Origin of the sequence: Burkholderia sp. B10 (assembly GCF_004368385.1) — a bacterium.
In the GTDB taxonomy this organism is placed as follows: Bacteria; Pseudomonadota; Gammaproteobacteria; order Burkholderiales; family Burkholderiaceae; genus Burkholderia; species Burkholderia vietnamiensis.
The window spans coordinates 112,906-167,981 of record NZ_PQMX01000005.1 but is presented as its reverse complement, the minus strand read 5'-3'; the positions used below and the strand labels follow the sequence as shown (position 1 = coordinate 167,981).

Sequence of the window (55,076 nt, the reverse complement as noted above, 5' to 3'; positions counted from 1 at the left end):
CGGGCTGACGCGCTTCGGGTACTTCGGCTCAACGGCATCCGTTTGCCGAAGCCAGCTGCGCACCGTGTTCCGGGACAGGCCCGTGCGCCTCGCAATCTCGCGCAGCGGGACCTTCTCGCGGAAATACATCCGCCTGATCTTGGCCAATATGCCCACCGTGATCACCTCTGTATCCCCTGCTCAAAGATTGAGCAGGGCATTCAATCACGTGGGTCAAAATTCGATGAAAACTACAGCCTCAGGTGGGTCAGTTCTGCGTGGACATCAACACACCAACGGGCTATTGCGTCAGTTTCTGCCCAAGGGCATGGACCTATCGGGCATCACCCAGATGCAGTTGAACGACATCGCCAAATTAATGAATGGGCGCCCACGTCAGACGCTCGGCTGGAAAACGCCGGAAGAAGCCATGGCCATGGAGTTGGCTGCCGCCGGATTGGCTAAACGTTGCACTTGACTCTTGAGACCGCCGTGTATGAGGCGATCGAAATTCAGAATTCGAAGTGTTGAGCCGTTCGTGGCAACGGAGCGCGAACTGAGTCAGAGGCTCTGCTAATCACGGGGGCGCCTCTTGACGACGACGTTACGCAGTTGCGGCCAGATTAGTTTGAGCACGGCCTTGTCGGACGGAAAATGGCCCGCGCCTTTACGAACTTCCGAGGCAGCATCTCCCCGTGACTCAATCGCACGAGTGCGAGATGCAGTTTTCCGTTATGGTTGACCGGAGTAGAACTTGGCGGCCGCTTCGATCTCGTCGCGAGTCATATTTCTCGCAACGTTGCGCATTTGCTCGCTGGTATCGTTATGTCGTTCCCCTCCTGCAAACGCCAATAGTTGCTGGCGTATGTAGACGAGCGGCTCACCCTCCAACCACGGCGCACCTAGCTTGTTTTCAGCGGCTCCGTGACAAGAGGCACAGGGAGCAATATTCCGCATTGGGGAACCCGTCGCAACGATAGCGGGTGCAGGCACTGCAGACGCGCCGACCCGAACGCGAGGCAGCGAGGCGTAATATGCCGCCAAGTCCTTCATGTCCTGATCGCTCAAATTCGTAGCCATGGGGGTCATCACGGCGTTCGTGCGGGCTCCGCTCTGGAAATCTTTCAACTGCTTATACACAACACTTTCGTACTGCCCTGCGAGATTCGGTGAGTTTGCGAAGCTAAGTCCCTGCGGCCCATGACACATCGTGCATCGCAGTGAGAGCGTCGCACCGCGTCCAATCGAAAGTCCATCCGTTCCCGCGAAGGTCTGCGGAGTAAGCACTGCCGTGCTTGTCTTCGTGGACGAAACCACGGGCTGCGAGACGAGCCATTGCTGCGGCACCCCGGCCGCGCTACAGATCGCGTTCCACAGTCCTTTGAACTGCGGGTCGGTCTGGGCCGACGGTAACCACACGAACCCTATCAGGGCCGAGACGCCGGCAACTGCGACTGTCAGCCCTACGCTCACGGTGAACCAACGGTTGCGCAGCGAGAACAGGCGCGCTTCGGGTGACGGTGGTGTCCTCATCGCTGCCCTCCGATCCAGACGGCCGGCACGGAAGTCTGAGGGAGCGCCAACAACTGCGCAATCGGGTAGCCATAGTTCACTACGGTAAGTCCGATCATCAGCGCGATCCAGAGTCCGAAGCTATTGAGCGCAACCGGGAGGGTACGAGGAGGATGCACTGCCACGCTAAATTCGAAGCGACGCGCGGGTTCAATTGCGCCCCGGTGCCCCCTTGCAAGCACGATAAAGAACAACACCGCCGAAGCGACCAGAATCAGAGCACCGACGAACGAGAGCACAACGGTGATAGCCTCGGGCGCAATCGCGGGGTCGCTGTAGTCGAAAAATGCCATGCGACGCGGCATACCGAGGATGCCGGCATAGTGCCACGGGAACGTCGTAACGATCATCCCGACAAACCACGTCCAGAGCTGCCATCGAATGAGCCGCACGCTCCTAAGCGAGCGCCCTGTGAGTTGCGGCCATAGTTCGTAGGCAATCGCGAAGTACATGATGACGATGGCGCCGCCGAAAATCAGGTGGAAGTGCCCCGTGATCCATTGCGTGTTATGGATCGTCGAGTCGAGCTGGTAGCTCATGTTGATAAGGCCGCCGGCGCCACCGAAGCCCAGCATCACGAACGAGAACGCCACAGCCAGCATCATCGGCTCGTGCCACGGCAGCGCGCGTATCCAGCCAAACGCGCCCTTGCCGCCGCGCAGTCGGCCTGCAATTTCCACGGACGCGCAGATCGTGAAGACGGTGAGCAGCGTGGGCACCGCGACGAGCGCCGTGAACACGGACTGCAGGAACTTGAAGCCCGATCCCACTTGAGGGTCCGCGAACAAATGGTGAATGCCGATCGGCATCGCGACCACGAGAAAGAGGATGAACGAGATGCGCGCCATCTCATCGCTGTAGAGCCGGCCCCCCACGGCGCGCGGCACGAGCGTGTAGTACGCGATATAGGCCGGCATCAGCCAAAAATAGACGATGGCGTGCAGCGTCCATGAAAAGAATACGCGCGCGAGGCCCGAATCGATGGTGGATCTGAGACCCAGCGCGACCGGCAGAATCTGAAACAGGATTTCGATGGCGGCGCCCACCGCCGTCCATGCCCACAGGTACGAGCCCGCGACGTTCGCGAACATGGGCAGCGGCACAGGCGTACCTGGATTCGCCTTCTTCCAGACATGCAGGTTCACGGACATGAGTGCCACCCAAATCCATGATCCGACCACCACGAGTACCACGCCAATGTAATAGAAGGGGTTGCCGATCATGGGCGGATAAAACGTGTAAAGCACCGAGGCACGCCCCATAGATACCGGCACCATCGCCACAATCGAGCCTACCGCTACGAGCCACCAGCCGGCCCATGCCCACCGCTTACCGACCAGCCGCTGCGCAAGCGAGAGCTCGGTGATCGCATAGCCGAACCCCATAGCGATCAGTGTCGGAAATACGTATGCCATCACGGAGCCGTGCGCCGTCACCGAACGGTAATACAGCTCAGGCGCGGACAACCAAGCATGCAGCGGACTGCGCACGTACATTTGCCAGGCGCCCAACAGCAATGCCACCCCGAAGGTCGCGAAAGCGAACCAGAAATGTGCGAGCACGAGTCGTCGGTTATTTAACACAGCTGAGCCTCCGTGCACCGGCCGCAAGTTTGTCGAATTCGGCGGCCTCGATCACCTTCACATTTGCCCACATGCCCTCATGCCCTGTCCCGCAATACTCATGACATGGCATCAAGTGGTCTCCCGGCTCGTTGAACGTACTGCGGAACGTGGAGATGTAGCCCGGCTCGACCATCGAGTTAATGTTTGTATTCGCGATCAGGAAACCGTGAACGACATCCGCGCTCGTGATCCTGAATGTGACAGGAGTACGGGCCGGCACGAGAATACATTGCGGCGTGAATGAATACTGCTGCGCGACCACGCGTACCGTCACCGAACCGTCCGCCTCGCGTGCGGTTCCGAGATTGCCTTCTATAAATTCTCCGGACACGTGCAGCGTGGTCGGATCGATGGTTTCTACTCGCGACGGGGGCATCATTGCCCAGTGCAAACCGGTGAAGACCACTATTGCGACAAGCAGCAGTACAAACGCCACCGAGAACATGGCCCAGCGCCGCTCAGTACGGACTGCTATTGCATGGCTGTCGGCATGATTCGCCGGCGCCGTCGGAGGCGTGTTTTGGGTGTTCGACATGGGCTCGGATTTACTGGATAACGCCGCGAGGCAAAAACACCAGAAAGTAGAACGCAAACCACATTGCGATCACGATAAACGTCGCGATCCCGGCCAGCGCAAGTGCCCCCTTCGGTCCCATGCGCACGATGTCATCGACGTGCTGCTCGTCGTCCGATAGACGCCGGGCGATCGGCGCTTGGGGTATTCCGTCCTCAGTTGAGTCGCTCATGAGTTCCCCTCAGTACAGCGGTGCCGAACGCAATGCGTTGGCATCTTTGGCTGACACAGGCATGCCGCGGTTACCCCATGCAGTGCGGATGAACGTAACGACCGCAGCCACCTCGTCGTCGGACATCGATTGAGCGAAGGGCGGCATGCCGTAAGGCATGGGGTTCTTCGCAGTGCCCGGCGCATACCCGCCATTGAGCACCATCCGTATCGGATTCACGGCGGACACCATCTGGATAGACTGATTGTTCGCGAGCGGCGGGAAATCGGGTAGCTTGCCCTCCCCGTTCTTGCCGTGGCAAGTGGCGCACTGTGAATCGTAAATCTTGCTGCCCACCCTGAAGAGTCGATTTCGCTCATCGCGTGACATTGATGAAGTGGGTTCGGCGGCTCCCTCGCCACCGTGCTGCGGCAGTGATTTCAGATAGACCGCCATCGCCCGGACGTCGTCGTCTGAAAGGTACTGAAGGCTGTCGTACACAACTTCGGCCATCGGACCGTAGACAGCGCCCCGCCGCGACACGCCCTTTTGCAGCAGGTCCGTAATGTCTGCAATGCTCCACGCGCCGAGGCCCGCTTCTCGACTAGACGTGAGCGATGGTGCGTACCAGTCCTGCATTGGGATGAGGCCACCTTCAAACGCCTTCGACTCCGAACTGCCCCCCAACGCGTTTATCGCGGTATGGCACATCGAGCAGTGGCCGAGGCCTTGTACGAGATATGCGCCACGATTCCATTCAACGGACTTCTCGTGATCGGGCTTGTATACACCCTCACGAAAATACAGCGTTCGCCAGCCAAGCAGTAACTCGCGATTGTTGTACGGAAACCTCATATCGTGCGGACGATTCGGCCGCCTGACGGGCGGCACGGACATCAGGTAAGCGTAGATGGCATCGCTATCTTCGCGTGTGACCTTCGTGTATGCAGCGTAGGGCATGGCGGGATACAGGATGGAGCCATCGCGGGAACGTCCCGTGTGCATCATCGCGTAGAACTCGTCGGAACTCCATCGGCCGATCCCGGTTTCGGCGTCTGGTGTGATATTCGGTGAGTACAACGTCCCGAACGGAGTGGGCATCGCGCGACCGCCCGCGAAGAGTTTGTCGCTGGGTTGCGTATGGCATGCTATACAGTCGCCGGCACGCGCAAGATATTCACCTCGCTTGATGACGTCCACCTTGGCGGAACCGTCTTGCGCCACCGCGAGCCTCGGGGGGGCGATTATCAAGGCCGCAGAGGCGGCGATGGTGGTCAAGCAAACGCGTAGCGCCTTGCTCATCCGGCTAACCGGAAGTGAACCGAACGAACGACTGAACCGGAAAGACCTGGTACGCACCGTGAGCTCCGTCATTGAGGTACGCTCCCGCAAGCAATCGGCAACTTCACGCTTCCCGCAGTCGCAGGCGCCGAGTTCGCCGCACCGGGCAATGACGAGAGCCAGGCAGCGACGGCAGTGATGTCGTCGTTACCAAGACGCGAGGCGATGTCGTGCATACAGTCTGGTGCTGTCGAAACTCGCGTTCCGTAGCGCCAGGCGCCGAGTTGGGCACTGATATATTGCGCATGGAGGCCGAGCAACCCAGGAATGGCCGGCTCCATACCCGTAAGCGATGCGCCGTGACAAGCAGCACAAGCCGGGATGTTGCGCGTACGGTCGCCGTCATTCACGAGTTGCTTGCCGCGCCGCAGTAGTTCCGCGCTGACGGCAGGGGCTGTGGCAGGCGGGTACGGCGGATGCTGGGCCGCGAAGAAATCGGCTATCTTTCTTAGATAGGCGTCCGGTAGATACGCCAAGAGATAGTTCATTGGCGGGTACTGGCGCTGGCCATCGCGGAATGCCTTGAGCTGATTGAACAAATAGCCGGAAGGCTTACCCGCCAGACGGGGAAAGTAATCGTTATTGGTCCCCTCCCCGGCTTTGCCATGGCACGCCGCACATGCAAGCACCCGTGCTTGCATGGTGTCCGGCGCGCGTTCCGTGGGTCTATCCTGCCCGAAGACAAAGCAGGAGGGAACGGCGCACAACAGTATGGCTCCTGCGAGTCTTCTCAGCATTGTTCGCAACGCCTGTGTCATGGCTGTGTGGTGATTCTACTCATCTGTATCCATAAACCGCAAGTTCCAAAACAACGGCGACGGACACAAATTACTCAACGTCCATTCCTGCTCCGCGGCGGCTCACACTCGACGCCGTGATCGCCATCTGCAGCAGACCCGACCAGCGCGTCAACGTTCTGGGTTGCCCTTGAAATAGCCCCGGGGTGCAGAAGCCAGCGGGGCATCACGCTATTTCGAAGAACGAGATGAGTGGACAGCGCTGCAACATCTTCGGTGACAGCCGTCGGAGACCGGGCAGCACGTCTGTCCGGTGAGCGTTGGGCTCACGCCACCACGCTGCCACAATAGCACTAGGATAATCGCGACAGCACGTCGCCATGATGACAACGGATCGCCGAAGGGTCCGTTTGATCGGCCAGTCTCATTGCGGAACCTCGTTCTCCACCGGGCCATTGCCGATACGACGGCCGGCACATTTCTGCTGCATCACCCGAGCCGAGCGGAGCGCCTCCCACGTATGCGCCGACTATGTCTCCAACGTCTAATCCGGCGCGGCAGGCTACTAATCCCACCATCGGCTCGGCCAGCCGGCTCGCACACACTCGCGATCCCGAGCGTGATCGTTAAGCGCGTCTCGCCGCAGTCGAAAAACAGAGCGTCTGAGCTAGAACTTAACCGACGTGCCAGCCGAATTATGTTGACATTTGTCAAACGCAGCATCTAAAGTTCAATCGCGGCACGCTTTATGCGGTGGCATGTTACATATGCGAGTTCTCTTTATCAAGCTGAGGCCATAAGACGCTGTATGCCGCCATTGCACGGTGAATATGGCTGACGTGTTGGGTTGCAGCTCGCGTCCGATAAAAGGCAACGAGGATTGAGCATGAAGAAGGTACTTCTCGCGGAACGTCATGCGATCACGCGTGACGGAATTCGGTACATCCTTCAAGAAACTGGGGAGTACCAAGTCGCTCGCGAGTTGCCTGATGGAAATGCACTGATTGCGACAGTCAGAGATGAAACATTCGACATTGCGATCGTCGACCTCATTAGTATAGGTGCTCGCTCGACCGAATTGATCAGCCAAGTCGTATCCTGCACCCCAATGATGCGAGTTCTTGCACTATGCAGCACGGCCGAGCCGACTTATGCAAAGTCGGTGTTTAGTGCCGGCGCATCCGGCTTCGTCACGAAAGGCAGCCCGGCGGCCGAATTGGTCCGAGCGGTGCACTCGGTGCTCGCTGGGCATAGGTACATGAGCGCACAAGTCGCGGAGCGCATGGTCCAGACGATTGATATTTCTCCCGACGCGCAGTTGCACGCGCGCCTGACTGCCCGAGAGAAGGCCGTACTCGAAGGACTGGCATGCGGCAACGGTATATCGGAAATTGCTAGCCGTCTGGGCATCAACGCAAAGACCGTCAGTACATATAAAGCACGTCTACTTAAAAAACTTGAAGTCCGCACCGAAGCCGCATTGATTCGGTACGCACTCGAGCATCAAATTGTCGATCCAGACTGAGCGCGTCGGCTTTCAGCCAGCCTTTCGGCCCGTAGCTCCAGATGACCTCGCGGAGTCGATCTTTCGGCCAATCATTCGCCTCGTGAGCGTCGTGCGCCATCCTCACTGCATTAGCCATAAAATGGGATGAACTCGTAGCACACGAGTGAGAAACAATTGAACCACGTGCGCTAGGTGGATCAAATCCTTGACGAATCTCGAGGGCGGTTTCGGTCAGGATTGGTCGTCTTCGAACCAAAGTATTATCCCATAGGGCCTCACGCTATTCCCGGTTTCGCCAGACGCAATCACTACGGCGATCTCTGGGTGGAAGCGAACGAAATGCTTCGATTGATGAAAGAGTTGCGCCGTCAGGGTCCGCATCTACTGCACGAGAAGCGTCCGGGTGTCCGGTACGCCGTCGTCTCGCCACACCACAGACGGCGTCCATTCTTTCCCGTATTCCCATTTCCAGCGGCACGCTCAGCCGACAGCATAAAGGCTGGAGGTACGGCGCCGCTCCGACCCACTCCCTGCAGCCACCCGAGCGACGATGGTCAATCGACGCAGAAGTGGCGGCGCAATATCGTCGGGACGTAGTGAGGGTAGTCGCGTGGGGGGAGTATCCGAATTAATGAGATAGTCCGCTCCACCTTATGAGCGGTACGATCTGTAGGATCATTGTTGAATCAGAAAGCGATTGCGATTCTTAGCGTCTCTGATCCATGCCGGCGCACGTCCACGGCCTGACCAGGTCGCGCCGGTCTTCGGATCGCGATACTTTGCTTCAGGTTGCACGGTCGCCTGCTTTGCAGGACGACCGCGGCGCGTGCCGAAGATATCCTTCTCGGTAATACCGTACTCTGCGATCTTGCAGCGGATGTCGTCAACGACGGCTTGGAACTCAGCTACGCGGGCAGCTTCCGCTTTTTCGGCCAGCGCATCCATTTGGGCTTTCAACTCCTTGTATGTGGGCATGCTTCCCTCCTCTAGTTGCATCACAAATATGATAGCCGTTTTGAATTGCGAAAGGGGGGCTATCAATCGTCAAGTATCTCGTCATCGCGCATGGAGGCACGGTGACGGCCAGCAGTGGTGGCGAAGAGCGTGGCGCTCGATTTACAGTGCGCTTGCCGCTGATGCACGAAACATCTGTGGATCAAGAATTTACTGCTCCTGCCTCAAGCGGCTCGGCACTGCTGGATGGCCTGTCGTTTCTGCTGGTCGACGATGACGTGGCGGCACAAGAGGTGTTGGCTCACTTGCTGCGCAACCTAGGTGCGCAAGTCCACACTGCGACCGGCGCAGCAGATGCACTCAACTGTCTTGAGGCCGGCTCGTTCGACATTCTTATAACCGACCTTGCCATGCCGGGCGCGGACGGTCACACGCTGCTGCGCCGCATCCGGCAGCAAGAAGGGAACCGGCGACGCATCTACGCTCTAGCGCTCACAGGCCTCGCTTCGATTCAAGATCGAGACGCAGCGAACGCGGCCGGGTTTGACGATCACCTGCCGAAACCAATGAATCTTCAGCTGCTACTGGCGAAATTGTCGCTCGGGCGTGGTCGATAATGGGCAACAACGCAGCGATTGCGCGTAGCACCCATGCCGTCAATTGTGTCAGCATCGACCTGCCGCCTAACGAGATCCGTCAACACCTTTGGCCAACGCCCCGCGTCTCGCTATCTCGGGTACAGAACCGCGTTTAGAGATCTGCCGAAGAGTACGTAGCCGTCGCCCAAACGCCCAGTCGCAGGGCGATGCCAACATCGCTGACGACTGAAAGCCGTCGGACACAGGTGCCCGTGACGTTCTCACAACGCCGCATTTTTTCCGGCGTACGTGGTTTAAATCAAAAAACGTACTGTCGGAATTCTGCGTCCCATCGGACCGCATTGTGCGTCGGAATTGGACTAGCCTCACATAGGCTCGCGGAGCATACAGCCGACTGACGGGAAAATAGTTCGCAGACTTCAAGCCCCGCGAGTCGAGCCCGGTTTGGACGCTTTGGCGTGAGCCTACGCTTTGCTAGCATGGAAAAATATCGGTGCCACTTCTTCTATTATCATCGCCCCAGCATTAAGTGGCCGGGGGCGGCAAAACGGCACGAATACGCTCGAGCCGATCTGGATTTCTCGCCCACTGAGAACACAGCGCCCACGTTTATTCGCCACCCGCAATTTCCAGGTTTGCTCGAGGTAGACACATTTTTGTGCGTCGCTCCACGAGACCAACAGTGTTCCTTGAGACGGCCTGTCAACGATCTTTACTACGCGCATTACGTCGTACGTAACTGATCCTTTTGTATTGAACTGCTCGGTCGCACCAAGATTCTTGCCTACTATTTGACCTATTGGCGTAAAACGGTCCACGTCGTTAGGTCTGTCAAGCGTCGCGACGATCTTCGCCCAAGCGTCACTCTTTTGGCAGACATATCCCATGTTCCGTGCTCCTCTCGGCTCTAGAATAAAAATACCACAACTTTTCTATAATAGAAACGAAGAACGCCCCGCTTTTTTTGAGCTGTCGGGTGTCACGACATGGACACACCGAGCAGCGCGCCGACACCATACGTGAAGCCGGCAGCGACGCAACCAATCACGATCTGGCGGGTTACAGAAAACCACGAAGAGCGGCCGTTGAACAACGATGTCACTACGCCGATCACGGCCAAGCAAAGCACGCTGAGTGAAACACTGATTCCGATACCCACCACTCCGCGAGCCCAGAAAAACGGGACAGCAGGAAATATCGCTCCGAGAGCAAACAAACCGAACGACGTGCCAGCGGCACGCCAGGGATTTCCGCCCAGCTCCTCCGGGTCGAGGCCCAGCTCTTCTCGTGTGAGCGTATCGAGCGCCTTGTCACGATTGCGCATCATTTCCTCGGCCACCCGACGCGCATCATCTCTATCGAGCCCCTTTGCCTGATAGATAAGCGCGAGTTCCCGCAATTCCGCCTTTGGCGTTCTCTGGAGTTCTTCGTTTTCCCGCGCAATCTGGGTTTGCGCGAGCTCGTACGCGTTCGTGACCGACAACCATTCTCCAAGTGCCATTGAAGATGCACCTGCAATGAGTCCAGCCAGTCCCGTCAGAAGGATTGTCTTGTTGGAGGCACCCGCTCCGGCAATGCCCATGATGAGGCAAAAATTCGACACGAGGCCGTCGTTGGCACCTAGCAGGCTGTTGAAAAGCGCCTCGTTCCGACGATCGGGGCACTGTTTAAAAGGGTTTCGTATGCGATTGGCCGCTGAGTTGCTGACGAATCGTGCCGGATGCCCCGCTTGCGAGCGGGCCGGCCGGCGCGTTGCCGCGCAACAGCTACGGTTGGGCGGCTCATCGCGCTGCTCCCTGCGGCACCGCTGCCAGTATTCGAGCCATTCGAGTCAGGTTGCTCGCCAGCATCGTCAGCTTGAAGTGCTGGTCGACTCGCTTGATGCCGCGATACGCGGTCTGTCGGATCCTGCCGACGGTCTTGCCCCAGCCGAAGTGCTCTTCGATGCGCTTGCGAATCACCTGGCTGATGCCATAACCGGCGTGCCGCGAGGTGCGGCCATCGATCGCGCTGCCGCCTTGATGCGCGTCGTTGCGCGCGACATGCGGCGTCACCTTGCGCGCACGACAGTCCCGCACAAAGTCGCGCATGTCGTAACCCTTGTCGGCGCCGAGCGTCTTGGCGTGACGGCCCGGCACGCAATCGAGCAAGCGCAACGCACTTGCGCGTTCGCCGAAACCGTCAGCGTGGCTGACCACCGCGCCGACCACCAAGCCCGAGCGGTTCTCCATCAGGATGTGCCCCTGATAACAAAGGATGGCTCCGCTTTGCCGCCCCTTGCGGAACAGGCGCGCGTCCGGATCGGTGCTCGATTCATGCGTATCGTTGCTGCGCCGCTTGCCCTTCCAGTCGGTGTCGACATTGCGACCACCGCCGGCTGGTGGATCGTCCGAGCCGTCCTTGGGCCGGAAGCTTTTGTGGCTGGCCCAAGCCTGGATCAGCGTGCCATCGACCGAGAAGTGTTCTCTGGACAGCAGCCCTTGCTTGTCGGCCAAGCTCATGACTTCGGTAAAGAACGCTTCGACCACTTCGTGCTCGAGCAGACGATCACGGTTCTTGGAGAACACCGAGTGGTCCCAGACGGCGTCTTCGATCGCCAGTCCGACGAACCAACGGAACAGCAGGTTGTAGCGCATCTGTTCCATCAACATGCGCTCGCTGCGCACCGAGTACAGCACCTGCAGCAGCAATGCACGCAGCAGTTTCTCCGGCGCAATCGACGCACGGCCGCTATCCGCGTAGATCGTGCCAAACAGCCCATTGAGCCGCTTCAGCGCTTGATTGACCAGCAGCCGAAGCGGCCGCAACGGGTGATCGGCCGGCACGAAGTCTTCCAGCTTCACCGTCGTGAACAGCGGTTCTTGCATCTCGTCCATTCCGCGCATCGCTCTCGTCTGCCCAAGATCATGAACACGATATCTCTAACGCACCGCTCGCAACGCCCGTTTACACCGTATCCAATTTCAACAGCCTGCTAGGCGCTTGGCCCGAATTTGAGTTCGATGATGGGATCGGCAGAGGCCAATAGTGTGGCGACCTGTTCGGCCGCACTCGGGGCGAGCCCAAGATGCTCGTAGCCGAGGTATGCAACCGTATCCTCGGGCGACCAAGGGCCCAGCGAGGTCACGTAATCAGCGATCTCATCTTGGATCTGTCGCCACGATTCATATCGGCGGCGCGACAGAAGAATTCGATCACTTCGTGTATAGATCACATGGAGATCCACGTGCGTTCTCGTCGATGAAAATGAGCCTTCATTCTCTCACGTGATCTCCTAAACTTCGGTCAGCACTTCAAGGTCGGAGGAACAATTGAAGCGATTCGTTGAAGGTGACGACCGGAAGCAGGTGACGTTGTTGCCCGAATGCCTGGACGATTTCGTTGCCGAGGACAACCCGGTCAGGATCGTCGAGGCCTTTGTCGAAGAACTGGCGCTAGAAGCGCTCGGTTTCGTTGGCGTTACGCCATCATCAACGGGCCGCCCCTCCTACCATCCCGCAGTGCTGCTGAAGATATACATCTACGGCTACCTGAACCGGATTCAATCGAGCCGCCGCCTGGAACGCGAATGCCAACGCAATATTGAGCTCATGTGGCTTACGGGCCGCTTGGCGCCAGACTTCAAGACCATAGCGGACTTTCGGCGAAACAACGGCACAGGCATTCGCAAAGTTTGTAGCAGGTTTGTCGTTTTGTGCCGCGATCTCAAGTTGTTCTCTCAAGCGTTGGTCGCCATCGATGGAAGCAAGTTCAAGGCATCCAATACGCGTGACCGCAACTTTACGACTGGCAAGATCGACAAGCGGCAGCAGCAAATTGAGGAAAGTATCCAACGCTATCTCAGTGCACTGGAAACGGCTGATCGGACCCAACCTCCCGAGGTGGAAGCGAAGACAACTCGGCTGCGAGAGAAAATTGCTCAATTACAAGGGCAAATGCGCCACCTCGAGCAGGTCAAAGAAGAGTTGAAGACGCTGCCTGATGGGCAGATCTCGCTGACTGATCCCGATGCTCGCTCCATGGCGACAAGCGGTCGTGGCTCGGGGATTGTGGGCTACAACGTGCAGGTAGCCGTAGATTCCAAACACCATCTCATCGTTGCTCACGAGGTCACAAATGCCGGCAGTGATCGGGCACAGCTCAGCCCGATGGCACAAGCTGCTCGTGACGCCATGGGCAAAACCAGATTGAAGGCTATCGCTGATCGAGGGTATTACAGTGGTCCACAGATAAAGGCCTGCGAGGATGCTGGTATCGCAGCCATTCTGCCTAGGACCACGACGTCAAGCGCAAAGGCTCACGGTCGCTTTGATCGTGCAGACTTTATCTACATCGCCCGAGATGACGAATACCAGTGCCCGGCCGGGCAACGTGCGATCTACCGATTTACCGGTCTGGAACATGGCATGTATCTGCGCCGCTATTGGAGTAGTGCATGCATTGGTTGCGCACTGAAGCCGCAATGTACGCCAAGCGACTACCGGCGGATTACGCGCTGGGAACACGAGTCAGTACTGGAAGCTGCGCAGCGAAGGCTGGACAGAATGCCGGATGCGATGACGGTGCGAAGGCGGACTGTCGAGCACGTGTTCGGGACGTTCAAACACTGGATGGGCTACACGCACTTCCTGACTCGTCGGCTTGCCAATGTGAGCACCGAAATGAGTCTGCATGTGCTGGCGTACAACCTCAAGCGCGTAATAGCGATACTTGGGTTCGCGAAAACCATGAAGGCCATGAGGCTGGTGGGTGCGTGAAGCACCCAAAATTCGCCGTATAAGCTGTACGCGGTCCGCAACGAGGATTGAAATTACACCAGCATTCGTGGCCTATCGAATTGCTGCGACGATGCAGCACGGAATCTATGCCCCGGCAACTCTGCGTTTCGCGTTTCCACACAGCCTCGACCCAAAGCAGTCGCTCCAGGTGTCAAACTGGCGGCGCCATACCCGCCGTTCGGAGCAGCCGGAGCCGATCGTCTGCTGCCGCCGCAGAGCCGTTTACCGACCTGTCGCTGGCGAGAATCCGGCCAGACTTGGGTGCGCCTTTGACGCGATGGACCGCACACTTCATCCTGGGGCCACTTGGTGTCATTGAATCGGCACGCCTTAAAGCTGCTTCAGGCGACCGCAACCCCATCTTCGGCGGCAAGCCTGCCCTAGATGAATGGATATGACCGCTTTACACGTGGCCTATTCATCAATCTGTGCGGTGTCCGTGCGGAGAAAGTGCGCCAACTCGTCGAGCGAACTCGACCAACGCAGGGAACCGGTAGTAGTAGACAGCGCCTCCGCCGACTTCGTGTAGACCGCGAAGGGCGTGCACACCACGCCGATGATTCGATCGAAGCCGGACAAGTTGTAGTTATCGCCGACACGATTGGCATCCAGCGTCTCGACGATGCCCTTCCAGTGAGCAACCGCATTTACGACAGTGGTCTCTGCGTTTCGGATCGCGTTGTAGACGCCGCGGTCGTAGTCCATTGTGTACGGGATGCTCTTGCATGACACGATCAGCAGGTCTCCGCCTCGTGTACCGATGGCATCAATGTCTGTCAGCGTCTTCCCACCCAAGGTGAGAGGCTTTTGTCTCAGTGAGCGAATTTCCGGCGCGGTCCACGGCGTGGTATCAATCAGCTCCTGCACGACATCCTCGAACCAAGCCGCGCGCTCATTGGCAACCTGCCCTTGCACCTTGGGGAATTGAAGCGCCGTGATGAATCCCATCGACGCAGCCCACATGTCGATGCACACATAGTTGGGCGTTGTTCGCACAGGGTTGCCGTGAACGATCGGCCAGGCAGATCCACGGTAGGCTTGGCAGGCGGCCGAAAAGAGCTCGAAGGTGGCCGGCGCGTTCAGCTGAGGCAATGCCGAGCGGATCCGGTCGCAGACGGAGGCGTATTCTTCGTTCGCTAAGCCATCCCATTCGTCAGGGTCAACGACGAAGTACCCCGTCTCCATGACCCGCAGAGCTGCGAAGCGACGGAACTCGAGCAGGCGTCCACCGAGCAAGAGCGTTATCAGGTTGAGTACCGCACCATCGTCGATGTTGATCGCCGCCATCGCAGGCAGTCTATACAGATCGAACAGAGCGTCGAGTTCAATCCCAATTGGGCCGAAGCGGACGAGGGCCTTCATACCCTCTTCGAAGATATCCGCCTGCGGATGCCCCTTCAGCAGTTCCTGCGGCGAGAAATGCGTTTCCTCGGTGAGGCTCCATATGGCCTCACGAAGCGTTATGTACTCGGGCGGCTTATTCTTGGCGTCAGTCGTGTCGGCCAGTCCGGCGCGCCTCAAGGCATGGCTCAGGAAGGTGCTTCGCACGTTGTGGCGTTGGTCGTAGATGCGGGTGGCCACCACAATCTCGTCGCTGTCGACACGCCGAGGCAGCGAGATTGCGTCGGCGGGCGACTTGGCAGTGAAGGTCAACGAGGAGGCAGCCTTGGTGCCCCAGGAAGACGACTTGGAAGCGCGTTCGGCACCGAATGCGTACTCCCCCCCCTTGCTGGCGAACCGAAAGTCGACCTGCAAGTCGTTCATGATGATGACGAACGCCGCAAATCGCGCGACATGTCTTAACGTACAGTCGTCTAGACGGAACTCGAATCCTGCCTGCCCCCACCTAGCCTCTTCGACCCGTTCGCTGCGTTGAGCGTAGATCTCCGAGAGTGCTCGGTTGTTGGCCACCGTCGAGCGAAGATCCCCAGAGAAGACGGAGTTCGGCGTCCTGCGGAGGTAGTACATCCACCGCATCGCTGAATACGCCTGGATGTGGGGTGCGAAAATCTGCTCCATCGCGCCAATGCAGTCGGCAAAGAACTGACCGCTCTCAAGCGCCGAAAGTCTCTTCTTGCTCTGAGAAGCCTTGAAGAAGTCAAACTTCTTCAGCTGCGCAACGAACTCCAGCAAGTACTTGGAAACGTCCTGGCGGAACTTGTTGTCGTTTGAGATGGTTTGAAGAAGCGTGGTCATGGGTTGTTCGATGCTGAGCGCGCGCTGCCGGGCACGTACATGGTGGCAACGCCCTAGCATATACCGACTGATAGAGCTTGAGATGTGGCTAGTAGCTCGCGAGTAGGTCGGCAATGTCGACGCCAAGTGCACTCGCAATCCTCTCCACAGCTTCCGGCTTGGGCGTACTTGGCCAACACACTGGTGCGAAACTTCCACGCAGCCGCAAACCAGTCACTCGTAGCGGACCGGTTATGGCCGAACCCGGAAGTTCGGCCGGCACCCGTTAGCGGCCTGCCCGATCTCGGCGCGAACTTCTCTTGCCGACCCATCGGGGACGGCCAGCGCTCTCCAAAGCAGACATTGGGATCAATACGGTTCGCCGTTCTTGTGCTCGAAAACCCAGTGACCGTTGGAACCCATAACAGCAACGAGATCGTCCGTTGCGTAGCTGACTGCGTCGCCGGGTACCCTGCAACCCACCTCGATGATCGTGGCATCGCCTGTCGAGTTGTTCCGTAGATGGTGCGGTGCGCCACTCGCGCGAAATCCCGCACACATTCCAGACCGCATTAGATAGCTTTCCTCACCGATATAGAGAGTGAACTCACCGCTGAGGACATACACCCACTCGTCCTGTTTCGAGTGCTGATGGTGTAGAGCAGACACCGCGCCGGGGCTCAATGTCGTCAAGTTCACACCAAACTGGCTCAAACCGAACGGATCGCCAAGCGGTTTCTTCTGCCGCCCCGTCATGCGGGACGCAAACGGCTCGGGGTAGTTTGAGGGTTTTATGCGCGGTGCGGCATCGGCGGCAACCATGCAAGCTTTGGACTGGTCCATTCGCAATCCTCGTTCCGTCAAAATGGTCAGCAAAAATTGTGTAAATTCATGAGGGAAACGTCAATCTTGATTCGAACAATCAACCTATTTTTTGATTGGCCGTGAACCGCGATTGCTTTGGGCACCTTCTGTTTCTCGTGCGATTGTCGACGACTCCAGCATCAGACCGGGTGTCCCTTCATGGCCGGAAGCAAGCGGACGCAGTTGACCCCGAATGTCCCGCATCACCGCTTTTCCAGCATAGGTGACCGAGCTTGAGACAGAGAGTGTCCTGTCTGAACTCAGCACTTCGATCGGCCGCGCAGTGGGCCGGGAATCGGCCCAGAAATCAGGACGTTACCGACGGAACCCTTGCTCCACTACGTGAATTGACAAATTTAATGCGGACGTAGGCGAGTTGACGACATTATTTTGATGGGACCGTCTATAAAGTCGTCAATTCGCAGCGGAGGCCTTGATCCATGGGAATTCCGGAGTGACGGAATTATTTTGCTCTACGTTTGCGCGTATCGATGTGAGCGCTTTGCGGCGTTCGAGCCGACTATCAGACCTCGATCGCAATCTTGTTCGCGATCACGCTGTACAGGTCTATGTCCGTCTGCTCCGTCCGCAACGAAACGATGAGGCTATAGCGAGCCGGCAAGGCGTAGCGCTCGAGACCAGGACGCGTACGCCACCAGCCTGCGGCCGGATAGACCGCGAGAAAACCGCGGCTGGCCAACTCCGCGGCGGTACCTTCCCAGACATCCTGATGTAGCGAGCCTCGGTGCCGCTGTCGATCGCCCAAGTGCCACCCGGTGTCGCTAAGGTTGGGCGCAGAGCCATCGCCTTCCTGCTGCGCGGCCGCGTTGCTCCGAGCCACGAAATCCTCGACTGATGCTGTTGAAGTTCGTAGATATTGCTAACGGTGTCCGTTCGTGCGCTAATCGTGCCCAGTGATTCCGCTAATGCGGGGTGACGAACGTCAAGCTGAGGAAGTGGGCAGCGGCAAGTCGCTGGCGACGTATTTCGTCGACGTTCGCTGAATTCCAAACGATGGAGTTGAAGCGCGACATGGGCGTGCACCACGGCTCAATGTCGACAGCCTCCCCCACCCTGGAAAACAGGTATTAAAGTCGCACCCCGTCCATTTGACGAGAGGTGTATTGTTGCGCACGCACCCAAGTCGTTGATCATCGGTTACGTGCACGCCCTGCTCGCGTCACGAGCGACTTTTTCTCATTATGCCGCTCGGGAGCCACATCTGGCATCGCACGCTCTCGAAGGAGCATTAGCAAAATCTTCGCACATACCCACCCCTCATTGTTGCACCAGCGCAACGCGTGCGAGCACGAACAGAACGTGGCTCTCGGCCTTTGCAGTCGGCGCTTTCACGAGTTTTCCCATTAGTAGTATCTGTGGTCACTGTTAGCAGAAACTTCGAACATCAACAGCTGGATAGCGCGGAAGGTTCGCCCAGAATAGCGCGATAGCGCTTGGTGGTCGCCGCAAAAGATCACCCTTTTCGTGCCGCATTCGCCCTCTCGGCCCGTTGGCGCGCGCAATTATACGATCTGACGCGTTTTATGGTCGGCGGCCGGCCTTGCAAATTCAGCGGGCCTGCACCACAATAACCTGTATATTTATACAGTATTCGGTCGACATAGCTTCCATGCACCCCGCCCTCGCCCATCCAGAGCAGATCCATCCGAGCTTGTGGCGCGCCTCGCAGTTGGCGCGCCCAAGCGCGCGGGGCATTGACACCGGTCATGCGGTGCTGTCGGCTGAGCTGCCCGGCGGCGGCTGGCCGGCCAGTGCGCTGATCGAATTGCTCGCGCCGCAGCCTGGAATCGGGGAGTTGCGGTTGCTGGCGCCAGTGCTCGCGCGCGCGGCCGGCAAGCCGGTGATGCTGATCCAGCCGCCTCATGCGCTGCAACCGTTGGCGCTCGCGTATTGGGGCATCGACCCGTCCGGCTTCGTGACGCTGGCGGCGCCGCGCACGGCTGACGCGTTATGGGCCGCCGACCAAGCGCTGCGGGCCGGCACGTGTGCCGCCGTGCTGCTCTGGCAGCAGCACGTGCGCGCGGACGCGCTGCGCCGCCTGAATCTGGCCGCGCAGAACGGCTCGGCGCTGTTTTTCCTGTTCCGGCCGACGGCCGCCGCACGCGATCCGTCGCCGTCGCCGCTACGGCTCGCGCTCGCGCCCAAGCGCGACGGTGTCGACGTCATGTTCCTGAAGCGCCGCGGACTGGTGCGCGATACGCCGTTGTTCGTTCCCTTGTCCCCCTCGCCGATTTTGTTGAACCGCCATGCAAGTCTGGATCGGCGTGCATCTGCCGCACCTCAACCTCGAAGTGTTCCGGCCGCGATCGCCGGCGCCGTCGCCTGACGATGCGCGCGGGCTCGTCGTGCTCGAGGGCGCCCGCGTCGTGGCGCTCGACCGCGCCGCGCGTGCGCTCGGTGTGGTCGCCGGCATGCGCCGCGGTGGCGTGCTGTCCCTCGCGCCGGACGCGCAGATCCGCGAGCGCGACGCCGCGCGCGAGCGCGAGCTCGTGCTCGGGGTTGCTTATGCGCTCCTGCAGTTCACACCAAGCGTCGTCGACGCCGACGAAGCGGTGGTGGTGCTCGACGTGACGGCTAGCCTGCGCCTCTTTCACGGCATCCGCGCGCTGCGCCAGCGCGTGCGCGACGTCGTCGCATCGTTCGGAGTCACCGCGGCGATATCGGTCGCTTCGTCGGGGCCGGCCGCGTGGACGGTCGCCCGTGGCCTGCGCGGCGGCCTCGCGCTGTCCGCGCGATCGCTGCGCCGCGCGCTCGCGCGTGTGCCGCTCGTCGTGGCGCCGGACGCCCGGCGCTACGCGAACTGGTTTGAGGATCTCGGCTGCGAAACGCTGGCCGATCTGCAACGCTTGCCGCGCGCTGGGTTGAAGAAGCGATGCGGCACGCAACTGCTCGACTGGCTCGACCAGGTCGCCGGCACCGCGCCGGCCGCCTACGACTGGCTCGAAATGCCGCCGTCGTTCGACACGCGCGTCGAACTGATGGACCGTGTCGAGCACGCCGAGGCGCTGCTGTTTGTCGCGCGCCGGCTGATCCTGCAGCTGACCGGCTGGCTCACCGCTAAGCAGTTGGACGTCGCCGCGTTCGCACTGCTGCTCGAGCACGAGCGCGGGCGGGACGCGATCGCGCCGACCGAGATCGAAATCGCGTTGGGCGCCCCTACCCGCTTCGAGGAACACCTCACGCGGCTCGTCAAGGAGCGGCTCGGACACGTCGAGCTCGCCGGGCCAGTGATTGCCGTGCGCCTGGTCGCCCGCAGCGTGCAGGAAGCGGCCGCGCCGAGCGACTCGCTGTTTCCCGAGCCGGGTGGCACGCCGCAGGATCACGCACGGCTGCTCGAACTGCTGACCGCGCGGCTCGGCTCCGAGAACGTACTCGTCGCGGCTCCCATGGCCGACTACCGTCCCGAGCCGGCCGCCCGATGGGTGCCGATGCGCGACGCGCCGAAGCCGTCGCCGCTGCCGTCGGACCTGCCGCGTCCTGCCTGGCTGCTTGCCAAGCCTGTGCCCCTGCTCACACGCGAGCATCGCCCGTTTTACGGTACTCCGCTGCGCATGGTGTCGCCAGGCGAGCGCATTGAAGGTGGCTGGCAGGATGGGCAGACCGTGACGCGCGACTACTTCGTCGCCGAGGACGACAACGGCATCTGCTACTGGATCTACAAGGAGCGGCCCACGGCCAGCGACGAGAGCGAAGCGCGCTTCTTCCTGCACGGCTTGTTCGGGTGACCCGTCATGGACGCCGGCAGTTTCGGCGCCCTGCCCGCCTACGCGGAACTTCAGGTCGCCTCCGATTTTTCGTTTCTGCACGGCGCGTCGCGCGCGGAGGAATACGTCGCGCGCGCGGCGCAGCTCGGCTACAGCGCGATCGCGATCACCGACGAGTGCTCGCTCGCGGGCGTCGTGCGCGCGCACGTCGAAGCGAAGGCGGCGAACATGCCGCTCATCGTCGGCTCGCACTTCCGGCTGACGGCCGCCGACGGCTCACCCGCACTCGCCTTCACCGCGCTGGCGATGAATCGCGACGGTTACGGCAACCTCTGCGAATTCATTTCGCTCGGGCGCATGCGTGGCAAGAAGGGCACGTACCGGCTAGCGCCGCTCGATCTTGAACACCCGGAGGCGCCGTACACGCACCTGCGCGGCCTGCCCGACTGCATCGCGATCCTGTCGCCCGACTTCCCAGCCAACGAGCAACGCCTTGACGCGCAGGTCGAATGGTTCGCGTGCGTGTTCGGCGATCGCGCATGGGTCGCGCTGACGCTGCACGCACGCGCGATGGACGACATCCACCGCGGCGTGGTCGAGCGCGTCGCCGCGCGCCACGGCGCGCCGGTGGTGGCCACCAGCTGGCCGCTCATGCACGTGCGATCGCGCAAACCGCTGCAGGACGTTCTGACGGGGATCCGGGTCGGCCGCCCGGTAACGGAGTGCGGGTACGAGCTCGCACCGAACGCGGAGCGTCACCTGCGGTCGCGTCTGCGGCTCGCCAACCTCTACCCCGCCGGCGCGCTCGAGGAAACCGTACGTGTTGCGCGGCGCTGCACGTTCTCCCTCGACGACCTGAAGTACGAATATCCCGACGAACTGGTACCGGCCGGCACCGACCCGGCGACGTACCTGCGCGAACAGACCTACATCGGTGCGCGGCGGCGCTTCCCCGCCGGCATCCCGGTCGACGTTCAGGCGCAGATCGAGCACGAACTGCAGCTGATCGCCGACCTGAAGTACGAGGCGTATTTCCTGACCGTCTACGACATCGTGCAGTTCGCGCGCGAGCAAGGCATCTTGTGCCAGGGACGCGGCTCGGCTGCGAACTCGTCCGTTTGCTATTGCCTCGGCGTGACCGAGGTCGACCCGTCGCGGCAATCGATGCTGTTCGAACGGTTCATCAGCAAGGAGCGCAACGAGCCGCCGGATATCGACGTCGATTTCGAGCATCAGCGTCGCGAAGAGGTCATGCAGTACATCTACCGCAAGTACGGTCGCGATCGCGCAGCGCTGACGGCCGCCGTCACGACGTACCGGCCGCGCAGCGCGTTACGGGAAGCCGGCAAGGCGCTCGGCGTGGACCCGGCGATCGTCGATCGCGTCGCGAAGCAGCACCACTGGTTCGATTCGCGCGCGGATCTGCTGCAGCGGTTTTCCGAGGCTGGCCTCGACCCCGACGCGCCGCTGAATCAGCAGTGGGCCGCATTTGCCGCGCAGCTGCTCGGCTATCCACGTCACCTGTCGCAGCACTCGGGCGGCTTCGTGATCAGCCGCGGCAAGCTCACGCGGCTCGTACCGGTCGAAAACGCCGCGATGGAGGATCGCTCGATCATCCAGTGGGACAAGGACGACATCGAGGCGCTCGGCATCCTGAAGATCGACGTCCTGGCGCTCGGCATGCTGTCGATGGTCCGCCGCGCGCTCGACATGATCTCGGAAAAGCGCGGCGAGACATTCGAGCTGCAGGACATTCCTGCCGAGGACAAGGCGACCTACGACATGCTGTGCGACGGCGACAGCATGGGCGTGTTCCAGGTGGAATCGCGCGCGCAGATGTCGATGCTGCCGCGCCTGCGGCCGCAGTGCTTCTACGACCTGGTGATCGAAGTCGCAATCGTGCGGCCGGGCCCGGTGCAAGGCGGAATGGTGCATCCGTTTCTGCGCCGGCGCCAAGGGCTGGAGCCCGTCACGTTTCCGTCGGAAGGCATGGAGAAGGCACTCGCGCGCACGCTCGGCGTGCCGATCTTTCAGGAGCAGGTGATGCAGGTCGCGATGCTGGCGGCCGGCTTTTCCGCCGGCGAGGCCGACCAGCTGCGCCGCGCAATGGCCGCCTGGAAACGCAAGGGCGGCTTGGAGCCGTACCACGAACGTCTGGTGAGCGGCATGCTCGAGCGCGGCTACGACCGCGAGTTCGCCGAATCCATCTTCGCGCAGATCAAGGGCTTCGGCGAATACGGCTTCCCGGAAAGCCATGCGGCCAGCTTCGCGCTGCTCGTCTACTCGAGCGCCTGGCTGCGTCGGCACGAACCAGCCGTGTTCCTGGCCGCCCTGCTCAACAGCCAGCCGATGGGCTTCTACACGCCGTCGCAGCTGCTGCAGGACGCGCGGCGCCGCGGCGTTGAAGTGCTACCCGTCGATGTCAACGTTAGCACATGGGATTCAGCGCTCGAAGGGCCGGCGACGTCGGCGCCCGTGCGCCTCGGCTTCTCGCTGTTGCGCGGCATGCGCGAGGATGTCGCCGGCCGTATCGAGCTCGCACGTGCAGCGCGGCCCTTCGTCGACGTCGCGGACCTCGCGCGCCGCGCGCGGCTCGATCGGCACGACCTGCAGGTTCTCGCGCGTGCCAACGCCCTTCGCTCACTCACCGGCGGCCGACGCGCGGCGCTATGGCTCGCGGCCGCTGCAGTGCCTGATCGAGATCTGCTGCGCGGCACCGAACGCGACGACACGGTGCCGGCGCTGCCTCAAGCATCGGAGGGCCACGAGATCGTGACGGACTATCGCGCGATGGGCTTCACGCTCGGGCGGCATCCGCTCGCGCTGTTACGCGAGCGCCTGGCGCTCGATCGACTGCAGTCGGCCGAGCAGCTCGCAACGCTGCGCAGCGGGCAGCTCGCGCGCGCGTGCGGACTGGTCACGGTACGCCAACGGCCGGGCACGGCGAACGGTGTCCTATTCATGACGCTTGAGGACGAGACGGGCCAGGTGAACGTGATTCTCTGGCCCGGACTGCTGGAGAAGTTTCGGAAGGAAGCGCTCGGCGCCGCATTGCTCGCCGTGTACGGTGTGTGGCAGGCGGAAGGGAAAGTGCGGCACCTGATCGCGAGCAAACTCGTCGACAGGACCGAGTTGCTTGGTGCGCTGCCGACGACGTCACGGGAGTTTTGCTGAATCTCCTCTGTCCCAAGTCGGTGCAGTTGATCGCGGACACTTGACTTCGGGGAGCGCCCGGTATGCTCGTCAATATCAATTTCCTATTTACGACTGGAGAAAAGATGTCGACCTTCCACGAACTTCTCGCACAACGCGCCGCTCTTGAAGCGGAAATTGAGGCCGCCAAGGCAGAGGAACGTTTGATTGCACTGGAGGAAGTCAAACGACTGGTGGACGAGTTCGCATTCTCGACGCGAGAAGTCTTTGGTACGAGCGCGGTTCGCAAGCGCCAGCCTGTGCAGCCGCGGTATCGCGACCCCGCGACCGGCGCAACTTGGAGCGGCCGCGGCCGGTCACCAGCGTGGATCGACGGGAAAGACCGCTCGCAGTTTCAGATCGCGCCGCCAACCGTCCAGGGGTGAATTGGACGCCAGCACTCGATACCTTCGACTTGCCCCACTCGCTGCCGGGGTGGTCAATCCGGCTGGCCGCGTATCAACCAACGTTGTCCCCATGGGACTGTTCGAGATGCCCGAAAAATTTGAATTTGATACTGAAGTCGATCCCGTGTTGTTCGATCACGCGCTCGAACGCGCAACCGAAGACTTCCGCCGAGTCGTGATGTCGATCACGGCGCGCTATTGCACTTCTGGCCTGACAGTCTTTGTCACATGGCCTGCACTTCTCGAAATCGAAGAGGAGGCTTTTTCGGATCTCGGCTTCCAGAGCCGGAATGAAGCCGCTGTCGTAGCTGCGCTTCCTCGAATCGGGCCTACCACGCTGCCCGGCGTGGATCTGAACGCCTTGATCGACTGGGATTTGTCCGCAGAGCCGCTGCCGGTCGCTTACCGATGTGTCCGGGACCACCTGCGCTCCATGTCATCGGCCGCACAGCGCGGCGGCGAAGTGTGAGACCGTCGTTGCTCGAAGCAATCAGCATGGCCGGCCACTGGTGTTGTACACATTGGCATACCGCAAACCAGCCAGCCAAGCGCCGGCAATATGCCGACGACGTTCCAGTGGCCGCGTCGGCGCAGCCGAGCCAGTACCCCATCCGTCTGAAGACCAGGGGCGCGAATCGTAGATTCGCGTTATGCTTGCGGTATCCAATATCCAGTATATAAGATCAAATGGACGATCCGACTCTTTGGCTGTCGGCACCGACCGATGCGTACCAGCAGTGGCAACGCACCGAGGCGGCAGGCGCCGATCGGCGTGCGTTCTCTCCTCGGTCGATCGTCCAGCATGAGGCCATGTTCGAGCGCTTCATGCGCCACCTAACCGCTGCCCGGCGGTCGCTGGCCACCTTCGGGCCCGACCACCTCGAGTCGTTCTTCGCCGATCTCGATCGCCGGTGCAAACCTGGCACCACCACACGTCTGCGGTACCAGAAGCTCCTTGATCGGCTCGGCCGACACTTGGTCGACGTTGGTGTGCGGAAAACGAATCCCGCGGCGGTCTATACGTTGTCGCAGACGTGGCCGGACGACGAACCGGTTCCGATCTACCTCGTCGAAGACGACGACCACCGACTGCAGGCTTCGATCAGGTCCATCGATGGACTCGACGATCGCGCGTTGCGCAACCGAGCGATCGTCGGCCTCTTGCTGTCGACTGGCATCACCGCACAGGAAATCCGGCACACGGCCGCCGCTGATCTAGACCTATCTCCGGCTCGGCCTCACCTCCGGATACCAAAGCGCGGACCGCGCGAAGAACGTCGGATCAACATCGACGAATTTACGGCGCGGGCGCTGGTGAGCTGGCGAAACCGCTCCGGGACCACCGGCAACCCACTCCTGTTCCCGTCACCCCGCGCCGGCGGCCCGATGACGGACGAGATGCTCGGCCGGATCGTTCGGGACGAGCTCCTCGCGATCGACGTTCGGCTCCCCGACATGAGCCCGCGCACCCTGCGGAACACGTTCGCCAGGCGCCTGCTGCTCGCCGGCAGAAGCAACGACGACGTCATGCATCTCCTGGGCCTGACGAGCCAGCGTACCGTGATCCGCATTCGGGCGACGATCCCGACCGTGCCTCAAGCTTTACCTTAGACTTGACTTCGTCTCCGCCTCGATAGCCTGAAAAAGCCAGCAACTTCGCTGGCTTTTCGCTATTGGAACATTCAATATGGACTACGCATCGCGCTACACGGACCTCGTCTACTCCGCCAACGGTGGCATCGCCGTCTGCCGCTACCGGCTGCTCGCGCTCGCGCCGGAACCGACGCAACTCGTCATTCAGGTCGAGAACCACGGCGGTAACAAGGACATCCTGATCACCGATCACATCGTCCGCGACGGAATCCTCAACCGAATCGCCGATCGCGAACTGACGGGCGTCCCGTTCGAAATGCTCTGCGTCGCCTTGACCGAGGCCGGCCAACATCACATCGTCTTCGTCGAAGCCGATCTCGAGGACTACATTCACCGCGGATATCCGTATGAGCGATGCGTACAGCCGGCCGCACGTGGCCGGCATATTGAGCGCATCTCGATCAATTCCCGTGACCTGGTGGTCGGCCGGGCCCGCCTGCAGACCGCGCATGCGACTCCTACGCTCGCAGATGCCAGTCTCGCAGCCATCCTCGACCGGCCGACCTCCGCGTAAGCGCCTAATACGCGGGCGTGTAGCCACGGCTGGGCATCACGTACCGAGTCCTATCGCCAACAACAACGGAGGCGACAGGCAGAAAAGAACCCGGTGCAGACGCACCGGGTTGGGTTCCAAAGTGTCGGGCTTCAAGCCCCCTGCGAGAACAGATCGACAGGCGCCAGGTTCTGTATCGTGAGGTGCTCGGTATTCGATATCGCGCGGTCGACGAGAAATCGATCAAGCTCCGCCGGCGTCAGGTTGTGCCGCTCGGCCAGATGCGCAAAGTATTGCCCGCGCTTGGCCATCTCCTGATACCGGCCCGCCATACCTGCCGGAAGCCGAAGAATGCCCTCGTTCAGCCAGAACCGCGCCGACTCCATCCCCGAGCGCTGCTGCGCCTTCACGGCCCAGGCAGCATCGACGCTGCAGGTCACGAACGCACACGCTGCCTCGACGTCCACGTCGAACTTATCGCCCTCTTCGAAATAGACGATCTGCTCACCGGACCTCGTGCGCGCATATCGGCTTGGTCGCTCCGGATGGCGGTAGCGATTCCACTGTTCCGCGGCGTAATCGCGAAGTCCATCCGTGGGCACCTCGGCGTCGTACGCGCCGACAAAGAACCACCCATGATGCGGGATGTCGATCTTCGGCAGCGGGTCCACGACCGGCACGTGGTAACGCCGTCCGAGCCGATGCACGTCGAACCAGACCGACAGCGCGGGAAACGCATGCGGCGCGTAGTGGTGCATCGAGAGATAAAAATCGATCGCCACCAGCTGCGCCGGCGTGATCATCTCGAACTGCACGTCGCAGAGCACCCGGTTCTCCGGCGTTTCGGGTATCTCGCCCGTGGCCAGCGCGGCCTCATGCCGCTCAGCGCGCTCGACCTCAAGCGCGTCAAGCGTCAGCAGGTACTGCAGCAATCGAACACGCTCCTGGTATGAAAGAACGTCCGGCCTAACCGCCAGATACCCGGCTTCGCTCAGCTTCCGGCCGACGAGCTCGCGACGGCCGAGATCCCATTGCACGGCCATCAGGTAGTTGCGAAGGCGATTCAGGCCCTCCAGATGACGGTGGCCGGCTTCCTTCACCATCGACTCCATCGAACGATCACGCTCGCCGGTCACGCAACAGAACGCGCATCCGAATCTTATATAACTAGACCAAACTGGACAATCCGTGAGTGGCTGTGTGGAATCGCCCTCGCACAAAGGGACTTCATTCATCAACATGGCGCCTAAATAGGCAGGCAGCAAGAAGACCACGTGTCTAATGGCTGAAAATGTCAGTGCGGACTGTTCCCCGCCGCGCTCCCTAACTCTCGGTGCCTCCGAAAACAGAAAGTCCCCAGACCCGCCACAAGCCCCCTCAACGAGGCCAGACCGGTCCGTCAGTCGCCACAGGGAGAAGAAATCTGAACTACGGAATGGACGAATATAGCCACCGCGCGGTCGTTGCTATAATCGGTGATGTGACTTTGATGATAATCCCTGTAATCATCAAACTCCTTCGCGATCACAATCCGACTCATGAGTTCGAGATCGGGTGTCATGGCGCGCGAGGGAGGCGCCTCTTCAGGACGTGCAACTAGACGTCCGGCTGGGTCTCGCCAACCGGGCAGCAATCTACGAGTCTCCGTTCATTGCTATTGACGAACAGCTACGCCCCTTCGCGCTAGAAAAGAGTTAGTGAATTGTCGAGGGTCATCGAAGCTTGAAAGGCGAGCTTAGCCCATGTTCAAGGAAAAATTTCACCTCGCCTTGAACTTTCCCAAGGCTAGTTCGCCGAGCGTTGAACTCTTGATGCGAACTCCGGACCTGCTTCCCGCGCCGGCAGACCCTACGGTGTCTCGATAAATACGAGCAACCGGACGCGTGTTCCATGCTTTTCGCATGGCATGGACGGCTCGCGTTCCGCTGAAGCGCTCTACGAGCAAGTGCGAAACTCTCCCTTGGCGGAAGCGCCAGACGGCAGAACGATGCCGCTCGCGGGCGTGAGCATTGTACAACCGCTCTTTTAGAGCCGTGTCCATGGCCATACGACAAAGTCTATAGAGGCCATCGATTTTTATATATAGAAATCAAGTTTGGGCTACAAGGACCGTCATTCAGCATGACCGTTGCGATCGTCTAGAGGCGCCAACGAAACAGTGAAAGAAAAATCCCAGTCATAGGAGGGAAACATGAGATTCTTTAATCGTCTCAGCGTGCGACAAAAGCTGATGCTCGCAATGACCGCGTCCGTACTGATGTTTGTGATCGTCTCGACGACACTGTCAGTCGCGCTCACCGGCGCGAGCTTGAAAGAGCGTGCACGTGAGCAAGACTTACCCACCGCGCTGGGGGAGATAAGAAGCGAAGTTCTTCGACAGATCGCCGCACCAGTGGCGTTGACGCGTAGTTTGGCGACTAACGAATATATTCTGAATTGGGAAGAACAAGGCCTGCCGGAGCAAGGCGCTGCGGCATGGAAGACCTACGCCCAAACTCTAAAAAACGAGTCACACGCGGCGACCATTGCGTGGGTCTCAGAAAAGACAGGGAAATACTTGGACGAGAACGGCTTCTCTCGAACTGTGCAAAGAAGCGACGCAACTGACAACTGGTTTTACGACTTCTTGTCGAAAGGAAAACAATTAGAAATTAAGCTTGGAAAAGACAAGGCTTCGTCCGTCTATAACCTTTTCATCGACGCGAGGTTCGACGTAAATGGAAAAATAGGTGTGGCCGCCCTCGGGTTGTCAGTTAACGAGCTTGCGGACTTCATTCGGAAGCAAAAAATAGGCAATAGCGGGTTTGTATATCTTGTAAGCCCGGACGGTGCTTTCGTCATTCACCGCGACGCTGCTTTGGCCGACGGCCAACACTTTCTCAGGGACACCAGCGGGTTCAACCAAGAGATGGTGACGAAGCTACTGATGGGCCAACGATTTTCGTCCGTCTCCTATTCGGCGACTGATGGCGAGCGTATTGCTGCCGCGTCGTATGTGCCGGAACTGAATCTGTACATTGTTGCTGAAGTGCCCCAGGCTGAGATTCTGGGGAAGATTACGCAAACCTCCACGATATCTGCTCTTCTTGCAGCCCTTGTTGGTGGTGGCATCGGACTATTGATCATAGCTTTCGTTAGCAAATCAATCGCCGGCCCAATTAAACGCGCAGCAGAAATGCTTCGGGAGATAGCGGATGGCCACGGAGACTTAACGCGAAGGATGAAAGTTGAAACTTCGGACGAGGTAGGAATGCTCGCGCAGTCTTTTAACCGATTTATCGATTCACTGAACCGCCTAATCGGTGACGTCCGTGTAAGCACGGTCACTATCTCATCGGCCTCGCGCGAGATCGCAGTCGGTAACTTAGATCTGTCTGTACGCACTGAGGCCCAAGCGTCTAGTCTTGAAGAGACGGCAGCGGCGATGGAGGAGCTCACTTCGACCGTTCAGCAGAACGCGAATAATGCCCGCGAGGCAAATCGGTTGGCTTTCGTTGCAGCTGATCGAGCCAGGCAAGGGGGAGAAGTCGTCAGTGACGTTGTGTCTACGATGGGCACTATTACTGAATCTTCGCAAAAAATTGTCAATATTATTTCCGTGATCGACAGCATCGCCTTCCAGACGAATATCTTGGCACTCAATGCCGCAGTCGAGGCTGCACGAGCCGGTGATCAAGGGCGAGGATTTGCGGTCGTTGCATCGGAAGTTCGCTCGCTTGCTCAACGGAGCGCAAGCGCTGCTAAGGAGATAAAGACGTTAATTGACAGTTCGTCTAAAAGCGTTGAAGCGGGACGGCAGCAAGTCGCGAACGCGCAGGTATCAATGTCTGAACTAGTTGCAGCGGTTGAAGGTGTGAGCGAAATCATCACCGATATTGCCAATGCCAGTTCTGAGCAAAGTGATGGCATTGGGCAGATCAACCTGGCCATTATGCAAATTGACAGCAATACGCAACAAAACGCAGCTCAAGTCGAACAAGCCGCGGCAGCAGCTAAGTCAATGGAGGAGCAGGCCTCAAGCTTAAGCATCATAGTTGAGAAGTTTAGACTCGATGAGAGGCTTCGGAATTGAATCCTCCTTAACGGCGCGACGCCGGCCAAAGCACTCAGGTTTCCTTATGTCAAACTGGCGTCTAGCGGATCACTGGCCTGCTGGCGTTTGCAATGGTTTCGGCTCTAGCACGGCTCTTTGTTTAGCGGAGAGCTATCGTCAAGAGTGGTGTATGAGCAGCATCGTGACGGGCGAATTCAAGCGGCGAGTTTCTGCTGAACCGGTCGATCGTCTTGCACCGGTTCGCCGTCCTTGAAGGGGACGCCTTCGAGCAACAGCTTGATCTTTTCCGGTCCGTTGATGCGACGCCAGGTTTTCTCCGCCTCCTCGATCAGCTTGAATGCCAGACCGAGGAAGGTGGGCCGCGACACACAGTTACGCGTACGCGTCGTTCGATGGCGTACCGTCGCGAACGTCGACTCGATCGCGTTGGTCGTCCGCAAATGCTGCCAGTGCTCAGCGGGGAAGTCGTAGAACGCCAACAGGCTCTCGCGATCCTTTTTCAGCGTCTCGGTTGCCTTCGGATATTTCACCGAATGGATCGACACGAAGCGATCGAAAGCGGCGTACGCGTCGGCTCGTGTGGCAGCCATCCAGATCGCCTGCATGCCCGCCTTTGCGCGTGCTTGTTGCGACTTGGGTAGCGCATTGAGCACATTGCCCATCTTGTGAAACCAGCAGCGCTGGCCACGCGTCGCCGGAAACACCTCTTCCAGAGCCGCCCAGAAGCCCATTGCACCGTCGCCGACGGCCAGCCGTGGACCCGCTTGCAAGCCCCGCGATTTCAGATCGAGCAGCAACTCAAGCCACGATGCCTTGGTTTCTCGATACCCGTCACCGATAGCCACGCGCTCTTTGCTCCCATCCGGCTTCACGCCGATGATCACCAGCAATGAAATGAACGCGTCCCACTCGTGAGCGAAAGGAAGTAAGGTGGATCCTCACGGGCCAACGGCATCAATGTGCCCCGATGGAAAGCGCACGCACTTTCCGGCAACCGGAGGATCCACCCATGAATGCTACGCCAGTTGGAGTTGACATTGCCAAAAACGTGTTTCACGTGCACTACATCGACCCGGAAACGGGAGAGGTCGTGAATAAAGCAATAAGGCGCACGCAGTTTCTCGAGCATTTCGCAAATCGTGCGCAGTGTCTGATCGGTATGGAGGCATGCGGTGGGGCGCACCATTGGGCGCGACAGCTGATGGCGATGGGACATCGGGTGAAGTTGATGCCAGCGAGGTTTGTGAAGGCGTTCAACATTCGCAATAAGAGCGACGCAGCGGACGCAAAGGCGATCTGGCTGGCAGTACAGCAACCGTCTAAGGCTGTGGCAATAAAGACCGAGATGCAGCAGGCGGTATTGATGATGCATCGGCAGCGGGAACAACTGGTGAAGTTCCGCACCATGCAGATCAACGGTCTTCGCGGGATGTTGGCCGAGCTCGGCGAGGTGATGGGGAAAGGTCGGCTGGCGCTAACGAAATCAATCCCCGACGCGCTTGCGCGCGTCGAAGAGCGCCTATCGAAGGTCCTGATAGATACGCTACGTGAACAGTGGGCGCGGATCGAAGAGCTGGACAGTGAAATCGAGACCATTGAAAGGCGACTCGGCGCGTGGAAGAAGGAGGACAAGGCGGTGAAGGCGATTATTGAGATCCCGGGCGTGGGCCTACTGACGGCGACGGCGGCAGCTGCAATGATCGGCGATCCGAAGGCGTTCAGATCAGGGCGCGAGTTTGCGGCGTGGGTCGGACTTGTGCCAAAACAGACCGGCTCGGGCGGCAAGGTGACCCTGCACGGGATTAGCAAAAGAGGGGACACTTACCTACGCACGCTACTGATTCACGGCGCGCGATCCGTGCTGACGCATGCGAAAGAACCTGGTCCATGGCTCGAGCAGATGAAAAAAAGACGGCCGCCAAACGTGGTGGTGATCGCATTGGCAAACAAGATGGCGCGGACAATCTGGGCAGTGCTCGCCCATGACCGGCCATATGAGAAAGGGCACGTGAGCGTGAAACCAGTCTGATAGGGTACGCGGTAGAAAATCAACGTTCGGTACAAGCTGAAGGCGGAAAGGTTGCGTCGGGTAATCGTGTGGGATGACAAGATAGGTCGGACCGGGACTCGCTAAACCTGGAATGCCTGCCGAGCTTCGAGCTCGCACCAGCAACGAGGCGTGAGTCAGCGGATTTCATCGGGGCCAGCAGCGGCAGTATCAGCTGCACTAAAGGCCGGATATACAGCTGCAACCCATCCTGTCGATGTTGGAACTCACGAAACTCTTGCGCAAACGGGACGCGTTCATATACAGGCACTGGCCATCGGAGTTCTCGCTGCGCAGCCCGGTGTGAATGCCGTCGACCCACCAATAGACGTAGTACGACTTCGACAGGTCACGCCGGCTCCACGCGGCATGCTCTTCGGCCCACTGCGCTTTCAACCGACTCACGACATTCGCCGACAAGCCCTTCGCATCTTCGCCGAGCAGCACACGCAGCGCTTCGCCCATATCGCCCGTCGAGATGCCCTTCAGATACAGCCACGGCAGCGCCGCGCTAACACGGGGCGACTTCCTCACGTACGGCGGGACGATCGAGGAATTGAACTTCACCCCTGATCCTGATCGATCGCGTACCTTCGGCACCTTCACGGGGACCGGCCCGGCCGCCGTCAGTACCTCGCGTTCGGGCAAGTAGCCGTTGCGCACTACGGCGCGTTGCCCGTGCAGTGTCTTCACGTTCGTGAACCGTTCAAGCAGCTCTGCCAGCTCCGCTTCAATCGCTTGCTGAATCACTTGCCGCGCCCCTTGACGGATCAGGTCGTCCAACCCGAGGCCGGATCCCGATAGACCGATGACCGCTTTTTCCGTATTCTTGCTCATGGTGGATGGTTTTGTTGTTCGCTAGTTTCCGACTTCGACAATCAGATTCTCAGCTGAAACCACCACCGCCTTCAATTTCCCGCCTCAACTCCCCCGTACACCACTTCCGACTTTAGCTCTTTAGCGGACTGGTACCGCTTCAATGGAAAGCCGCGAAAAGCCGAACCTTTTCTGCCAGATTGGCTGCTCGCGCGCGCCCCTCGGTGTCAAGGTACAAACCACCCTCTCTCACGGCACGCTCCAAATTGCGTGCTGCATCCTGCAAGTCGGCGTCAAGCGCACGCTGTCGGAACATAGTGTCGAGTGTGATTGCGCCGGATAGCAGTCGTGAGAAGTCAGGAGTACGGCCGGACGCCTGCTCATTGAGGGCATATGCAGCGTCGCGTAGGCCTGTGTAAATTCTGGTTCGATTTGCCATTGGTTCTGGATGTTGGGGTCGCTGAACGGAATAGCGCAAGCGGCGAATCCCGAGACAGCTATCGGCTACCGCTTGCTGCCATTAGCATGGGACTGCGTGTGTTCTTCATTGCTGTACTGCGAGTCTTTGCGAATCCACAGTCTCATTCAGTTGTAGCCTAGAATAGCCACAGACATAACGTCCGGACGTCCTTGGTAAGTTCCCACCAGAGAAGTCATTGGCGCTTTGAGCAGGCGTGCGTACTCGCTTCCGGTGCTATCGTCCGATGAAGACAATCTCTTCGACTGCCGATTTGCTGGGTTGCGACCCAAGCCTGGGTTCGTGCCTATAGGTTTGACTAACATTTGCTCACCTTTACGTTAAGGATTTGACGCGCCCTTGTCTTCCTTGTGCTTCGGGGCCAGGGACCCGAGTGCCGCCGCTGCCGAGTGTCGCCGCCGTGCATCAAGAGGACGTGAGCATGATGCAAAGAACCAACGCTAGCGGGTGCAATGCGCGCAAGTACGAACGAACTCACGACTGCGCAATTCCCTCTTAAAAACCTGCGATTGCTTTCGCATTCTCGAAAGCAGCCTCAATTTCGCCGATTGACGCACTCTCCATCTGTTGCTCGAAGGTACCAACGACTTTACTGACGGCACGAAGTTGGTCTTCTGTGAATACCCAATGTCCAACATCCACACCTTTCACCACAGTGCGCGTGATTGCAAGTTCAGCGTCGCGGAGGCTTTTTGCGCATACGTGTTCGAACCCACGCGCTGATAAGACTCCCGCCACGATGATGACTTCGAGGAGCGTCCTTACGGTAGATGCCGAGCCACGACCCGTTCGCAATACGTGCAATGAGAGATGGCACCGCGTTGCGAGCAAGGTGATGGAGCTTTGTGGGAGCAATTCTTCGGCTTGAGCAACGGCCTTCCCCGCCGGTGGGCACGCCTGATTTTCACCATACGGATTTCCTACATACACAATGCTTTCCGTGTTCTCCGATAGCCAAAAAAGGCCCCCAGCCATGGACTGGGGGACGAGGTCGGGGCCCGTTCTTGACAGGAGAGTGAACCGCCCCGAGTTTTGTGGAGGCTCCAACTCTTGAGAGAATGGAGCCATGAACAAGAAGCCAAGCAAGTTTTCCCCGGAAGTCCGAGAGCGCGCAGTGCGCCTCGTACGCGAGCAGCGTAGCGAGCACCCGTCGATGTGGGCGGCAGTCGAATCGATTGCGCCGATGATCGGCTGCACGCCGCAGACGTTGTTGGATTGGGTTAAGCGCGACGAGGTCGACCGTGGAGAGCGCGATGGCGTGAGTACGGCCGAGCGTGAACGCATCAAGGCCTTGGAGCGCGAGGTCAAGGAACTGCGCCGGACCAATGAGATTCTCAAACTGGCGAGCGCGTTTTTCGCCCAGGCGGAGCTCGACCGCCGTTTCAAGTCCTGAAGGCCTTCATTGATCAGCATCGCGACACCTTCGGGGTCGAGCCGATCTGCAAGGTCTTGCGGATTGCCCCGTCGGGCTACCGACGCCATGCAGCACAACTTCGCGATCCGTCGAAGCGCTGCGCCCGCGCGAAACGCGATGAGCTTTTGCAACCGGAGATCAAGCGTGTCTGGCAGGCCAACATGCAGGTCTACGGCGTGCCGAAGGTCTGGAAGCAGATGAACCGGGAAGGCATTGCAGTGGCACGCTGCACGGTCGGACGGTTGATGAAACTGCAGGGCTTGCGTGGCGCAGTTCGCGGTAAGCGTGTTCGCACGACGATTCCCGAGGTGACCGCGCCGCGCCCGCTGGACCGAGTCAACCGGCAGTTCAAGGCTGACCGACCGAATCAGCTCTGGGTGTCGGATTTTACGTATGTCTCGACATGGCAAGGCTGGCTGTACGTGGCATTCGTGATCGACGTGTTTGCCCGCCGTATTGTTGGCTGGCGCGTCAGCTCGTCGATGACCACGGACTTCGTTCTGGATGCACTTGAACAAGCGCTGTACGCCCGCCAACCGGGTGAGGACGGGACTTTGATTCATCATTCCGACAGAGGGTCTCAATACGTCAGCATCCGCTACAGCGAACGGCTGGCTGAGGCCGGCATCGAGCCGTCGGTCGGCAGCCGGGGCGACAGCTACGACAATGCGCTGGCCGAGACGATCAACGGCCTGTACAAGACGGAACTGATTCATCGGCGCGCCCCTTGGAAAACGAGGGAATCCGTCGAACTGGCAACGCTGGAATGGGTCGCCTGGTACAACCGTCATCGGCTGATGGAACCGCTCGGCTATATCCCGCCTGCTGAAGCTGAGGCAAACTACTACAGGCAACTCAGAAATGCCGCTGACGTGTCCGCATTAACTTAAACCAACCAGCCTCCACGATTCCCGGTGCGGTTCAGAGATTCGTGGGCCCCGAAGCCGGTGTGGGTCTTTCGTCTCTCGACGGTTAGCCCTTGAAAGTACAGAAGCAGGTTAATTGGATGCTCGCCCCCGCTTCGCTAGTTGAGCAGGCTGATAGTTACGCCTGGCCGATAGAATGAGAAAAAAGCCCCGGGCAAGCCGGGGCATAAAAGGACGCGTCGGAGGAGGCCAGCGCGTCCGAGACCCCTGAATTGAATCAGTTCAAACCAGCCGCACCGTTCAATACCCTCGCGTGGTGAGCGATGTGGTCGGCGATAAATGTTGAAATAAAGAAATAGCCGTGGTCATATCCTTCGTGCCGTCTCAGCGTAAGAGGCTGTCCCACCGTCTCGCATGCTTTTTCAAATATCTCCGGATTCAACTGCTTCTCCGTAAGAAACTTGTCGTCCAGCCCTTGGTCGATGAGAATCCCGTCGGGAAACCGGCTACTCATCGTCCACATGAGTTCGCTGGCGTCGTAGCGCTTCCACTCGTTGCGGTCATCTCCAAGATAGCCGCTGAACGCGCCCAGTCCCCAGTCGCATTGCATCGGCGCTGCAATTGGGGCAAAAGCAGAAACCGACTTATAAATATGCGGATTGCGCAGGGCCAGGACCAGGGCACCATGTCCGCCCATCGAATGGCCGAAGACGCCAATTCGGCTTCCATCGATAGGAAAATGCTCCAATGCAAGTTCGCGAAGCTCGTCTTTCACGTACGAGTACATCTTGAAATGCTTGTTCCAAGGTGCCACGGTCGCGTCAACGTAAAAGCCGGCGCCGGCGCCAAATTCCCAGGAGTTCTTCTCCCATGGAATGCCTGTATCTCGGGGGCTGGTATCCGGCGAAATAAGCGCGATGCCGTGCTCGGCCGCATAGCGCTGAGCACCGGCCTTGATGGGAAACGTCTCTTCGGTACAGGTCAACCCGGCGAGGTAAAAGAGTGCCGGCACCTTCTTCGTTGCTGCTTGCGGAGGAAGGTAAATCGAAAACTTCATCGGCACGCCGACCGCGCGTGAAGAGTGCCGATAAACAGCCTGCGTACCGCCGAAACTTGCATGTTCCTCGACCTTATCGAGCAGCATCAGATCTCCTTAATAGATGATGACAGACCGGATGGAATCGCCCTTCTTCATGAGGTCGAAGCCCTCGTTCACTTGCTCGAGTTTCAGATGATGAGTAATCAGGTCGTCGATGTTGAGCTTGCCTTCCATATACCAGTCGACAATCTTCGGAACATCGGTACGGCCGCGCGCTCCGCCGAAGGCGGAACCCTTCCACTCGCGGCCCGTGACGAGCTGGAACGGGCGCGTGCTGATTTCCTGGCCTGCAGCAGCTACGCCGATGATGAACGACTGGCCCCACCCCTTGTGCGTGCACTCCAGTGCCTGGCGCATCAGGGTCGTGTTGCCGACGCATTCGAACGAGTAGTCAGCGCCGCCGTCGGTCAGTTGCACAATATGGTCGACGACGTTGTCCACTTCCTTCGGATTGACGAAGTGGGTCATGCCAAATTTCTTCGCCAACTCGACACGGCCGGGGTTGATGTCCACGCCGATGATTTTGTCGGCGCCGACCATCTTCGCGCCTTGAATCACGTTCAAGCCAATACCACCGAGCCCGAACACGACCACGTTGGCACCCGCTTCAACCTTTGCCGAGAAAACCACAGCACCCACGCCCGTAGTGACACCGCAGCCGATGTAGCAAATCTTGTCAAAAGGGGCGTCCTCACGTACTTTCGCGACAGCAATCTCAGGAACCACGATGTAGTTCGAGAACGTTGATGTGCCCATGTAGTGAAACAAGGGCTTGCCGTCGAGCGAAAAACGAGAGGTTGCGTCAGGCATCAAGCCCTTGCCTTGAGTGGCTCGAATCGACTGACACAGATTCGTCTTGCGCGAGAGACAGAACTTACATTGGCGACATTCCGGCGTGTAGAGCGGGATGACGTGGTCACCCTTCTTCAAGGTGCCTACTCCCGGGCCAACATCGACCACGACCCCTGCGCCCTCGTGACCTAGAATCGCGGGGAAGATACCTTCGGGGTCCGCGCCAGAAAGCGTGTAGTAGTCGGTGTGACAGATTCCGGTTGCTTTTACCTCAATCAAGACTTCACCAGCCCGCGGACCCGCCAAGTCCACCTCTTCTACGGTCAAGGGCTCACCGGCCTTCCATGCAACTGCTGCTTTCGTCTTCATCTATCTAGCCTTATTTGTTGAAAAATTGGGTCTGATGCATCGCGTGCGTCAGCAGGGCGTCAGGCGCTCGCTTGACGAGGCGCTTCAGGCTGCTGTGTCGGCAACTGAGCGGCGGGGAACACGCCGGACATCACGATAAAACCTGGCAAGCGCTTGACGCGGTCCGTCCATCGGCGTACGGCCGCGTAGTCTCCGAGCGAAACGCCGCCCTCGTCTGACAGCATGATGTACGGGAAGCAAGCAATATCGGCAACGGTCGGATGAGCAGCGCGGCAAAGGAATTTGCCGCCGCTTTTCTCGCGCAGCCAAAGATGTTCGTCGAGGATTCTGAGCAACTCGTGCGCGCGCCTTCTACACGCCTCTTCATTAAAATCGAAGAAAAATAGGTCATGCAGGCGAGCTGCCGAAATGGACCCTGTGAGGCTGTCGGCGAATGAAAGCCACATCTGAACCTCGCCGGCGAGCGCCGCGTCTGCGGCCGGGTACCACTGCTCGGTCTTGTCGTACTTCGAAGCAAGGTAGACCAAGATTGCTTGCGCGTCCCGAATCGTGAAGTCGCCATCGGTAAGTGCAGGCAATTGTCCGAGCGGATTGATCCGAAGGAACGCGTCCGACTTGTGCGCCTTACTCGGGTAGAACTCGACAGGCTCAAGCTTGTGCTCCAAGCCAAGGATGTTGAGCAGCAGTCGGACCTTGTAGCAGTTGCCGGAAAGTTCGTAATCGTAGAGCGTAATCATGGTCACTCACATTAGACGTCGAGCACGAGCTTCTTGCTCTTGCATCGAGAAACGCACGGCATAATCCACTTTCCGCTTTCGCGTTCCCGCTTTGAAAGGTAGGTGTCGTGGTGCTCCAACTCTCCGCTGAGCACTGCGGTCATGCAGGTCCCACAAACACCCTGCTCACAAGAGGCTTCGAGAGCTACGCCTTCGTCCCAACAAGCTTTTAGAAGTGTCTTGTCCGGCGGCACCATGAAAGTCTTGCCGGATTTCGCCAACGTTACTTCGAAGGCTTCACCGCCAGTCGGGATATCTGTGTTCTTGAAGTATTCGAACCGCACGGACTCTTCAGGGATACCTCGCTTACAAGCAACATCCTTGACCGTGTCAATCATCGGACCCGGCCCGCACGTGTAGACCTCGGTCTGCTCCGGGGTGAGCTTTTCGACGATTTCCTCGAGCCGGCGCCGGGTTCCCTCAACGTCCAGGCCTGTATGGATGAATACGTTGCGCCCGAGCGTACGTAGCCGCTCCTGAAACGGGGTGTGCTCCGGGCCACGCACGAAGTAGTGCATCGCATACTTGTCGCCGCTCGCGTTCAGCGCCTGAGCCATCGCGAGAATCGGGGTGATGCCGATACCGCCAGCAATGAGGACGGGTGTACGGCCATTGCGCCGCAATGGAAATCCGTTCCGGGGAACCGTGATTTTGAGTTCCGAGCCTTCCTTTACGTCGTCATGCATGGACTTCGAGCCGCCAACCGACTGCAGTTCTCGTTTGACGCCAATCAGGAAAGCGTCGCGCTCATGCGGTCCGTTGATAATCGAGTATTGGCGAACGAAACCCGAAGGCGTCGTGACGCTCACATGCATGCCAGGCGTGAGCTGCGGTAACGTACGGCCAATCGGCGTGAGGGCGAACGAAACGATGTCGCCAGTTTCCTGTACGCGAGACGTGACTTTGCAGCGGTACTCAGCCGACGAGGTCTGAGGAGCAGCGACGACAACCGGCACGGGCACAGGTATCTGTGTCGACTTGCGCGCGGCGACGACCTTTGTGACGGGTTGCTCGACGCTAGCCCGCTCGAGCGCTCGTCGAAACTCGCCGAACACATGCGAGAAGCGCTCGAAAAAGCTACGGCTTACAGGCTCTTGAAGGAGCGCATTCACATGGACGATCGTCTTGTCCGCGGAATGCGGCTGAATATAGAAATGCAGACCGGACCGGCCGTTCTCTCCGACAGACAGAGCAACAGAGTCGTTTCCGAACTGTCGAAGGCCGACGCTCCCTGGGTCTTGGTCAAAGCACTCAGCGAAGCAGATGCCGTCCTCGAGGAGTCCTTTGGCAACCTCGTCAGCAGGTAGGTTGAACGGTAGGCTTCTTACAAACGAGAAGGTCGAACCACCTTCTTGCGTTTTGATTAGGGGCGGGTCGCCGACAGGCGCGCCGAGTGACGCCCAAACAAGTCCACCGGCTTCACGCACGGCGAACGTGCTCACACATGCCTTACTGGGTTCCGTTGCGTCTCTGTGTGCGGGCACAAACGTGCAGCCGCCCGAGCCGCTCTCGTACGTCCAGCCGTGGTACTGACATCGCAGCTCATGTCCGAGATTGATGCCGAGCGAGAGCCGCAAGCCGCGATGGGGACATCGATTTTCCCATGCGTTTGCAATGCCGTTGTCATCGCGCCATACCGCCAACTCTTGACCTGCGAGGGACGTCTGGAAGACGTGACGCTCACTGAGGACCTCGGTGCTGGAAATTGGGTACCAGCGATTCGAATCAAATGAACTCATGAATCTCAATCCCTTGTCAGTCACGGATTGCGCCGTATGTAAGACCACCGTCGCGCATCCACTTGCGATATGCCGTTGCCAGAACATCAGCACGGACCGGGTTCTCTGTCTTTGCCGTAAGGGGAAGGCGCCGCGGAACCTGGTTGACGAGAATCATCAGGTCCTGGCCGAAGATGGTCTGCTGGAAATGACGGAGTTGTTCGTCCGAATTCACGTCATCCACGTAGCACATCAACGTATGAGCGATGCACCACTCCTCGTCGACGGGCTGTATGAACAGACACAGGACGTCCCAGCGTGACGGGTCCGGCGGACACGTTTTGTACAGAATCGCGACGTATGGCCGGGTGACGCGATAGATGTAGTCCATGTCGAGTGCGTCCGTCGCCGTCGCGGAACCGCGGGGCTGCGGAAATTTGCATTCGGTCGCGATGATTTCGTCGACCGTCTCGTCGTACTTGACCTGGTAAGGCGCGACATCGGTGTGTGGCTCAGCGCCGAGGATGTCCGTATGGACGAACGGAAAATGCGCCATATCAAGGAAGTTCTCAACCGCCCGCAGACCAGACGTGTTCACGCGTGTGGACCCGGCGCTCACGATGCGCCGATCCGGTTCCGCGAATTCGGGAACCTCGAAAAGACTCCTCGGGTTTGATGAGAACGACAACCAAAGTGCGCCGTACTGCTCCTTGGCAGACATTGGGCGCTCCGTGCCGTCGTCGTCCCACTGTGCCGTCACTTCAGCGTTCTTGCGGCTGTACGAGACGACGCGACCGAGCAGGCGAGTATGAAATCTGCGGTCCGGAAGAACGTCTTCCAATGCCGCGACGGGGTGCCAGTCATCGAACAGTTGCTGGTCAAAATTCACATGTCCCTCCTATATTGGCTTGTCAGATAGCTCAACTGGTATACCAGACTCTATAACAAAAAAAATCGCTGGGGCAAGCGATTTCTTGTTGGGAGTAACACTGAGGCAGCCTGTTAGAAGGCTTTATAAACCGCCGAGAATGTGCCGGCCCGCGTGCGCGGGCCGGGGCTGGTGCAGAAGAGTTTAGAGCGCTAACGCCAGCCTGAGGTCCACTTCCGGCGTAACCAGGGCGTCAAATCGATAACCACGGATGACCAAGTTGTAGTGCGACGCGAGAAGCGCTTTGGCCGCGGCAGCGTCCTTCTTTTCCAGACATTCGACCAACTGGGAATGTTCATCGCGCAGTTGGCAGTAATCGAATCCCACACGAAACATCGCGTTGATGAGCGCTTCGCGGCGCCTCAAATGATGATGGATCTGAGTGAGCGTTGCGTTGTTGAGAAAGGAAATAATCAGTTCATGAAACTCTCGCCCAAGCTTATCACCCAAGTCGTGCCGCCCCTTCTCGAATGCTGCCTTTTCTTTGACGGTGTGCGCACGAAGCGTCTTGAGCTGGTCAGGTGTGACGCTCTTAATCAACTGGTCAATCACCCCGCTTTCAAGCACGAGCAGCATCTGATAAAGCTCGAACGCGTCGTCGAATGTCGGGCGCCACACCGCAGACGAGCGCTTTGGCGAGATTTCCACAAGCCCATCTTGGGAAAGGCGGATAAGTGCCTGCCGCACCACGGTTCGACTCACTCCGTAGAGGTCCGCGATGTCGCGCTCGTTCAGCTTGGCGCCCGGCGGCAGCTTGCGGTGATAAATCGCATCCGAGATTGCACCTACTATCTTCTGAGTCAGCATGTGATGGGCAGTGCGCCGGCCTGGCGCATAGGAGGTTGGGGCAACAGTCGGAAGACCATGGTGCCTAAGTTGGGCGTTTTGGCACCACAGAATGAGACGGTGCGCCAGCAGCGCAGCCATCGGGTCAGCCGACAGTCCGGTTACATATTCTAGCGTTCTTTGCTATCAGGACGCCCGAAACGCATATCAGGAGAAACGCTACGTTGGCACGATTCATGGCCGCTGCGTCCCCATCAGAACACGGATGCAGGAAATCCCTGATTGCATCTGTTTTTTTTGACGCCTAGGCTGGTATACCAGTTTAGTCTTTTGGTCTCTCAGATTAGAACGATTGGCATCACCCTACCCCACAGGAGCAACGAATGAGTGCGCGTGAGCAGTACAAGCCTCTTTTGGAAGACAAGTCGTATCTTCGCCATTTCTGGCACCCGGTCTGCACGCTGGCCGAATTCGAGCGCGCAAATCCTTCGGGACATGGCCCGATGGGCGTCACACTTCTTGGCGAAAAACTGGTCTTGGCAAGGCTAAACGGCAAAATCGTCGCGGCGCCGGACCGCTGCGCCCACCGGTCCGCCCAGCTTTCCATTGGAACCATTGCAAAATGCGAAGGCCAAGACAGGCTCCAATGCCCCTATCACGGTTGGCAATACGACGGTGAAGGCGCGTGCAAGTCCATTCCTGCCTGCCCTGACAAGCCGGTGCCCCCGCGAGCCAAGCTTCAGATGTACGACTGCGATGTCAAGTACGAGATGGTCTGGGTGCGTCTGGACAACTCGTACGACTGTACCGAGATTCCGTTCCTCGGCGATTGGGACAACCCTGACATGCAGGTCATCGTCGCCGACTCCTACATCTGGAACACGGTTGCTGAGCGTCGGTGGGAAAACTTCACGGACTTCTCGCACTTTGCGTTCGTTCATCCGGGAACGCTCTACGACCCGTTCTTTGCAAGTCACCCGCTGGTTCTCGTGAACCGCGTAGACGGCGAGCTGCAGTTCAAATTGGCGCCGCCGCGAGAAATGGAGGGCATTCCGGAGGAGGCGCCGATGGGTGACTTCACCTACCGATGCACCATGCCCTACTCCATCAATCTGGAGATTAAGCTCTGGCGCGACGATTCGCGATTCATCTTGTGGACGACCGCGTGTCCAGTTGATGAGAAGACCTGCCGCAACTTTATGGTCATTATTCGCGAGCGTGACAATCAGCCTGACCACATGCATCTTGCGTTTCAGAAGCGCGTTTTGGCGGAAGACCAGCCCATCATCGAGTCTCAATGGCCTGCCGAAGTCTCTGCGAACGAAATCTCGGTTGCGACCGACAAGGTCTCCATCCAGTACCGAAAGTGGCATCGCGAACTCTCGCTCGCGGCTCCGAAGGGGAAAGACGCATTCCGGGAGGCGCTGCGCACCAACATCATCGACGAGAGGGCCAGCTAGCAGACCGTTTGTTGCTAAGAACCTGGATGAGCTGCCCGTTCGTCCAAAGTACGCGATCGACAGAACGGCAGCGCCAAATTTTTGGTACCGGCTTGTAGCGAATGCTCTCAGGTAAGCGCTTTTAACAGAGTCGCTTATCTGAGTTTGAGGCACCACTCCCCTTTCCTGCTATCAGACGCGCTTGACACGCTTTTATTGATTTCGTAACTTCTGGTGTACCAGTTGATGGATCAAAGAGGCCAAAACGGCTGTCGTGGTTTAAGGGACGCTGGGAGAGCGAGTCCTCCTAAGAACGTCTGTATTTAGTTCCCCAAAGAAACGAAGGAGACAGGCATGGAATACGTACCGCTGATTAAGGATAACGAGTATCTCCGCCACTTTTGGCACCCGGTGTGCACTGTTACCGAGCTCGAGAAAGCCAAACCCTCTAGCTTCGGCCCGCTCGCAGTCACCTTGCTCAGAGAGCAACTGGTGGTAGCAAAACTGGAAGGCAAGTACGTCGCGATGCGGGACCGATGCGCGCACCGCTCAGCGAAGCTCTCGTGTGGTCAGGTCGTGGGCGGCGAACTGCAGTGTCCGTACCACGGCTGGAAATACGACACGGCGGGCGCATGCACGAAGATTCCGGCTTGTCCCGACAATCCGATTCCGAACAAGGCCCGCGTCGAAACCTTCGATTGCGAGGAAAAGTACGGCTTGATTTGGGTTCGCCTCGATTCATCGTTTAACTGCACGGAGATTCCCTACTTCAGCGCTGCCGAAGACCCGAAGATGCGAATTGTGGTGCAAGAGCCGTATTGGTGGGACGCCTCCGCCGAGCGGCGCTGGGAAAATTTCACGGACTTCTCGCATTTCGCTTTCATCCATCCGGGTACGCTTTTCGACCCGAACAATGCCGAGCCGCCCATCGTGCCGATGGACCGAGTCAACGGTCAGTTCCGCTTCGTCTACGATACGCCGCCGGATATGGATGTCCCGAACCATGCAGCGATTGGAACGTTCACCTACCACTGCAGCATGCCGTTCGCCATCAATCTGGCGGTAGAGAAGTATTCGACAAAGTCCTTGCACGTGCTCTTTAACGTCTCGTGCCCTCTGGACGACTCGCACACGAAGAACTTCCTCATCTTTGCGCGCGAGCAAGCCGATGACTCGGACCATCTCCACATTACCTTCAACGATGTGGTCTTCGCAGAGGACAAGCCCGTCATTGAATCTCAGTGGCCGGCTCAAATGACAACCGACGAGGTTCCGGTGGTTACCGATAAGGTCTCGGTCCAGTACCGCAAGTGGATGCGGGAACTGAGCGAGGCCGCACGAGATGGTGCCGAAGCATTCAAGGCTGCTCTACACGAGCCGGTTATTGAGAGCGCGCGCCAGTACGCAGATTTGCGCGCACGTTAAAGCACCGAGGCGGATGCCGATTCTTCTAGGAGATGTAATGACTAAAAAGATGTTCAAGCTGGCGTGCGCCGGCCGAGGCGTTCAACCGTCATCGATGGAGAAACCAGTTACTGACTGGCTGGACGAGGAACTTCCAGTCGAAGAACAGTTCCGGCTTTTGCACGAGACCGGTCTGTGGGACTTCATGGATCGAATTCCCGTAGATGATGATCAACTGAAGCAATATTTGAAGGCGAGCGAGAAGTATAACCTGCCCGTTTTGTCGGGCAGCTGGACTTACGTGTTAGGTAAGGACGAGGAAACACTGAAGTCGAACCTGGTTCGCGCTCGTGAAGTTGGATCAAAGTTTCACAACCTTATGGTCTGGGCCAAGCACGCCGACGGACATTATGTGACGGACCAGGAGGTGGCCGACTCTTACTTGTACACGTATGACCTTGCGAAGCCTTACGACCTGACTATCTCGTATGAAGGTCACGTAGATATGTGGTCGGAGGACTTTCGTCGGGTTACGAAAGTAGCAGAGATGGTGAGAAGCCGAGGCATCCCATTCAATTTCTGCATGGACTACAGCCACTGCATTTTTAAGATTGAAAATGAGGTGGAACACGCGGTGTCGCAGATGCGCGGTGACAAAGAGTCCATCAGGAAGCTCGATCCGTACAACGATGACAGCTTTGCCGATGAATGGCTCAAGCAGAACATGGTCGTCTGGACGCAGGTCCGACCGGCTGCGCCCAACGGTCCACGTAACTGGTGGGCGTTCGAAACTGGCCCATTTGATGGTCTGGGGTATGACAGACCCGGTCGTTCGATCCAGTATCCGTTCTCAAATCCGAAGCCGGGCGAGTGGCACACCGAGGAATGGCATGCTCACAAGCTTGCCGCCACCAAGGAACTGGTTCGAAAGGTCATTGACCAGTACCTCGAGGTTGACGATTCTAAGATGGAAATCATGACCATCGACAACATCAACCTCGCAGCTTACGGAACAGGTTGGAAGTACAACATGTTCGCCGACAGTTGCCTTGTTGCGAAGTTTGTTCGCGAATTGTACGCGGAACGGGTAGCGGTGTACGAAGCTAAGAAAAAGGCTGAGACGTTGGAAGCTTTTGTAAACGCGCACCGTTCGTAGGTTTGCACGCACGCGTGTCGAACCGCGCGGAGGTCGATGTTACTGCTGCGCGGCGATTTGCTCCCAGTAAATCGCCGCATTAAATTTCTGTAGTCTTCTTTTACACAAAGATTTGGCACCAACGTCGTTAAAGCAAAGGCGCACACACGTGATGCTGGTTGAGCTCTGAATCTGCCCAAGAGAGTGAGTCATGTTAGATACTGAAAGCAATGAGAAGTTGCCGTTGGGCGAGTTGGTCCTCCTGGCTGTACAGCACGTGTTGATTATGTATGCGGGCGCCATAGCGACGCCGCTGATTATCGGCGCGGTGCTCAAACTGCCGAAGGACCAAGTAGCCTTTCTAATAAATGCGGACTTGATGGCCGGAGGAATTGCCACGCTGATTCAGACGATTGGCTTCAAGGGCGTGGGTATTCGATTACCCATCATGATGGGCGTCACCTTCACAGCGCTCGGCCCGATGCTTGCAATTGGGTCCAATCCCGAGCTTGGCTTGCTCGGCATCTACGGCGCCACCATTGCTGCCGGCATCTTTGGCATCTTCATGGCACCGCTCGTGGGCAAGCTGCTCCGATTCTTTCCCCCGATTGTCACCGGTTCAGAGATTCTCATGGTAGGTCTGTCGCTAATGGGTGTCGCGGCAGCGTGGTCCGGTGGAGGGTTCGGGAACCCCGACTTCGGCAACCCGGTTTACCTTGGAATCGCCGGCGCCGTACTGCTTTTCGTGTTGCTCATGGTCAAATTCGCACGCGGGTTTTTGGCGAATCTTGCGATTCTCCTGGGCCTCGTCTTCGGCTTCGCAATTGCAGTGCCCCTTGGACAGGTCTCCCTTGCCGGGCTACACGATGCAGCGTGGATTGGATGGGTCATGCCGCTTCACTTTGGCCTTCCGAAGTTCGATCTCTGGGCGACAGCTTCAATGTGCGTCGTCATGCTCGTGACCTTCGTCGAGTCGGCTGGGATGTTTTTGGCGATTGGTGAAATTACTGGGAAGCCCATCGACGAAAAAGCCTTGACACGAGGCTTCCGCGCCGACGGCGTCGGCAACATCATTGGAGGCCTGTTCAACACATTTCCCTACACCTCTTTCGCTCAGAACGTCGGTCTCGTCGCCGTGACGGGTGTGAAGAGTCGCTGGGTATGCGCTGTTGGCGGCATTATTCTGATTCTGCTGGGTCTGGTCCCGAAGTTGTCGGTGCTCGTTGCCTCTATCCCGCCGTGCGTCCTGGGGGGAGCCGGCATCGTCATGTTTGGCATGGTGGCGTCAAACGGTATCAAGACCCTCACCAAGGTGGACTTTAACCATACCCACAACCTCTACATTGTCGCTATCAGCGTGGGCGTCGGCATGATCCCTGTAGTCTCGGACAAGCTCTTTGCCAAGCTTCCCAGCGCATTGGCTCCGATTTTGAGCAGCAGCATCCTGCTTACAGCAGTCGTGGCCATCGTTCTCAATGTCGTCCTGAATGGCTTGAGTTCGAACGAAGAAGCGGCGCGCCTCACCTTGGAGACAGCAAGAGACGTCGAAGTCTAGAGCGGTTGCACACTGGAAAGCGAGGGCGAGCGGCGCGGCGTGTCTCAGACAACGCAGCGCCGCTTTACTATTTTTGACAGCCTGGGTCGCAACCAAACACGTAACGCGGCGCATGCGTGTAAGTTTTTCTGCACCTCGCCGAGGACAGTCCGTTCTGGTACTCTTAAGCGAATAGGCGACGAAAGCCAGTGAGTCGCGTCCTAAGCTCAAACGTCGCAGATTCTCCGGCGGGTACTGGCGTCCGCAGCTTGTCGCTCTGACCGTCGATGGCACTGGATATTAAGCTTATTGAAGCGTTTGCCGTGATCGTGCGAACGTGCAGCCTCACCAAGGCTGAGGCGTTGACTGGCATATCGAAGTCAACGCTCAGCCGTCACCTGCAGCGCCTTGAAGAGGACCTCGGCGTTGAACTCATCGAACGTTCATCGAGGCGAGTCGTCCCAACCGAGGCGGGGAAAGCGTTTTATATCCGCTGCGAATCACTGCTCTTGGAGATGGGCGGTCGTTTGGAGCTTGCCCGCGCTGAGGTGCAGGAACTCGGCAGTGGCATGAAGGGAAGGCTGTGTATCCTTGCCGAGAATCATTTCACGACTACTTTTGTGTGTCACGTGACTCGACAGTTCTTAGCCAAATACGGCAACGTTGTCTGCGAGTTGTATGCCGCTGGCCTCCCCTCATCACCCCGGGTAGAAGACGCCGATTGCTACATCTGTTCAGAGGCGCCCGACTTGCCGAATATCATAGCCAAGCCAGTGGGACGGCTCAGCTACGGGCTATACGCCAGTCCTGTCTATGCGCGGAGACAGGGACTGCCCTCGGAGCCGAAGGAATTGGTTCGCTACGAGCGGATTGCCTTACGCGAGCCGGAGCATACGGGGCAAGTTACCCTTCATTCGAACCAGACATCTCACGCCTACATCAGCCGGTCCATCATTGAGACCAATGATTACTGGGTGATGAAGACGTTTTGTGTGGATGGGATGGGAATCGCGCTACTGCCCGACTATTTTGTTCAGCCGGAAATCCGACACGGTAGCTTGATACCCGTTCTTCCTGACTGGAAGCCAGAGATGCGGCGAATCTTTTGCGCTTACCATCGGCAGCGGTACGGGAGCAACAAACTTAAGACCTTCATCGACCTGGTGGCTCAGAGCGTCGTGGATATCCCGACGTTCAACAACTACGTCGCGTCCTCGGCAACAATACTTCCGGACGTGCCGGCAGGGTGACGCGTTACCGTGCACCGACTGCGCAACGACTCGATTCGGCTCTTGGCGATGCCTCGCCCGAGCAGGAAGGCCCAACCTTGGACCTTGTCCCTGCTCGGCCGCATTTCTTTGACCTACGCCGGGGCGGCACTCCCGTAAGTCTTGGCGTACATCTCTGCAATGTGCTCCCCGACCGTGTACTCCCGGACTGAGCCATCCTGTGCCGCTCCACAAGAAGCCAGTGGCTTGATACGGTAGAAGTAGTTCGGGTCGAAGAAGGTCGGGACAGAGTAACGGTGCCTGTCGGGTGCTGTGTTCAACACGCGGTGCATATTCGAGTGATACAGTCCATTCGTCAACACGGGGACCATGTCGCCTAGATTGACGACAAACGTGCCAGGGATGTAAGGGGCGCGCACCCATTCACCATCCGCGTTTCGGACCTCTAGTCCGCCGACGTCGTCCTGAAGCAGCATCGTCAACATCCCCCAATCAGTATGCGCCCCAGCGCCGAGCTGGTTTCCTTCGCCGACCTTGTCCTGCGGCGGATAGTGCAGCAGCCGAGTGGTAATCATCGGCATCTCCACGCCTTGGGAGAAGTAGTCTTCGGGCAGGTCCAACGACAGTGCGAGAACGCTCAACAGATGTCGGCCCAGCGCAAGCATGGTATGGAGGTAAAGGTCCGTCTCGGGCCCCATTGCGGGCATGGACTCCGGATACTGATTTTTGCTGTTGTACTCCCCCTTCGTGACATATGCCTGCAGGCCATCGACACCTGCCATGAAGCCTTCCTTCAAATCGGGCAATGAACCGTCATCCAGCGCTTGGCTCGACATCGGCTCGTAGCCGCGCATCGACGGGTTGTCATTGAAGTTGACTTTCAGCTTTTCCTCAACGGGAAGCGCAAAGAACTCGCGTGCAAGCGCGAGCTGTCCGAACGTGACCTCCTCCGGAACGCGGTGGTTCGAAATGTAGAAGAAGCCAGTATCGCGGCTGGCCTTATGCACCTCCCACGCGACCTTCTTTCTTGTCTCTAAGTCTTCAGAGAAGCTCCCCTCAAGGTCAATGATCGGGATGAACTTCGCGGCAGTTGGCGGCTGATAGATAAGCATGATTCTCGTTCCAATGCGTACTTTCTATGTGGGGCACCACGAAACAACTTGGGCAGGTGGTAGTTCAAATCTATCGCTCCAGATTTCAGTGCGGAAGGGCATTCATGAAACGCAACGTTTCACTTTTGGGACGACCTCGATGTAATCGCCCTGCACATCACTAGTGCCGCGTCGATAGGACGTTCCACGGCGTTGGTTATGACCGTGCATATCGCTCCGGGCCACGCGTCAAACGTTAAACCTGCGACGGTAGGGCTTTCACTGATTTTGAAACACTTGGCCGTTTGGCTTTTTTGGAATACCTTCTGGTGTACCAGTTTTGCGCACTAGAAGGCCAAATCGTCAAGCCTTTTTGTGAGTACCGATTGCGCGACGTCAGTTCCTTGACCCCCAACCGGCCTATTCCCCACATAGGTCGCAGCCGCCGCTCAGCGAACCGACCGCCTACGGACTGGGCAAGGGAGATAGAAGCACGCGCGCGGGTGGCATTGAGCAAAGATGCCACGTTCTGACATTAGGAGAACTATATGAAGAGAAGTTTGTTGGCAATGGCGGCGGGCCTCATGTTTGCGTCACAAGCACATGCGTTCGAATGGGTCGACGACTCCATCTCGTATTGGTACGGTCCGTATTTCAAAATGCCTGGCGCAACCAGTCCGAACCATCCCGGCGGCAACGACGTCGGGTTGAACGTCATCGAGTTCACCCATACGGACGGCTTCAAGTACGGTACCAACTTCTTTGACGCTCAATTGCTGATGTCGAACCGGCAGGACCCGGCCAACGCGACCGGTCACCAACCTCAAGGTGCCTATGAGGGGTGGTTCGTATTCCGCAACGACCTCAGCTTCAACAAGATATTCAATACGGACAAATTCACCTTCGGCCCGTTCTCTGATATCGGTTTCAATTCTGGCTTCAACTGGGACGCGAAGAATAACTATTACGCCTCCGGGGAGTTCGCAGTTCGGTTTGGCCCCAGCTTTCAAATCAAGGTGCCTGTCGGATATTGGCAGGTTTCGGTCGGCGCCTACAAGGAATTCAACAATGACGGCTACTTCGGTCCGACGAGCTTTCACTGGACCTACAGCGTCGAGAGTTCTTGGAACATACCATTTGCTGTAGGTCCGGTTCCCTTGAGCCTTCAAGGGTACTTAAGCGTGATTGGCCCGAAGGGCAACGACTATACGCAACCGACGAAAACCGAGGTGCTCTTGCATCCCAAAATCATGGTTGATGTCGGCCAGTTAGCTTTCGGAAAGAAGAACTGGATTGAAGCCGGCATCGGTTGGGAATACTGGTATCACAAGTTTGGAGCCAATAACTCCGTTGGTGGGAATATTCAGAGCACTCCCTTCGTCGAAGCGAAATTGCACTTCTAACGTTTAAGCCGTCTACTCACTTCTTTCCACTTTGCTGTAGGACCTTTGGAGCTCGTCATGTTGAACAAATGCCGAGGTGCGCTGTATCGCACCGCGTTAGCACTGCTCGCTCTTCCGTTTCTGACGCTGTCGACTACATCGCATGCAGCAAACGCACCGTTGGATGTCTCCGTCATCTATTTTGGCAATCCGGGCGACGGCGGCTGGACCCGGTCCCATGAGATTGGCATCCAGGAGGCAGAGAAGAAGTATGGCAACCAAATCAAAGTCACTCGTGTTGAGAACGTTCCGGAGAGCTCAGACGCCGCTCGCGTCTTCCGGAACCGCGCATCCCAAGGTGACAAAGTCATCTTCGGTACGGCCTTCGGCTATATGAACCCGATGTTGCAAGTAGCCAAGGATTATCCGGATACGATCTTCCTCAACAGCTCCGGCTACAAGAGCGCGCCAAACCTCGGCACGTACAACGGACGCGTCTATGAAGCCGAATATCTCGCCGGTGTTCTGGCCGGTCAGATGTCGAAATCGCACGTCTTGGGCTTCATTGGGTCGATGCCGATTCCTGAGGTCGTGCGTAACATCAACGCCTTCGCGCTAGGGGCGCGTTCCGTCGCCCCGAACACAGTGGTCAAGGTTGTATGGATTAGCAGCTGGTGGGACCCGGGCAAGGAAAAGCAAGCTGCGGAGACCTTGGTCGGGCTGGGTGCGGATGTGCTTACTCAGAACACGGACTCAACCGCGATGATGTCGGTCGCGGAGGAACATAAGGTGTACGCCTTCGGCTTCGACGCCGACATGAGTAACTGGGGTCCCAAGGCCCAACTGGGTGCCGTCGAATATAACTGGGGTCTGTACTACGTCAAGGTCATCGACGAGATTCGACGTGGAACGTGGACGAACAAGCCGGTGTATTGGGGTGTCAAGGAAGGCATGGTGGACCTCACCCATGTCAATACGACCCTCGTTCCCGAACGGGCGCAGAAAGTGACGAGCGACGCGCGAGACGGTTTGAAAAGCGGGCGCCTTGACCCGTTCGCCGGGCCACTCAAAGACGATTCCGGGAAGGTCCGCGTGGAAGCTGGTAAGACGCTGTCTCCGGAACAAGTCGGCAGCATGAACTGGTTCGTCGAAGGCGTTCAGGGAAAGCTCGCCCCTTGACGGATAACTGCGACCTTTGCTCAGTCTGACGTGTTGGGAAGCACGCAAATCTTCAACCGCGGTTGATAGAGGCTGAGCCGACGAGGACGTTTGTTTTGGCAGGCTTCATGTGATGGTGGTTCAATGAGACTCAGCGAGCGCGCTGGACCTCTCAATAGGAGAGACTCAGCGAGCGCGCTCACCTCTCCAATAGGAATGTACGAGAACCGACAGAGGAGAAAGAAATATGAAGTTGACCAAAATCGTTCGCATCACGCTGAGCGTCGGTTTGCTCGCTTGGGCACTTAATGCGCCAGCCCAGCCGAACCAGCCTGGCAGTGCGACGCAGGAGGCAACCGGAGCGTCGTCGGCGCAGGTTAGCAATGGCACTTTACGTCGCCGAGTAAAGGCAGCCCTCAAAAAGACGAAGGGACTGACTGCGTACGATATCGCAGTGCGCGCGAAAGACGGGCAGGTAACTCTGCAGGGCAGCGTGAAGAATCAGGAGCAGATTGACCTCGCTGGCAAAGTCGCGAGCGACGTGCCTGGCGTCATCTCCGTGAAGAACACGCTTACGGTGACTCGACCGAACTACTCATGGAAGTGACGCTCGATGTGGAGCGAGCAATTCGAAGACGCTCGCTGCCGTCGACGCACCGATAAGATCCATTTCTTCAGCGGCGACCGTGAACTTTGAGCACGGTTGCCGCCTTTGAGCGCTATGCCCGGCTGCGCAGAGAAGCATATGCCCATCACGAATCGTTACGACGAGTGCCAGAACCAAGAGCGGATCAGCCTTCATCTTTTTACGATTCTGAATACAATTTTGAGGGAGCAAAGCGTAACGCGCGCGGCGGTCCAACTCAACATGTCACAATCGTCCGTCAGCGCATCGTTGGCGCGACTTCGAAACCTATTTGGAGACCCGCTTCTCGTTCGCGGAAAGTCACGACTGGTTCCCACCGAACGCGCACAGGAAATGATGCATTCGTTGGCCACTATCGGCGAGTGCGTTGACCTTATGACTGCACGTACGGTAGGCAGGTCGGAAGCAGTCGTACCGCGGAAATGCGTTGTTTCATGCATCGACGAAATCTCAACCTTTCTCATTCCGGTTATTACTGCGGAAGTTCTCGCGAGTTCCGAGCACATTTCGATAGAGTTCCGTTCGATGATTTCGCTCGACGTTTTCGTCGAACTCGACGCCGGTAGGTTGGACACCGCAATCGTGAGCGGTTTCGGGGCGCCGCCTGCCGGGCATGAATTAGTCGGAACCGATGACATCGTTTGTATGATGAGCAAGAGTCATCCGCTCGCCCGCAATGCAAGTTTGACTCGCGCGCAATATGAGAGGTCGGAGCATGTCGCGCTGAATGCCCACCTTTGGAATCGACGGTCCACTCTCGACCAGATTCTCCAAGACTGCGGGATACGGCGTCGTAACTCCGTTGCCCTGCCCTTCGCTGATGTGGTTCCGCACCTTCTACAGCGGTCCGACCTCCTATTCACCACGAGCCGAAAGTTCGCGGCGCATTACGCCTCTCTCCTGCCGGTTCATACGGCGGCGCTGGAAGCGGACTTGCCAACCATCAAATATTTTCAGACGTCAACCCATGCGACCAAGGATCCGCTTCGGGTCGCCTGGGTTGCATCGAAGGTAAGGTCCGCATGCGGGAAGGGTTTCGAGGAAGCGCGAATGGCGGACGATTGACACCGCGTGCTGGTTTCGCAGCAACGTTTCAATTGGTTAGCAGGTTATGATGAAATGCCCCCCGATGTATGACTTGTTTTGCGTCCACGCTCGCCAAGCAATTCGAGTTCTACGCGGCCATCTCGGGATGGCAGGAGATTAAGGAGGCGTCTTCGCCGATATACCGGGTCCTCTCCAGACCGCACTCCGCTTGGAGTCAACGGGCATCCAGCCTAAGATTTTTTGGGATTCCGGGAGGAACCATAGCCCGAGTGACGTCATTCACCTGCCCGACGGCCCTATCGTACCCGAAGCCAACCACTCATAGCGGCGTCTGGCCGTACTACGATCAGGAGCGTCGAAGCCGACGCTCGCTTGACGGGCAAACCGCTTAAGCCTACGTAACGACCGCCGCGAGACTCACCTTCGGACTACCTTCTCTCCAAGAATGATTTTGTGGATGTTCGATGGGTAGACCCACTCACGCGCCTGCCGCTCGATTTGCCTCATGAAAGATGGCGGTCCACTGAATATGATTTGCGAGT

Annotated in this window: 45 protein-coding genes, 4 pseudogenes and 1 other annotated feature (1 of these 50 running past the window's edge); of the genes and pseudogenes, 23 read left to right on the top strand and 26 right to left on the bottom strand. The window is 58.4% G+C overall.

Annotation, left to right across the window (positions count from 1 at the left end):
- Positions 1 to 156: helix-turn-helix domain-containing protein (locus tag C3Y15_RS04695; protein ID WP_148091196.1), on the bottom strand; the 156-nt coding region annotated here is incomplete at its 3' end.
- Between the two features lie 112 nt (positions 157 to 268).
- Here C3Y15_RS04695 and C3Y15_RS04690 point away from each other — a divergent pair.
- Positions 269 to 457 (top strand): annotated as a pseudogene (locus tag C3Y15_RS04690) (IS30 family transposase); the annotation flags it as partial.
- A 254-nt stretch (positions 458 to 711) separates the two neighbouring features.
- Here the strand turns inward: C3Y15_RS04690 and C3Y15_RS04685 are convergent.
- The 6 genes from C3Y15_RS04685 to C3Y15_RS04660 are packed head-to-tail and all read right to left on the bottom strand — an operon-like array spanning position 712 to position 5,883.
- The gene (locus C3Y15_RS04685) at positions 712 to 1,512 is read right to left on the bottom strand and encodes a c-type cytochrome (RefSeq protein WP_007182911.1); all 801 of its coding nucleotides are present in this window, start codon (positions 1,510 to 1,512) and stop codon (positions 712 to 714) included.
- Positions 1,509 to 3,134, bottom strand: a complete 1,626-nt coding sequence (locus C3Y15_RS04680) for a b(o/a)3-type cytochrome-c oxidase subunit 1 (RefSeq protein ID WP_007182912.1) — start codon at positions 3,132 to 3,134, stop codon at positions 1,509 to 1,511. The genes C3Y15_RS04685 and C3Y15_RS04680 overlap by 4 nt, the downstream gene beginning before the upstream one ends.
- Entirely contained in the window at positions 3,124 to 3,711 is a 588-nt protein-coding gene (locus tag C3Y15_RS04675) for a cytochrome c oxidase subunit II (RefSeq protein WP_011880240.1), read from the bottom strand. The genes C3Y15_RS04680 and C3Y15_RS04675 overlap by 11 nt, the downstream gene beginning before the upstream one ends.
- A 10-nt stretch (positions 3,712 to 3,721) precedes the next feature.
- Positions 3,722 to 3,922 carry a hypothetical protein gene (locus tag C3Y15_RS04670; protein ID WP_007182914.1) on the bottom strand — a complete coding sequence of 67 codons (201 nt, stop codon included), beginning with the start codon at positions 3,920 to 3,922 and terminating at the stop codon, positions 3,722 to 3,724.
- 9 nt (positions 3,923 to 3,931) lie between these two features.
- Positions 3,932 to 5,275, bottom strand: a complete 1,344-nt coding sequence (locus tag C3Y15_RS04665) for a cytochrome c (RefSeq protein WP_007182915.1) — start codon at positions 5,273 to 5,275, stop codon at positions 3,932 to 3,934.
- Positions 5,272 to 5,883, bottom strand: a complete 612-nt coding sequence (locus C3Y15_RS04660; protein ID WP_226103178.1) for a c-type cytochrome — start codon at positions 5,881 to 5,883, stop codon at positions 5,272 to 5,274. Before C3Y15_RS04660 ends, C3Y15_RS04665 begins: the two co-directional genes overlap by 4 nt.
- A 982-nt stretch (positions 5,884 to 6,865) precedes the next feature.
- On the opposite strand from C3Y15_RS04660, the gene C3Y15_RS04655 reads away from it, so the two are divergent.
- A complete protein-coding gene (locus C3Y15_RS04655) occupies positions 6,866 to 7,504 on the top strand; it encodes a response regulator transcription factor (RefSeq protein ID WP_011880238.1) in 639 nt (212 codons plus the stop codon).
- A 657-nt stretch (positions 7,505 to 8,161) separates the two neighbouring features.
- Here the strand turns inward: C3Y15_RS04655 and C3Y15_RS04650 are convergent.
- On the bottom strand, positions 8,162 to 8,461 hold the full coding sequence (locus C3Y15_RS04650) for an H-NS histone family protein (RefSeq protein WP_011880236.1): 300 nt from the start codon (positions 8,459 to 8,461) through the stop codon (positions 8,162 to 8,164).
- Positions 8,462 to 8,562: 101 nt separating this feature from the next.
- Between C3Y15_RS04650 and C3Y15_RS04645 the strand changes: the two genes are divergently transcribed.
- The gene (locus C3Y15_RS04645) at positions 8,563 to 9,057 is read left to right on the top strand and encodes a response regulator (RefSeq protein WP_012218130.1); all 495 of its coding nucleotides are present in this window, start codon (positions 8,563 to 8,565) and stop codon (positions 9,055 to 9,057) included.
- A gap of 446 nt (positions 9,058 to 9,503) precedes the next feature.
- On the opposite strand, the gene C3Y15_RS32165 is transcribed toward C3Y15_RS04645, so the two are convergent.
- The 4 genes and pseudogenes from C3Y15_RS32165 to C3Y15_RS04625 form a co-directional block, all read right to left on the bottom strand.
- Positions 9,504 to 9,764 (bottom strand): DUF3331 domain-containing protein, encoded by a 261-nt coding sequence (locus tag C3Y15_RS32165; protein WP_226103182.1) that lies wholly within the window; start codon positions 9,762 to 9,764, stop codon positions 9,504 to 9,506.
- 254 nt (positions 9,765 to 10,018) lie between these two features.
- Positions 10,019 to 10,669, bottom strand: a pseudogene (locus C3Y15_RS04635) (VIT1/CCC1 transporter family protein); the annotation flags it as partial.
- Positions 10,670 to 10,820: 151 nt separating this feature from the next.
- Positions 10,821 to 11,915, bottom strand: a complete 1,095-nt coding sequence (locus tag C3Y15_RS04630) for an IS5 family transposase (protein ID WP_009961431.1) — start codon at positions 11,913 to 11,915, stop codon at positions 10,821 to 10,823.
- A gap of 98 nt (positions 11,916 to 12,013) precedes the next feature.
- A complete protein-coding gene (locus C3Y15_RS04625) occupies positions 12,014 to 12,265 on the bottom strand; it encodes a hypothetical protein (RefSeq protein ID WP_081054267.1) in 252 nt (83 codons plus the stop codon).
- 85 nt (positions 12,266 to 12,350) lie between these two features.
- Between C3Y15_RS04625 and C3Y15_RS04620 the strand changes: the two genes are divergently transcribed.
- Entirely contained in the window at positions 12,351 to 13,796 is a 1,446-nt protein-coding gene (locus C3Y15_RS04620) for an IS1182 family transposase (RefSeq protein WP_059475717.1), read from the top strand.
- 435 nt (positions 13,797 to 14,231) lie between these two features.
- Here the strand turns inward: C3Y15_RS04620 and C3Y15_RS04615 are convergent, their stop codons facing one another.
- The 3 genes from C3Y15_RS04615 to C3Y15_RS04605 all read right to left on the bottom strand — a co-directional run bounded on the left by C3Y15_RS04615 (position 14,232) and on the right by C3Y15_RS04605 (position 17,697).
- Positions 14,232 to 16,013: a hypothetical protein gene (locus tag C3Y15_RS04615; RefSeq protein WP_124259860.1), complete on the bottom strand. Its 1,782-nt coding sequence runs from the start codon at positions 16,011 to 16,013 to the stop codon at positions 14,232 to 14,234.
- A 348-nt stretch (positions 16,014 to 16,361) separates the two neighbouring features.
- Positions 16,362 to 16,835 carry a cupin domain-containing protein gene (locus C3Y15_RS04610; protein WP_124259859.1) on the bottom strand — a complete coding sequence of 158 codons (474 nt, stop codon included), beginning with the start codon at positions 16,833 to 16,835 and terminating at the stop codon, positions 16,362 to 16,364.
- Positions 16,836 to 17,379: 544 nt separating this feature from the next.
- Positions 17,380 to 17,697, bottom strand: coding sequence for a hypothetical protein (locus tag C3Y15_RS04605; RefSeq protein ID WP_208328092.1), 318 nt, complete (start codon positions 17,695 to 17,697; stop codon positions 17,380 to 17,382).
- 789 nt (positions 17,698 to 18,486) lie between these two features.
- Between C3Y15_RS04605 and imuA the strand changes: the two genes are divergently transcribed.
- The 7 genes from imuA to C3Y15_RS04570 all read left to right on the top strand — a co-directional run bounded on the left by imuA (position 18,487) and on the right by C3Y15_RS04570 (position 26,347).
- Positions 18,487 to 19,203: a translesion DNA synthesis-associated protein ImuA gene (imuA, locus tag C3Y15_RS04600; RefSeq protein WP_124259858.1), complete on the top strand. Its 717-nt coding sequence runs from the start codon at positions 18,487 to 18,489 to the stop codon at positions 19,201 to 19,203.
- Positions 19,124 to 20,602, top strand: a complete 1,479-nt coding sequence (locus C3Y15_RS04595) for a DNA polymerase Y family protein (protein WP_166677039.1) — start codon at positions 19,124 to 19,126, stop codon at positions 20,600 to 20,602. Before imuA ends, C3Y15_RS04595 begins: the two co-directional genes overlap by 80 nt.
- A gap of 6 nt (positions 20,603 to 20,608) precedes the next feature.
- A complete protein-coding gene (locus C3Y15_RS04590; protein ID WP_124259857.1) occupies positions 20,609 to 23,755 on the top strand; it encodes an error-prone DNA polymerase in 3,147 nt (1,048 codons plus the stop codon).
- A 104-nt stretch (positions 23,756 to 23,859) separates the two neighbouring features.
- Positions 23,860 to 24,159 (top strand): H-NS histone family protein, encoded by a 300-nt coding sequence (locus tag C3Y15_RS04585; protein ID WP_043292978.1) that lies wholly within the window; start codon positions 23,860 to 23,862, stop codon positions 24,157 to 24,159.
- Positions 24,160 to 24,250: 91 nt separating this feature from the next.
- A complete protein-coding gene (locus tag C3Y15_RS04580; RefSeq protein ID WP_224056765.1) occupies positions 24,251 to 24,649 on the top strand; it encodes a DUF2471 family protein in 399 nt (132 codons plus the stop codon).
- Between the two features lie 218 nt (positions 24,650 to 24,867).
- Positions 24,868 to 25,791: a site-specific integrase gene (locus C3Y15_RS04575; protein WP_069224441.1), complete on the top strand. Its 924-nt coding sequence runs from the start codon at positions 24,868 to 24,870 to the stop codon at positions 25,789 to 25,791.
- A gap of 76 nt (positions 25,792 to 25,867) precedes the next feature.
- Complete coding sequence (locus tag C3Y15_RS04570; protein WP_124259856.1) at positions 25,868 to 26,347, top strand: hypothetical protein; 480 nt, start codon at positions 25,868 to 25,870, stop codon at positions 26,345 to 26,347.
- 131 nt (positions 26,348 to 26,478) lie between these two features.
- Here C3Y15_RS04570 and C3Y15_RS04565 read toward each other — a convergent pair whose 3' ends face one another.
- Positions 26,479 to 27,429 carry a hypothetical protein gene (locus C3Y15_RS04565; RefSeq protein ID WP_208328094.1) on the bottom strand — a complete coding sequence of 317 codons (951 nt, stop codon included), beginning with the start codon at positions 27,427 to 27,429 and terminating at the stop codon, positions 26,479 to 26,481.
- A 1,088-nt stretch (positions 27,430 to 28,517) separates the two neighbouring features.
- Between C3Y15_RS04565 and C3Y15_RS32520 the strand changes: the two genes are divergently transcribed.
- Positions 28,518 to 30,398, top strand: coding sequence for a methyl-accepting chemotaxis protein (locus tag C3Y15_RS32520; RefSeq protein WP_279588460.1), 1,881 nt, complete (start codon positions 28,518 to 28,520; stop codon positions 30,396 to 30,398).
- Between the two features lie 176 nt (positions 30,399 to 30,574).
- Here the strand turns inward: C3Y15_RS32520 and C3Y15_RS04555 are convergent.
- Positions 30,575 to 31,270, bottom strand: a pseudogene (locus tag C3Y15_RS04555) (IS256 family transposase); the annotation flags it as partial.
- A 119-nt stretch (positions 31,271 to 31,389) separates the two neighbouring features.
- Between C3Y15_RS04555 and C3Y15_RS04550 the strand changes: the two are divergent.
- A complete protein-coding gene (locus tag C3Y15_RS04550; RefSeq protein ID WP_124259855.1) occupies positions 31,390 to 32,409 on the top strand; it encodes an IS110 family transposase in 1,020 nt (339 codons plus the stop codon).
- Between the two features lie 282 nt (positions 32,410 to 32,691).
- Here C3Y15_RS04550 and C3Y15_RS04545 read toward each other — a convergent pair.
- A pseudogene (locus tag C3Y15_RS04545) lies at positions 32,692 to 33,264 on the bottom strand (transposase); the annotation flags it as partial.
- 1,523 nt (positions 33,265 to 34,787) lie between these two features.
- On the opposite strand from C3Y15_RS04545, the gene C3Y15_RS04535 reads away from it, so the two are divergent.
- Positions 34,788 to 36,025 (top strand): IS3 family transposase gene (locus C3Y15_RS04535; RefSeq protein ID WP_106919311.1). Its coding sequence is split into 2 segments (ribosomal slippage): positions 34,788 to 35,079 and positions 35,079 to 36,025, totalling 1,239 coding nucleotides; the frame shifts between segments, so codons are not numbered across the junction.
- Positions 35,069 to 35,185: a sequence feature (AL1L pseudoknot), on the top strand. (Overlaps the previous gene by 117 nt.)
- A 253-nt stretch (positions 36,026 to 36,278) precedes the next feature.
- On the opposite strand, the gene fghA is transcribed toward C3Y15_RS04535, so the two are convergent.
- The 6 genes from fghA to C3Y15_RS04505 form a co-directional block, all read right to left on the bottom strand.
- The gene (gene fghA, locus C3Y15_RS04530; protein ID WP_124259871.1) at positions 36,279 to 37,142 is read right to left on the bottom strand and encodes an S-formylglutathione hydrolase; all 864 of its coding nucleotides are present in this window, start codon (positions 37,140 to 37,142) and stop codon (positions 36,279 to 36,281) included.
- A gap of 12 nt (positions 37,143 to 37,154) precedes the next feature.
- Positions 37,155 to 38,261 carry an S-(hydroxymethyl)glutathione dehydrogenase/class III alcohol dehydrogenase gene (locus tag C3Y15_RS04525; protein ID WP_124259853.1) on the bottom strand — a complete coding sequence of 369 codons (1,107 nt, stop codon included), beginning with the start codon at positions 38,259 to 38,261 and terminating at the stop codon, positions 37,155 to 37,157.
- 59 nt (positions 38,262 to 38,320) lie between these two features.
- Complete coding sequence (locus C3Y15_RS04520; RefSeq protein WP_124259852.1) at positions 38,321 to 38,998, bottom strand: glutathione S-transferase; 678 nt, start codon at positions 38,996 to 38,998, stop codon at positions 38,321 to 38,323.
- Positions 38,999 to 39,009: 11 nt separating this feature from the next.
- On the bottom strand, positions 39,010 to 40,776 hold the full coding sequence (locus C3Y15_RS04515; protein ID WP_166677038.1) for a Rieske 2Fe-2S domain-containing protein: 1,767 nt from the start codon (positions 40,774 to 40,776) through the stop codon (positions 39,010 to 39,012).
- 16 nt (positions 40,777 to 40,792) lie between these two features.
- A complete protein-coding gene (locus C3Y15_RS04510) occupies positions 40,793 to 41,644 on the bottom strand; it encodes an aromatic ring-hydroxylating dioxygenase subunit alpha (protein ID WP_124259850.1) in 852 nt (283 codons plus the stop codon).
- A 183-nt stretch (positions 41,645 to 41,827) separates the two neighbouring features.
- Positions 41,828 to 42,610: a GntR family transcriptional regulator gene (locus C3Y15_RS04505; RefSeq protein WP_243860191.1), complete on the bottom strand. Its 783-nt coding sequence runs from the start codon at positions 42,608 to 42,610 to the stop codon at positions 41,828 to 41,830.
- A gap of 242 nt (positions 42,611 to 42,852) precedes the next feature.
- On the opposite strand from C3Y15_RS04505, the gene C3Y15_RS04500 reads away from it, so the two are divergent.
- The 5 genes from C3Y15_RS04500 (at position 42,853) to C3Y15_RS04480 (ending at position 49,231) form a co-directional block, all read left to right on the top strand.
- Positions 42,853 to 43,929: an aromatic ring-hydroxylating dioxygenase subunit alpha gene (locus tag C3Y15_RS04500; protein WP_124259849.1), complete on the top strand. Its 1,077-nt coding sequence runs from the start codon at positions 42,853 to 42,855 to the stop codon at positions 43,927 to 43,929.
- 333 nt (positions 43,930 to 44,262) lie between these two features.
- Positions 44,263 to 45,333 carry an aromatic ring-hydroxylating dioxygenase subunit alpha gene (locus C3Y15_RS04495; RefSeq protein WP_124259848.1) on the top strand — a complete coding sequence of 357 codons (1,071 nt, stop codon included), beginning with the start codon at positions 44,263 to 44,265 and terminating at the stop codon, positions 45,331 to 45,333.
- 37 nt (positions 45,334 to 45,370) lie between these two features.
- The gene (locus C3Y15_RS04490) at positions 45,371 to 46,468 is read left to right on the top strand and encodes a hypothetical protein (protein WP_124259847.1); all 1,098 of its coding nucleotides are present in this window, start codon (positions 45,371 to 45,373) and stop codon (positions 46,466 to 46,468) included.
- A 190-nt stretch (positions 46,469 to 46,658) separates the two neighbouring features.
- The gene (locus C3Y15_RS04485) at positions 46,659 to 48,002 is read left to right on the top strand and encodes a nucleobase:cation symporter-2 family protein (protein ID WP_124259846.1); all 1,344 of its coding nucleotides are present in this window, start codon (positions 46,659 to 46,661) and stop codon (positions 48,000 to 48,002) included.
- 266 nt (positions 48,003 to 48,268) lie between these two features.
- Positions 48,269 to 49,231 carry a LysR family transcriptional regulator gene (locus C3Y15_RS04480; protein ID WP_124259845.1) on the top strand — a complete coding sequence of 321 codons (963 nt, stop codon included), beginning with the start codon at positions 48,269 to 48,271 and terminating at the stop codon, positions 49,229 to 49,231.
- A 113-nt stretch (positions 49,232 to 49,344) separates the two neighbouring features.
- Here C3Y15_RS04480 and C3Y15_RS04475 read toward each other — a convergent pair whose 3' ends face one another.
- On the bottom strand, positions 49,345 to 50,322 hold the full coding sequence (locus C3Y15_RS04475) for a 2-oxoglutarate and iron-dependent oxygenase domain-containing protein (protein WP_124259844.1): 978 nt from the start codon (positions 50,320 to 50,322) through the stop codon (positions 49,345 to 49,347).
- A 527-nt stretch (positions 50,323 to 50,849) separates the two neighbouring features.
- Here C3Y15_RS04475 and C3Y15_RS04470 point away from each other — a divergent pair.
- The 4 genes from C3Y15_RS04470 to C3Y15_RS04455 all read left to right on the top strand — a co-directional run bounded on the left by C3Y15_RS04470 (position 50,850) and on the right by C3Y15_RS04455 (position 54,552).
- Complete coding sequence (locus tag C3Y15_RS04470; protein WP_124259843.1) at positions 50,850 to 51,704, top strand: hypothetical protein; 855 nt, start codon at positions 50,850 to 50,852, stop codon at positions 51,702 to 51,704.
- A 57-nt stretch (positions 51,705 to 51,761) separates the two neighbouring features.
- A complete protein-coding gene (locus C3Y15_RS04465) occupies positions 51,762 to 52,862 on the top strand; it encodes a BMP family ABC transporter substrate-binding protein (RefSeq protein WP_124259842.1) in 1,101 nt (366 codons plus the stop codon).
- Positions 52,863 to 53,088: 226 nt separating this feature from the next.
- Positions 53,089 to 53,448: a BON domain-containing protein gene (locus C3Y15_RS04460; protein WP_124259841.1), complete on the top strand. Its 360-nt coding sequence runs from the start codon at positions 53,089 to 53,091 to the stop codon at positions 53,446 to 53,448.
- A 138-nt stretch (positions 53,449 to 53,586) separates the two neighbouring features.
- The gene (locus tag C3Y15_RS04455) at positions 53,587 to 54,552 is read left to right on the top strand and encodes a LysR family transcriptional regulator (RefSeq protein WP_166677037.1); all 966 of its coding nucleotides are present in this window, start codon (positions 53,587 to 53,589) and stop codon (positions 54,550 to 54,552) included.
- A gap of 399 nt (positions 54,553 to 54,951) precedes the next feature.
- Here the strand turns inward: C3Y15_RS04455 and C3Y15_RS04450 are convergent, their stop codons facing one another.
- Positions 54,952 to 55,076, bottom strand: partial view of an oxidoreductase gene (locus tag C3Y15_RS04450; protein WP_124259839.1) — the 3' portion only. 571 nt of this gene lie beyond the right edge of the window; 125 of the gene's 696 nt are visible here — the last part of the coding sequence; its start codon lies beyond the right edge, outside the window; its stop codon occupies positions 54,952 to 54,954.

Excerpts from the sequence above, each read along its gene's own strand:
- C3Y15_RS04685 (WP_007182911.1), bottom strand. The coding sequence starts at position 1,512 with ATGAGGACACCACCGTCACCCGAAGCGCGCCTGTTCTCGCTGCGCAAC.
- C3Y15_RS04675 (WP_011880240.1), bottom strand. The coding sequence starts at position 3,711 with ATGTCGAACACCCAAAACACGCCTCCGACGGCGCCGGCGAATCATGCC.
- C3Y15_RS04670 (WP_007182914.1), bottom strand. The coding sequence starts at position 3,922 with ATGAGCGACTCAACTGAGGACGGAATACCCCAAGCGCCGATCGCCCGG.
- C3Y15_RS04665 (WP_007182915.1), bottom strand. The coding sequence starts at position 5,275 with ATGACGGAGCTCACGGTGCGTACCAGGTCTTTCCGGTTCAGTCGTTCG.
- C3Y15_RS04660 (WP_226103178.1), bottom strand. The coding sequence starts at position 5,883 with ATGCAAGCACGGGTGCTTGCATGTGCGGCGTGCCATGGCAAAGCCGGG.
- C3Y15_RS04655 (WP_011880238.1), top strand. The coding sequence starts at position 6,866 with ATGAAGAAGGTACTTCTCGCGGAACGTCATGCGATCACGCGTGACGGA.
- C3Y15_RS04650 (WP_011880236.1), bottom strand. The coding sequence starts at position 8,461 with ATGCCCACATACAAGGAGTTGAAAGCCCAAATGGATGCGCTGGCCGAA.
- C3Y15_RS32165 (WP_226103182.1), bottom strand. The coding sequence starts at position 9,764 with ATGCGCGTAGTAAAGATCGTTGACAGGCCGTCTCAAGGAACACTGTTG.
- C3Y15_RS04630 (WP_009961431.1), bottom strand. The coding sequence starts at position 11,915 with ATGGACGAGATGCAAGAACCGCTGTTCACGACGGTGAAGCTGGAAGAC.
- C3Y15_RS04615 (WP_124259860.1), bottom strand. The coding sequence starts at position 16,013 with ATGACCACGCTTCTTCAAACCATCTCAAACGACAACAAGTTCCGCCAG.
- C3Y15_RS04610 (WP_124259859.1), bottom strand. The coding sequence starts at position 16,835 with ATGGACCAGTCCAAAGCTTGCATGGTTGCCGCCGATGCCGCACCGCGC.
- imuA (WP_124259858.1), top strand. The coding sequence starts at position 18,487 with ATGCACCCCGCCCTCGCCCATCCAGAGCAGATCCATCCGAGCTTGTGG.
- C3Y15_RS04595 (WP_166677039.1), top strand. The coding sequence starts at position 19,124 with ATGCAAGTCTGGATCGGCGTGCATCTGCCGCACCTCAACCTCGAAGTG.
- C3Y15_RS04590 (WP_124259857.1), top strand. The coding sequence starts at position 20,609 with ATGGACGCCGGCAGTTTCGGCGCCCTGCCCGCCTACGCGGAACTTCAG.
- C3Y15_RS04585 (WP_043292978.1), top strand. The coding sequence starts at position 23,860 with ATGTCGACCTTCCACGAACTTCTCGCACAACGCGCCGCTCTTGAAGCG.
- C3Y15_RS04580 (WP_224056765.1), top strand. The coding sequence starts at position 24,251 with ATGGGACTGTTCGAGATGCCCGAAAAATTTGAATTTGATACTGAAGTC.
- C3Y15_RS04575 (WP_069224441.1), top strand. The coding sequence starts at position 24,868 with ATGGACGATCCGACTCTTTGGCTGTCGGCACCGACCGATGCGTACCAG.
- C3Y15_RS04570 (WP_124259856.1), top strand. The coding sequence starts at position 25,868 with ATGGACTACGCATCGCGCTACACGGACCTCGTCTACTCCGCCAACGGT.
- C3Y15_RS04565 (WP_208328094.1), bottom strand. The coding sequence starts at position 27,429 with ATGGTGAAGGAAGCCGGCCACCGTCATCTGGAGGGCCTGAATCGCCTT.
- C3Y15_RS32520 (WP_279588460.1), top strand. The coding sequence starts at position 28,518 with ATGAGATTCTTTAATCGTCTCAGCGTGCGACAAAAGCTGATGCTCGCA.
- C3Y15_RS04550 (WP_124259855.1), top strand. The coding sequence starts at position 31,390 with ATGAATGCTACGCCAGTTGGAGTTGACATTGCCAAAAACGTGTTTCAC.
- C3Y15_RS04525 (WP_124259853.1), bottom strand. The coding sequence starts at position 38,261 with ATGAAGACGAAAGCAGCAGTTGCATGGAAGGCCGGTGAGCCCTTGACC.
- C3Y15_RS04520 (WP_124259852.1), bottom strand. The coding sequence starts at position 38,998 with ATGATTACGCTCTACGATTACGAACTTTCCGGCAACTGCTACAAGGTC.
- C3Y15_RS04515 (WP_166677038.1), bottom strand. The coding sequence starts at position 40,776 with ATGAGTTCATTTGATTCGAATCGCTGGTACCCAATTTCCAGCACCGAG.
- C3Y15_RS04505 (WP_243860191.1), bottom strand. The coding sequence starts at position 42,610 with ATGGCTGCGCTGCTGGCGCACCGTCTCATTCTGTGGTGCCAAAACGCC.
- C3Y15_RS04500 (WP_124259849.1), top strand. The coding sequence starts at position 42,853 with ATGAGTGCGCGTGAGCAGTACAAGCCTCTTTTGGAAGACAAGTCGTAT.
- C3Y15_RS04495 (WP_124259848.1), top strand. The coding sequence starts at position 44,263 with ATGGAATACGTACCGCTGATTAAGGATAACGAGTATCTCCGCCACTTT.
- C3Y15_RS04490 (WP_124259847.1), top strand. The coding sequence starts at position 45,371 with ATGACTAAAAAGATGTTCAAGCTGGCGTGCGCCGGCCGAGGCGTTCAA.
- C3Y15_RS04485 (WP_124259846.1), top strand. The coding sequence starts at position 46,659 with ATGTTAGATACTGAAAGCAATGAGAAGTTGCCGTTGGGCGAGTTGGTC.
- C3Y15_RS04480 (WP_124259845.1), top strand. The coding sequence starts at position 48,269 with ATGGCACTGGATATTAAGCTTATTGAAGCGTTTGCCGTGATCGTGCGA.
- C3Y15_RS04475 (WP_124259844.1), bottom strand. The coding sequence starts at position 50,322 with ATGCTTATCTATCAGCCGCCAACTGCCGCGAAGTTCATCCCGATCATT.
- C3Y15_RS04470 (WP_124259843.1), top strand. The coding sequence starts at position 50,850 with ATGAAGAGAAGTTTGTTGGCAATGGCGGCGGGCCTCATGTTTGCGTCA.
- C3Y15_RS04465 (WP_124259842.1), top strand. The coding sequence starts at position 51,762 with ATGTTGAACAAATGCCGAGGTGCGCTGTATCGCACCGCGTTAGCACTG.
- C3Y15_RS04460 (WP_124259841.1), top strand. The coding sequence starts at position 53,089 with ATGAAGTTGACCAAAATCGTTCGCATCACGCTGAGCGTCGGTTTGCTC.
- C3Y15_RS04455 (WP_166677037.1), top strand. The coding sequence starts at position 53,587 with ATGCCCATCACGAATCGTTACGACGAGTGCCAGAACCAAGAGCGGATC.